22 protein-coding genes are annotated in these 41,486 nt (G+C 51.4%); 4 read left to right on the top strand and 18 right to left on the bottom strand.

The features are described from left to right. Window positions 1-578: 578 nt before the first annotated feature. Together sixA and MXE41_RS10920 are read right to left on the bottom strand one after the other, a co-directional pair. On the bottom strand, window positions 579-1,064 hold the full coding sequence (sixA, locus tag MXE41_RS10925; RefSeq protein ID WP_247100507.1) for a phosphohistidine phosphatase SixA: 486 nt from the start codon (window positions 1,062-1,064) through the stop codon (window positions 579-581). 952 nt (window positions 1,065-2,016) lie between these two features. Further along, the gene (locus MXE41_RS10920; RefSeq protein ID WP_247100506.1) at window positions 2,017-2,199 is read right to left on the bottom strand and encodes a hypothetical protein; all 183 of its coding nucleotides are present in this window, start codon (window positions 2,197-2,199) and stop codon (window positions 2,017-2,019) included. Window positions 2,200-3,308: 1,109 nt separating this feature from the next. Between MXE41_RS10920 and MXE41_RS10915 the strand changes: the two genes are divergently transcribed. Then, on the top strand, window positions 3,309-3,995 hold the full coding sequence (locus MXE41_RS10915; protein ID WP_247100505.1) for a hypothetical protein: 687 nt from the start codon (window positions 3,309-3,311) through the stop codon (window positions 3,993-3,995). Between the two features lie 236 nt (window positions 3,996-4,231). On the opposite strand, the gene pyrF is transcribed toward MXE41_RS10915, so the two are convergent. The 3 genes from pyrF to MXE41_RS10900 form a co-directional block, all read right to left on the bottom strand. Then, window positions 4,232-4,969, bottom strand: coding sequence for an orotidine-5'-phosphate decarboxylase (gene pyrF / locus MXE41_RS10910; RefSeq protein ID WP_246978422.1), 738 nt, complete (start codon window positions 4,967-4,969; stop codon window positions 4,232-4,234). Between the two features lie 438 nt (window positions 4,970-5,407). After that, a complete protein-coding gene (locus tag MXE41_RS10905; protein ID WP_246978424.1) occupies window positions 5,408-6,586 on the bottom strand; it encodes a hypothetical protein in 1,179 nt (392 codons plus the stop codon). A gap of 787 nt (window positions 6,587-7,373) precedes the next feature. Continuing rightward, window positions 7,374-7,673, bottom strand: coding sequence for a lipopolysaccharide assembly protein LapA domain-containing protein (locus MXE41_RS10900; protein ID WP_246978426.1), 300 nt, complete (start codon window positions 7,671-7,673; stop codon window positions 7,374-7,376). Window positions 7,674-9,324: 1,651 nt separating this feature from the next. Between MXE41_RS10900 and MXE41_RS10895 the strand changes: the two genes are divergently transcribed. Then, window positions 9,325-10,971 carry a 6-hydroxymethylpterin diphosphokinase MptE-like protein gene (locus MXE41_RS10895; protein ID WP_247100504.1) on the top strand — a complete coding sequence of 549 codons (1,647 nt, stop codon included), beginning with the start codon at window positions 9,325-9,327 and terminating at the stop codon, window positions 10,969-10,971. A gap of 278 nt (window positions 10,972-11,249) precedes the next feature. On the opposite strand, the gene pflA is transcribed toward MXE41_RS10895, so the two are convergent. From pflA to MXE41_RS10880, 3 genes are all read right to left on the bottom strand, one after another. Then, window positions 11,250-12,020, bottom strand: a complete 771-nt coding sequence (pflA, locus tag MXE41_RS10890) for a pyruvate formate-lyase-activating protein (protein WP_247100503.1) — start codon at window positions 12,018-12,020, stop codon at window positions 11,250-11,252. Window positions 12,021-12,310: 290 nt separating this feature from the next. Further along, complete coding sequence (gene pflB, locus MXE41_RS10885; RefSeq protein ID WP_246978431.1) at window positions 12,311-14,557, bottom strand: formate C-acetyltransferase; 2,247 nt, start codon at window positions 14,555-14,557, stop codon at window positions 12,311-12,313. A gap of 2,500 nt (window positions 14,558-17,057) precedes the next feature. After that, complete coding sequence (locus tag MXE41_RS10880; protein ID WP_246978433.1) at window positions 17,058-19,139, bottom strand: fructose-1,6-bisphosphatase; 2,082 nt, start codon at window positions 19,137-19,139, stop codon at window positions 17,058-17,060. A gap of 1,890 nt (window positions 19,140-21,029) precedes the next feature. On the opposite strand from MXE41_RS10880, the gene MXE41_RS10875 reads away from it, so the two are divergent. Next, window positions 21,030-21,911, top strand: coding sequence for a flagellin (locus MXE41_RS10875; protein ID WP_246978435.1), 882 nt, complete (start codon window positions 21,030-21,032; stop codon window positions 21,909-21,911). Between the two features lie 252 nt (window positions 21,912-22,163). Here the strand turns inward: MXE41_RS10875 and MXE41_RS10870 are convergent, their stop codons facing one another. The 8 genes from MXE41_RS10870 to MXE41_RS10835 form a co-directional block, all read right to left on the bottom strand. After that, window positions 22,164-23,738 (bottom strand): response regulator, encoded by a 1,575-nt coding sequence (locus tag MXE41_RS10870; RefSeq protein WP_247100502.1) that lies wholly within the window; start codon window positions 23,736-23,738, stop codon window positions 22,164-22,166. Window positions 23,739-24,991: 1,253 nt separating this feature from the next. Next, window positions 24,992-25,516, bottom strand: a complete 525-nt coding sequence (locus MXE41_RS10865; protein WP_246978439.1) for a hypothetical protein — start codon at window positions 25,514-25,516, stop codon at window positions 24,992-24,994. A 454-nt stretch (window positions 25,517-25,970) separates the two neighbouring features. Continuing rightward, window positions 25,971-26,630: an adenylate kinase gene (adk, locus tag MXE41_RS10860; RefSeq protein WP_246978441.1), complete on the bottom strand. Its 660-nt coding sequence runs from the start codon at window positions 26,628-26,630 to the stop codon at window positions 25,971-25,973. Window positions 26,631-26,937: 307 nt separating this feature from the next. Beyond that, window positions 26,938-28,920 carry a molecular chaperone HtpG gene (gene htpG / locus MXE41_RS10855; RefSeq protein WP_246978443.1) on the bottom strand — a complete coding sequence of 661 codons (1,983 nt, stop codon included), beginning with the start codon at window positions 28,918-28,920 and terminating at the stop codon, window positions 26,938-26,940. A gap of 613 nt (window positions 28,921-29,533) precedes the next feature. Next, window positions 29,534-30,139 carry a recombination mediator RecR gene (gene recR, locus MXE41_RS10850; RefSeq protein WP_246978445.1) on the bottom strand — a complete coding sequence of 202 codons (606 nt, stop codon included), beginning with the start codon at window positions 30,137-30,139 and terminating at the stop codon, window positions 29,534-29,536. A 390-nt stretch (window positions 30,140-30,529) separates the two neighbouring features. Further along, on the bottom strand, window positions 30,530-30,850 hold the full coding sequence (locus tag MXE41_RS10845) for a YbaB/EbfC family nucleoid-associated protein (protein WP_246978447.1): 321 nt from the start codon (window positions 30,848-30,850) through the stop codon (window positions 30,530-30,532). Between the two features lie 476 nt (window positions 30,851-31,326). After that, window positions 31,327-33,459, bottom strand: coding sequence for a ferrous iron transport protein B (feoB, locus tag MXE41_RS10840; RefSeq protein WP_247100501.1), 2,133 nt, complete (start codon window positions 33,457-33,459; stop codon window positions 31,327-31,329). 14 nt (window positions 33,460-33,473) lie between these two features. Beyond that, window positions 33,474-33,704 (bottom strand): FeoA family protein, encoded by a 231-nt coding sequence (locus MXE41_RS10835; RefSeq protein WP_247100500.1) that lies wholly within the window; start codon window positions 33,702-33,704, stop codon window positions 33,474-33,476. Window positions 33,705-35,721: 2,017 nt separating this feature from the next. Here MXE41_RS10835 and MXE41_RS10830 point away from each other — a divergent pair. Next, on the top strand, window positions 35,722-37,164 hold the full coding sequence (locus MXE41_RS10830; protein ID WP_247100499.1) for a carbon starvation protein A: 1,443 nt from the start codon (window positions 35,722-35,724) through the stop codon (window positions 37,162-37,164). A 1,339-nt stretch (window positions 37,165-38,503) separates the two neighbouring features. On the opposite strand, the gene MXE41_RS10825 is transcribed toward MXE41_RS10830, so the two are convergent. After that, complete coding sequence (locus MXE41_RS10825; RefSeq protein ID WP_247100498.1) at window positions 38,504-39,355, bottom strand: hypothetical protein; 852 nt, start codon at window positions 39,353-39,355, stop codon at window positions 38,504-38,506. Window positions 39,356-40,005: 650 nt separating this feature from the next. Further along, window positions 40,006-40,503 (bottom strand): hypothetical protein, encoded by a 498-nt coding sequence (locus MXE41_RS10820; RefSeq protein ID WP_247100497.1) that lies wholly within the window; start codon window positions 40,501-40,503, stop codon window positions 40,006-40,008. Window positions 40,504-41,486: the final 983 nt, after the last annotated feature.

Genomic DNA, 41,486 nt, shown 5'->3' with positions numbered 1-41,486 from the left:
CTTTTGCACGATGGCACAGCTGCGTCATTTTTAACGCCCATATACGTCTCCTGTATGTTATGGAACATGCAGGAATCTTATATAAATCAGCTAAATCATCACACCCCACACTCAGAAAGTACGTACGCAAGATGCGATACTGGCTCAGTGCGCATCACAGGGCAAAGATAGCTGTGCGGGAATGCAATTGGAGAACACTGACTGACAGTACCTGGGGACGGAGGAAAGGACTATAGACAGTTATGGGAGGCGCTGTTCAGCAGCTTTATGGGCAGCCGGCTGTCAACAGTGGTATGACTGACGCGCTGAACAGGATGAGGGAGGCCGGGATTACAGGCTACTTTACAGCAGGGGCTGCGCTCGCTGATGAAGGGTTAAGTGAAAGAGGTAAGCTCAATGCAAAGGCAGCTGCGGATCAAGGTGCAGTTCAGTTCAGTGCAGATGAGGGAATGAGGCACGGCAGAACGGTGGTGTGACCTGGCTTGGAGTACGGATGTACAGGCGGCACGGCAGGACGGCGATGGGGCCAGCCTGCCGCAGGTGCCGGGTGGGCCCGTGCGAGCCCTGAATGCGGGAAATCATAGGTGATCCTGAATCTCACCTTCGCCGGCTGGCTGGTAGAAATTGCAGGCGTGGAAGCGCTCGCTGCCTTCGTCGCGGCTGAGCACCAGGGCTGCGGCAGTATAAAAGGCCGGGAAGTCCTGATCGCGGTTGCAGAATGCATAGCTCAAGTTAACCACCTGAGGAATGTGAGAGACCAGCAGTACATTATCATCTTTGCCTGCTGTAGCCTCTAAAAAATCCACTACGGCACGGGTATCACCCTCAGGGGAAAGCTCAGGGAGGATTTCAATTTCAGGTATATTGCGGCCGCGCAGCAGGCTGCGAACCACCTCGGCTGTTCTTACTGCACGCTGCTTTGGTGAGCTGATAATGCGGGAAATATTAAGAACTGAAGCCAGCTTCATGCCGGTCAGTCTTGCCTCCTGCTCACCGCGAGGACTGAGAATGCGGTCGCCACCGCTGAACATGGCATCGCCATGTCTCATTACTATGATCTTCAAAATCTACCTCGATTACCAGATTGCTCTGGCCAGCCTGTCGGCACTTTGCTCTGCCAGCTGCAGGCCTTTGCCACACACTAAACCCGATCTGCCACATCAGATCGGTTCCTGACCACCCATTGCCTGTGGTGGCAGGTAAGGGCGGCAGTTGAGATTATGGGGAAGCATAACCCCGAAGATGCTACTGCAGGCACCCGCAGTGAATTTCAGTCAAAGCAAGCATCTGCAATGTATAACGCATCATTAATAACACGCCTGCATTGAGCTGTAAAACATTTTTTAATGACATTGCATAATTACCCTCAATCATATGCACAACCATCGTTAGATTGGGCATTTCAAGCCACGCCGTGCACTTTGGCGGGCCGTGCACGCAATGTGATCATTGAGCACTTTGGCGGGCCGTGCACGCAATGTGATCATTGAGCACTTATAATGGGTGCTTTCCGGTTTCCGCTGCGTCAGCAGCCACAGCTGTCAGTGACACAAATGACCTGCAGCACAGAGCCTGATTTGGCACTGAAAGCTGAATAGTATGGGGCTCATATATTTATCCCTATTCAGTTTTTTGACATATTGATCTAAAATTTTCCCAGACGTTTGCATGGGCATCATGCCTGATACTTTCATGCACGCGGCCCTCGACTGGCCGTGCCTCTGATGCACATACACAGATATGGCCGGGGTACGTAACCTGCTCCATGGCTGCAGTCTGCAGCAACAGGCAAAGGAGAGCTCTACAGGACAGATGTATATCCCTGATGGCCTGAGTCTGCCTTCAAATTTGATCTCGCGTCCCTCTCCCTCCCTGCTGCAGGCACTGCCACTTTAAAAGCAGTTAATTTTGCCCATTTCCCTGTACATGGTATGTTATGCGCTTGTGAAACAGTGCTGGACCTGTGCTGTGCATCCATTTCACTCAATGCTTTATACCTGAGCTTTACCCGCAGTTTTACTTTTTCCTTTTAAGCTGACCAAAGACATTGCATGGTCTTATGCCGCTTGTTTCGTCCTGTTTTTCAGGTAGCGGCAGCACCGAAACCAAATAATGGTAATCACCGGCAGGACCTGAGCCGCCGGACCGCCAAAGCTTCCGGAAATGGTCATAAATATCTGCCTGAATGAAAGTCTGCATACCTTACTTTCATTACAGCCAGCACAAACTGCTGCTCCAGTCCTCAATGTCCTGAGTACTGGCGACAAAGGCACGTCAAATAGAAAATTCACAGGCTAATGTCAGCCTGTTTTCTGCCCTTGAAAGCGTTAAACGCGCCAGGAGCCCGAATCCTTAAACCTTCCTTGCCTGTGTGAAAGTTACCAGGAAAATGTGTGCGTACACAGCATTTCCGAATATATAAGGCAGCCACGTGCACAGCATCATTCGTGCACGTGACTGTCAGGCAGGAAGTTCAGACATGTGCATGCCAAACAGCTTCACATCAACCGTATGCATTCCACAGAGCTGCTGGTCAGGCTTATGCACACCACACAACTGCAGGTCAGCATATTTACAACTGTTAATAAGTGCTTAACATTACATCGTTAATATTTGCTGACTGGCAACTGCGCCAAGGATTGTTTTAACTGCGCATACTTTAAAAGAGCATCAAAGCTTCAGAGCCCAGGCTTATAAAGCCTGCTGCATACAGCCCAGCTTGCCCTTATGCTCAGACCGTTTTTTACTTATTTATGCTGTTCTTCCACCCATTCATTCTGCAATGAATACTTATGGCATTCCCTGACCGCCAGGCCGGGCCGGCTGCCACCATGCTGTATTCCAGTATGGCACTCTCAGGCAGCAACCCCATGAGGTCTGCCCTTGCAGCGCCTTATGCAGTCTGCCCTTGCAGTTGGCTCATGAAGCCTGCCTTGCATCGCCTTATGCAGTCTGCCCTTGCAGCTGGCTCATGAAGCCTGCCTTGCAGTTGCCTCATGTCGTCTGGTCTTGCGGGCTTGCGTATGCGGCCAGGTGCGACAGCACAGAGCCATGTTCATGTCGCCCCTGCCTTGTGTATCGGCCTTAAGGTACGCTTACACAGGCTAACAGCAACCAGAATATTCAAGTTACTTATCAGCACTGCTTATCTGCCCTGGCACAGGCTGGCAGCAAAAGGCTGACTTGCTGATAACAATATGCAGACCTCACCGTGTTCTCTTAACACCTGCGGCAGGTGAGCCTTGTCCAGTGAGTTAACTTACAGGACTGGACTTCACCAGTTTTCCCTGAAAGGAGCACTTTCTTCTATGACATCTAATGGTTATTCAGCAAAAGCCAGTGGCAATGCAGGGAAATTCTCTCAGGGCAACAAGTACATAACCCTTAAGAGCATGCGCAATCTGCGCTCATGGTTTAAAGATGCCCGCTCTGACGATGTTCAGGACGTCATCAGGCAGCTGGAACTTATCAAAAAGGAAAAGCTGCGCCAGGAAGAAGAGAACATCGAACGCAACCAGCGCCATCAGGAGATGTGCGACTTCTACTCCATGACGGGCTCATCGAGCATTATGGAAGTCAGCATTGACCCTCAGGATGTGCTCGATGCCCTTACCGATTCGCTGAGCTGCTGTATGCGCCGCTACCGCAGCGCCCGCGTCAAATACCGTTTTTATGACCTTGATGGCAACCTGTGCGAATGGTCAGGCCAGGGACGAGAGCCGCTCAAGCTGCGCGATGTGATGACAGCTACCGGCAAGTCCCGTGATGACTTTCTGGTCAGAAATGATGATCAGAACAACTCCTTTCTCATTGATGAGAGCTGTGCCCGCCTGTCAGAGAGCATGGACCGGAAATTCAAACAGTTCTCTGTATCCGGCAATCAGTCACGCAGAAGCAGCAGTACGGCAACCCCGGCTCCAGGAACATCACAGCCTGACTCACAGAACCTCTCCTCTGACAGTCAATTTGAACAGGACGACCATAATGCCAGTTAATCACGGCACATCATTGTGATCCCTGATGCTCAGCAACTGCGGCGCCCGGGCATGAAAAAGGCCATATCCCTTTTCAGGATATGGCCTTTTTCATGTGCACGTCACGATCTGGTCCGGGACTGTGGTCCGCTTCACACCGGAGCGGGATCTGGTCCGGTACAGACCGGCACTGTGCCCCGGCCAGGGCATAATGGCCATGGCCGGACACATGGAAGGAGCGGGATGTGGCGTGCAGCTTATTTAATGGCAATGCCATTGCGCTCAGCCATAAGCTGGTAAATCTCAGCATTGATGGCCTTGAGCACAGCAGCAGGATTTTCAGCACGGGTAATTGGACGGCCAATTACCAGGTAGTCAGAGCCTGCCTTGATAGCCTCTACCGGAGTCATGACGCGCTTCTGATCACCGATAGCAGAGCCGGCTGGACGGATACCAGGGGTAACGGTAATAAACTCACCGCCCAGCTCATTTTTAATCATGTCAGCTTCCTGAGCTGAGGACACAACACCATCCAGACCACTTTCCTTGACCAGACGGGCAAGGCGCATAACCTGCTCCTTAGGGGAAACATCAATACCAATGTCGGTAAGCTGAGCCTGGTCCATGGAGGTCAGAACGGTAACACCGATAACTACTGGACGGGCTACAGCTGGTGGCAGACGCTCGAGCTCATTGGCTACGGTCTCCATCATGACACGGCCACCGGAGGCGTGAACATTGACCATCCACACGCCCATGCTGGCTGCTGCCTTGACGGCCATGGCTGTGGTATTTGGGATATCGTGAAACTTCAGATCGAGGAAGACACGGAAGTTAAGCTCAACCAGCTTGGAAACAAACTGAGGGCCGGCAACGGTAAAGAGCTCCTTGCCTACCTTGAGATTGCAGGTGCTCGGATCCAGCTGGGAGACAAAATCGAGGGCTGTTGCATCGTTATCGTAATCAAGAGCAACTATGACCTTGGGATCAAACATAATAACCTCCTGTAAAAGCCGGTCACGAATGTTCGTGCCACACCACCTACGGCCTGATTAAGGCATTGAAAATCAGCGGCCTCTATGCAGAGCAAAGACAGCCGATCCCCTTATTATACGGCCAATTGCTCACATCCATTACATATTTATAAATTGAAAATCTGCATAACAGCGCTATAAGCATCAATCTGTCAGGACCGCAAGGCGCACAACGGCCAGACAGACTGACACAGCTTCAGGCACGGACTCAATGAGCATAAGCCCCTGGGCCAGGCCCCAGAAAAAGATGATGCGTGAGCGATGCGGCGAAGTAGCCGGTGCATTCCTGCATCTGCAGCAGCTGCGGTCATGCAGCCGGTGCTGAGGCAAGGATGGCAAAGCCGGTGACACCGGCGACGCCAGAGGCGCAGCGGTGTCGCCGGGGGCTGAGGAGGGGCGTCAGTCGCCATCGATGGAGTGACGGGGACGCATGGTATCGAAGTGGCGGCAGGATGGACACTGCCAGAACATCATGGAGGACTCAAAGCCACAGCTTGAGCAGCTGTAGGTTGAGTGAATTGCTATCTGAGCATCGACAATGCTCTTGAGCTGCATCAGGGTTTCACTGTTCTCACCTTCCTTACTGTCAAGGCGTGAGCGCATGCCCATATAGTATGAAAACAGCTTGATATTGGGTCTTTCCTTGATCTGGCTTAACAGCATGAACTCGGCCTGAGACAGTGATTCCTGGTGCTCTATATAGCGACAGAGTTCTACCATGACAGCAGCACTGCTGGTGCGGCGGGCAAGGTCCTCAAGAGCCTTGCGGTAGGCCGGATCGCTTTTGTCCTCAAAGCAGCGGGTCAGCAGGTCAAGACAGAACATTCCTGTAGAGCTGTCAGTTTCTGCAATCTCACTTACCAGCTGCAGCACCTTCTCCCTGAAATCACCTGACTGCTCCTTGATAAGGATATCAGCCTTGATAATGCGGGCTCTGATGCACTGAGGCCAGATCTCAAGGGCATCATCAAGCAGCTTTATGGCATCACGATGACGGTTGTCCACCATGGCGCGCAGAGCCAGCTCGCAGTAGTACTGGGAAAGGTTGGCAAGGCCGTTACGACCGATCACATCCCTGTTGGCAAGGCCGGTTTCAATGGCCTTTTCGTAATCGCGAGTCTGATCATAAAGACGTACCAGCAGCACTGAGGCATTGCGGCGCTGACGTGGAATCTCCACCAGTTGCAGCAATATGTCCTCAGCACGGTCCATAAGACCGGCACTCATAAAATCACAGGCAAGCTCAATCTGAGCCAGCTCGCATTCGTAGGGCTCAGAGTTTTCATCATTGGCAAGGGAAGTATGCAGGGAAATGGCGCGGTCAACCTCACCGCGCTGGCGGAAAAGATTACCAAGAGCCAGAGAGGACTCAAAGGTAGGATGAGCAGAGTTGAGGTAGGCTATGAACTCATCCATAGCCTTTTCCTTGTTGTTATTGAGGAGAAAGTCGACGCCGCGCAGGTAGCTCTGAGCCTGCTCGGTCTTTTTACTGGCGCGCCTGTCCTTATAGGAATTTCTTCCCATATAGTAACCATAGGCTGCGGCAACCGGCAGCAGTAAAAAGAGTAACTCGAACATGTATTCAGAAGCTTATTTACAAGCCAGTCTCAGCATAACAGATTGATAAGCCTTCGGACTCAGGCACCCTGCCTGAACCGGTCCGTTTTCGCCGCAATAATCATGCCGCAAATGCCGTCACAGCTCTGACATCACTGGCACTCACCGCTGCATAACAGCACTGCTTACTGCAGCACTCAGCATCATGTCAGCGCTATGTCAGAGTCCTGATTGACGGGCTGTATTGATTATCCGGAAACTCACTATAACACTGCATACCTGGTGCTAACCAGGCTTGTCGATATAAATTGCCAGGGACAGCCAGCCCTGATGAAAGGAGCCTTTCATGGCAGACAGTGCCTTGCAGGGCAAGCATGCACCTGCCCCTGCCCCTGCCACTGACCTGCCCGGGTATCTGTCCTTACCAGGCACATGCCCCTGACCATTCCATGCAATTCCATGCCATGCCCCGGCAACTGCCCCTGCATATGCCCTTGCCCCGGCAACTGCCCCTGTATATGCCCATAACCGGCTCCTGCCTCCGGCTCCTGCATCTGTCCGTGCTGGCATGATGGGCATGTGGGAGCGGTACAAAGACAAAGGGCCGACACCGTCGTGTGACGGTGCCAGCCCCTTGTGTGATCTGATTCAGCATGTACGGCTCACAAAGATGCAGCGTCTGGTGCCTTTGCGCGGCTGCGCGGCTGCGCAGCAGCTGTGCCTGCCGTACCCTGCCCAAAACAAAGCCGCCGCTCCCAACTGACGTATGTTGAGGAGCGGCGGCGTGGCAGAACTGGTTCAGTACTGATTACTGAGCTTCAGCGGCCTTTGAGGATTCAACAGCCTTCTGGGCTTCCTTTTTGGCGCGACGGGCTTCAGATTTGGCGCCCTGAGCGCGGGCCCACATTTTGACTGAGAACAGCAGGGAGATGTACAGGCCGATGATAATACCGACCACAATGCCTACTACCATAACCATGGCAAGGGAAAGCTCAGCCTTTACAAAGAGGAAATCGAAAGTGACCATGCTCTCATTGGCAGAGCCTATGGTCAGACCTAAAACACAGATGAGAATTAATACAATGATGTAAAGCCAGAACTTTAACATAAGACACCCAATCAAACGAAAACCAGCCGGCCCTTAAGCCTGAGGGCATTATAGCAAAAAAACAGGCAGGGCCTGAATTTGACTGTCTTACAAGCCAGCAAGGCTCACACTTTTACTGTTACCAGCTCCCCGGTGCCCTGCCCCAGGCACATGCTCATGGGCTGGATCAGGCTGTCCATCCGCTGCCTGCATCCTGACTGACCATGGCAGTGCACAGGCACTCAACAGTACCATCCCGGCTGCCCGTGTTACAGCCCGACAGATGCTTTGCCGGGCAACTGCAGCTGTCCAGCCTGTAACAGGCCTGCCACAGCATGTATCAGCCTGCCTGCAACGGGATATACATCCCTGCTCATATCACAGTCTGCCCTGTGCCAGTTGATTTCTTTTGGCCACAGCTCTGGTATTTGCCCCTGAGTGGTTCTAATATTTGTGTTACTCCGTCAATGCAATGAGGTCAGGACAAGAATCAGCGACAGCCGGGCTCATGTCCGGCGGCCATGCTGGCTGCCCGGCGGCGGTGCCGGGCATGTGACATATGCCGCCCGGGCTGCCGGTCTGTGGACAGGGCGCCCGGTCAAAATATTGGTGATATTGTCGTTATTAGTCGGGACAATGTTCAGTATTTTCAGACATGGCCAGAGCCATGACTGTACGGGCTACATAGTTAAGCCCTGACCTGAATATGTTTTTATTTGCAGTACAGCATCTGCCTTATGGCCCGTCATTCATGCCAGCCCCCGTGTCGGTACACGGTCTGTAAGACATAGGCTTATCTGTTATGATTATGTTTTTGATATCTAGTTAACTTGCCGGATATTGAACCTTATGCCCCGGGCAACCATCCTGTCAGGACTGCCTGAGGGCTGAGCCCTCCGGGCAGTTGCCCGTGAGGCCGATGCCTTAATGACTGCCCTTTACTCTGATACTGCCCGCTCAGTGGCGTACTTTCAGAGAGCCAGTCCATGGTTATGTTGCTCAACCATGAACCACAGGGCAGCTGCAGGCATTCGTATACTGGAGTATTGAGTAACACTATCGGAATAGAGAAAGTTTGCAGGCACTGATGCCTGTACCTCCCCACATAACTGTAATGTCCCTGCCCAGCTGGTCATGCTACGGGCATGACAGCATGCACTCCGGTCAGGATGACGGTCAGCAGGACAGCTCGACAGGCTGACGGCCAGCCTGACAGCAGGACAGCCCGACAGTCTGTCCCCAGCCGTCCATAATATCTGCATTCAGTCATTATGCCGACAAGGCATGACATAGAACCATTCCCGGCCCAGCCATGCACAAGCTGAGGCGTAATTACCAGGGGGCAGTTTTGTGCCCACCGGACCTGGGAAAGCAGATCTGATGCGCAAGGCACATGGCCTGGTATTGTCAGGTGAGCTGCAGGGCATGGTACATGTTGCGAGGACCTTGCAGGTATTATGTATGGGACGAGGTACTTTCTTTTTTCCTGACGCAGCGGATGCCGATTACAGCTTCCGCCCGCTTATGCCGCAGCTGCAAGCTGTGCGGCGGCATCAGCATCCGTCAGAACTTCCTCAGCTGTCTCATGAAAGGCCAGGCATGCCTATGCATAATTAAGCTGACCGGGACTTTTTGATTACAGCAATGGATAAGACCAAGGAGCAGACCAGGTATGGCCATCAAAATCAACAGTGAAGAGATCGCGACTTTCAAGGAAAATCTCAAGCTCTTAATGCCATATCAGGATCATGACCTGCTCAACAGTCTGGCCAAGGGTCTGTATACCAGCTCCAACTTTACCTTCAACAAGGTCAAGGGACTGAGCACCTGCACGGCCATCAACAATGTTCACATGTACTCCCGCCATAATGTCATGGAGGAGTGCCGCATCCTGTGCTCTCACCTTTCCTTTTCCCGCCTGTACCAAAAGCCTGTCTGCCAGGACACCATTGACAGTATTGAGTACTCCCTTTTCCCTAACCGTCAGCCCCTGCGTGAAAAAGCCCGTGCCGAGTTCATGGAGGAGTGTGAGCGCAACGATCAGATTCTCAACAGCACTGTCGAGCAGAGTCATCTGGATACCTCAGAGTTCCCTGAGCTCTCCCAGGGCCTGATTATTACCAGCTCCACTGACAAGAGCTATACCCCTGAGCGCGATGACCCGCCTCAGGTAACCATCTATGGCATAGCGGCCGGCCACGTGGTCGAGTACCTGTGCTCCATATACCCTGAGCTTGAAATCAATGTGGTAATACTCAACCCTGAGGTTACTGCCATCATGCTCAGCCAGGAACCGGAAATGGGCCGTCGTCTTGCTCGAAAGAACGTCCACCTTTTCCTTGGCAATGATGACACAGAGATTCTTAAAAACCGTGTGGTTCTCATGCCGGAAATCACTCTGTGCCCTACCAGCAACTCCCATCTCAAGCAGCGCCTGATCTTCACCATGGAGCGCAATTACCACAGTCTCCATCAGAGCAAGAAGCGCCGCAGTTTCAGTGCTCTTCTGGCCCAGTACAATTACATCTACAGCCCTATGGCTCAGCAGCTGACCTACGATACTTTTGGTACAGCTGATGACATTGCCCTGGTACTCCCAGGCACTACCCTTTCAGACAGCATGGAGCGCATCAAAGAGCTCATGGAATCAGGCATACGTGTCATGACCTGCCTGATGGCACTGCCATTTTTTGAAAAGAACAAAATTGTGCCTGACATTGTCATTGCTGACGACGCCAGCATGTTCCGTCTGCTGGGCAAGCTCGGTGGCCGCGACAGTATCTTCATGAAAAAGCCGGACTTCTACCGTGACAGTACCCTGGTATTCACCTCCAAGACCCATCTCATCATCCCTGCGAGCTTCTCAGGCGATAAGTACCTTGCCTACACCCGTGATCTCCAGCGTATCGGTGTTCCGGTGACTGAAGGTGCTATTACCGATCTGAATTTTACCAGTTCCATCAGTACTGCCATGATTTCCCTGGCTCTGAAGATGGAAGTGCAGCGTGTCTACCTCTTTGGCCTTGATACTGTTACCCGCTCCGAGGGCTATTACTCCACAGTCACTCTTGATGATGAGGAAGTGCTTATGGGCGTAACCAGCGCACTTACCGATACTGTAGAGTGTAATGATGGCCGTGTCCGTACAGCTCTGCATGCCTTTACCGGCTACAAACTGATTATTGAGGAAATCATAGCCAAAAACCCTCATGTCGAATTTGTTAACTGCTCACGCTTCGGAGCCATCATCAAAGGCTGTGTCCTTGATAACATCCTTGGTATCAGCAAAGACTGGTCTGAGTACAACACAGTCATGTAAAAGTGAGCTCCAGATAAGCAAAAAGGCTACAGAACTGCGATTCTGTAGCCTTTTTCATTTTGCACGCCCGGAACATCATGCCAGTGCCCTGACCAGTCGGCATGACCTTAACAGGCGGCATGCCCGCTGGCGGCATCGTGGCTGCCGCCGCCGATGGCTGCCTCCTGGTCAGGGCCATGGCGCCAGGCCGTCATGCCCGCAGCGGCAGCATGGATGCGCGGGTATGGGGCATGGTGCATGGTGTATGGTGCGTGGGGCATGAGGTATGGAGTAAACCATCAGCTCCTGGCGGCGGCCATGCTCTTTTCGTACTCGAGGAATGACTGGACGCCCAGGATCTTCTTTGCGTTCTCCTCACGCTCCTCACTTGGAGTCTGTGTGTCCTTGAGCTTGTATGGAATACCCATTTCATCCCATTTGAAAGCACCGAAGGCATGGTAAGGCAGCACCTCAATGCGCTTTACATTGCTCAGGGTGGCAATGAAATCGTGCAGCTGATGCAGCCACTGATCATTGTCGGTGTATTCAGGCACCAGAACGTGACGCACCCACATGTCCTTGCCAGTTTCGCTTAAGTAGCGGGCACAGTCCAGAATGTTGGTGTTCTCAAAATGTGTAAGCTCCTTGTGCTTTTCATTGTCGATGTGCTTGAGGTCGAGCATTACCAGATCGGTGTACTTCATCAGTTCATTGAACTGAGAAATAAAAGGCTCTTCACGGGTAAAAGGAGCACCGCCGGTATCAATGGTAGTGTGCACGCCCTCCTGCTTGAGAGCCTTGAAGAACTCAATCATAAACTCCATCTGCAGCAGCGGCTCACCGCCAGAGCAGGTCACACCGCCATCCTTGCCCCAGTATGGACGATAGCGCAGTGCCTGTTTGATGATCTGCTCCACTGTTTTTTCCTGACCGGCGTCTATCTTCCAGGTATCGGGATTATGGCAGTAAAGGCAGCGCATTTTGCATCCCTGGAGGAATACCACGAAGCGGATACCTGGGCCATCAACAGAGCCAAAACTCTCAAAAGAATGAACGCGGGCTGTGGTCATGAAAAAAACCCTTTTTTACAGATCATTAATTACACCGGCCTTGGAGGTCAATACACAAAAGCGGTGCTGATATCAGGACAAATCTTCCTGCCTCAAACTGCCCGCAGGGGCAGCTACAGGCAAGTCAGGCCGTGGCGCTGCTCCTGCAGGCAGTTTCAGGCAAGTCAGGCCGTAGCGCTGCTCCTGCAGGCAGTTTCAGGCAGAAAGACTTCAGATTGCTCTAATGACAAAGGGCGGCCTCAGGCCGCCCCTTTTTGTTCTGCCTCTTAAATCAGGGGCATCACCTTAACTTACATGCTCTTGTGGCAGGTACGTGCAATTACGTCCAGCTGCTGCTCGCGGGTCAGGTCGATGAACTTGACGGCGTAGCCGGAAACGCGGATGGTGAAGTTGGCGTACTCTGGCTTCTCAGGGTGCTCCATGGCGTCAATTAACTTCTCGGTACCGAAGACATTGACGTTGAGGTGGTGAGCGCCCTGCTCAAAGTAACCGTCCATTACCTGTACCAGCTTGGTGGTACGCTCGCCCAGGTCGTGACCCAGAGCATTTGGAGAAATGGTCTGAGTATTGGAAATACCGTCCAGAGCATACTCATATGGAAGCTTGGCTACGGAGTTTAAGGAGGCCAGTAAGCCGGACTGCTCAGCACCGTAAGAAGGGTTGGCGCCTGGGCTTAATGGTTCGCCAGCCTTGCGGCCATCAGGTAAGGAGCCGGTAGCCTTGCCATAGACCACATTGGAGGTAATGGTCAGAATGGAAGTGGTAGGCTCGGAGTGACGGTAGGTGTGGTACTTCTTGATCTTGTTTAAGAAGGTCTTGAGTAACCATACAGCCAGCTCGTCAGCACGGTCGTCGTCGTTACCGTAACGTGGGAAATCACCCTCGGTCTCGTAGTCAATTACGATACCCTGCTCGTTACGGACAGTCTTTACCTTTGCGTACTTGATGGCGCACAGGGAGTCAACCACGTGGGAGAAACCTGCAATACCGGTAGCAAAGGTACGACGTACATCGGTATCGATGAGGGCCATCTCGGCAGCCTCATAGAAGTACTTGTCGTGCATGAAGTGGATCAGGTTGAGCACGTTTACATATAAGCCTGCCAGCCAGTCCATCATGGCGTCGTAACGCTGCATGACTTCGTCAAAGTCGAGGTACTCGGAGGTAATAGGACGGAACTCAGGACCTACCTGTACGAGGCTCTTCTCATCAACACCACCGTTGATTGCGTAGAGCATGCACTTGGCCAGGTTGGCACGGGCACCGAAGAACTGCATTTCCTTACCGGTCTCGGTTGCAGATACACAGCAGCAGATGGAGTAGTCATCACCCCAGATTGGACGCATTACGTCGTCGTTCTCATACTGAACAGAAGAGGTCAGGATGGAGATCTTGGCGGAGTAATCGCGGAAGCCCTGTGGCAGGTTCTTTGAGTACAGAACGGTCAGGTTAGGCTCTGGAGCCGGGCCCATGTTCTCAAGGGTGTGGAGGAAACGGAAGTCGTTTTTGGTAACCATGGAGCGGCCATCCATGCCGATACCGGCCATCTCAAGGGTAGCCCATACAGGATCGCCTGAGAACAGCTGGTTGTAGGATGGAATACGGGCAAACTTGACCATACGGAACTTCATGACGATGTGGTCAACCAGCTCCTGAGCCTCGCTCTCGGTTAAGGTGCCTTCAGCGATATCACGCTCAATGTAGATGTCCAGGAAGGTGGAGATACGGCCTACGGACATGGCAGCGCCATTCTGGGTCTTGATGGCAGCCAGGTAGCCGAAGTATAACCACTGGAAGGCCTCACGGGCATTCTTTGCAGGACCGGAAATGTCATAACCGTAGGCGGCAGCCATGGTCTTCATTTCAGCAAGGGCACGGATCTGCTCTGAGATTTCCTCACGCTGACGGATGATGTCATCGGTCATAATGCCGCAGCCGCAGATAGATAAATCCTGCTTCTTTTTGGCAATCAGGAAATCGATACCGTATAAGGCAACACGACGGTAGTCGCCTACGATACGGCCACGGCCGTAGGTATCAGGAAGACCGGTAATGATCTTGTTCTTGCGGGCCAGACGCATCTCAGGGGTGTAGGCATCAAATACGCCCTGGTTGTGAGTCTTGCGGTACTCGTTGAAGATCTGCTCATACTTTGGATTTGGGGTGTAGCCGTAAGTAGTGCAGGCTTCCTGAGCCATCTTGATGCCGCCGTATGGCATGAAAGCACGCTTTAATGGCTTGTCAGTCTGTAAACCTACAACCTTCTCCAGGTCCTTTGAACCCTCGGCAATGTAGGCTGCACCGTAGGCATTGATGCCGGAGACAATCTCAGTCTCCATGTCGAGAACACCACCCTTGGCACGCTCCTGCTTCTGCAGATCCTGAAGGATACCCCAGAGCTTGTCGGTGCTTTCGGTTGCTGGAGCAAGGAAGGACTCATCACCATTGTACTGAGTGAAGTTGCACTGGATAAAGTCACGTACGTCGATCTCATCAACCCAATGAGTGCCCTTAAAACCACGCCATTCTGCTCTCATAACCATCTCCTGTGAGCATAAACAGATATTTTACAAAACTGTCCCCTGCGGTGATGCCCGCGATATTTATGGGGAAAATTCTGTGAACTCAATCAAATCGAACAGCGCTATTATTCTCCCGCCCCTGGTCAAAAACAAGATTTGATATCCAAATAATCAAGTTTTAACAAAACTGTAAAAATTCCCGCCACTTTTGCTGTCAAATCAGGTAAACATGCCATTTGCCAGCATTATTTCTCCACTTTCCCCTCCCGGCTCAGCAGCAGTCATTCAGCCCCTGACTTACCGCTGATCACATCAGGTCAATTTGATCTGCTGTCATGACTGCATATGGCGTAAATTCGCCATTTGCTATGGTTTAAAAGCCAATTCCACGTACAACTTCAACAACTGTAAACCGACTAAGTTTTTCACTTTTTTCCGGCCTGAAAAAAAATTTTATTTTTGTAAGATCTTTAATAAATGTCGTTAATAAATAAAGGCAGGTTTTTGTTTCGTTAATTACCTGTGTTTATCATATTTGTCACTTACTTTGTCTTATTTCGACAACTTAGGTGCCTGAACAAATACGAGGCCTGAAAAGATCAGAAAATGCAGAAAAATATGTGCAAAAGGCATAAAAAAGGGGTTTTGATAACCCCTTTAGTAAAGCTGTGAATATATAAAAGTTAGCTTTGAGCAACTTTGCATATAATCCCCGTAAATACGAACTTTGCTGGCACAGCTGTACCGCATAATATTCTGGAACAGCGCCCCATAAAAGTGCGCAATTTTTGCAAAAAGAACGGCAAATTGCTGGCACCTGCTACAGGCCCAGTAATACCATAAGTTTTTCTAATACAAGATTTTAATAACCTGCTTAACTAAAGCTCAAAAGGCTCATTTTCGCCAGATTTCTTTGAGCTGCATCACACGAATAACGGCAAGACAGATCAAATCACAGCTGAAAATATTGATAAATCATCATCATTTCAGGCCTTGTTTTTTCCAGAAAATCATAAGCAATAATTGCAAATGACAGCTGGCACTCCATTTTCCCCTGTCCCGGCCTTCCGCCACCACCACCACCACTGCCTCCGGCAGCCTCCGTCGTCAGCTGCCCGAGCTCATGGCTTATGGCTCATGGCATCTCGTCTGAGGCTGCGGCAATGGCGCTGCAGAGGACCTGCCCATTGAGCCATGGCGGCCCCTGACCAGCGCCATGGCGGGCCTGTGTCAGGGCCAGCGATTTGGCTGTCCTTTGTCATGGCCAGCAAGTTGGCGGGCCTGTGCCAGGACCAGCGAGTTGGCTGTCATATGCCAGGGCCAGAAATGAAAAAAGCCATTACTCAGGGATACTGAATAATGGCTTTATAGCGCAGGCACAGGGGCACAAGAATACTGTAATTCACCGGACACATTGCTGCATAAAGGGGGCACAACAAGGGCGCAATTATCTGCAGTCACAGTCTGGGCACACGGATGCGGCACAGGTCTCAGGCGCACACTCAGGCCGGGATGATCATAAAGACCACCGGGCACACGCTGCCTTATATCCTGATGCTCACTGAGCATCTGGCAGCAGCCTGAATGCAGATAAGAATGAAGAGCCGACATGTTATATCCGGTCCTGAAGTGGTGAACATTTGCCGGCATTATAAAGGCACTTCTGTGCTGATAATCAATAAAATTTATCTTTAAGGCACGACGCATTACCTGCAGCTGCACCCGATATTTATGCCTTTCTTTCAATAAACTGTTCACTGCGTGCACCGGCACGCCCAATGCCACTGCACTCCCGGGTTAAATCATCAGCCCGTGCCCAGCAGGCCATAACAGCCATCCCCATAACCTGTCCCTGTCAGCCATAGTACGGAAAATTTTCACGACCATATCTAAAGTGGTGCATACAGCTCAGCAGCACCCTCATTTTTCAGCTGCACCAGCCCCGTTACAGGGCACGCTTTTAGACAAACTCTCCCCCAGCCCTCAGAGTCTGGCACTGCGCAACCGCCCATATTTTATGAATCAGGCAGTCCGGGCAAGCCTTCACAGCGCTGTATATGTAGCCTGACATGGAGGCTGACATCAAAAACCATGTTGTATGCCTGGCTGACATGATGCCCTTATGGTTTATGGGGTGCTGCCTGAACAGGGCGTCCGGCGCTCATGCTGCCAGTGGCAGGCCGGACTGGATGCATCGCTGGGTGCCGGGCTGGATACATAGCTGAGTGCCGGGCTGGATGCATAGCTGAGTGCCGGGCTGGATGCAGAGCTGGGTGCCGGGTTCAGGGGCAGCCATGATGAGCTGCTAAAAGAAACAGGCCCGCATCCCTTGTGAGGATGAGAGCCTGTCTGTTTCTCTTCTCTTTTATCATGCAGCCGGGCCATGAAAGCCATGGTCTGGCTGTATGGTGCTGCTTCCGGGCTGAGACCATGATCAGTCCGGACTTTGTCCGGGATCTGTACGGGATCAGTCCGGAAGCGGCAAATTCTTTTGTGTGCTGGCCGGGGCTGCCTGTCAGCGCTTACGTGATGGGCGCTCGACAATAGTGCCCTTTACGTAGGCCTGCAGCAGCTGCTCAAGCTCATGAATACTGCGCTTGATGCGGGCACCATTATCAGTGTCCTCTACCTTAAGACGCTTTGGATATCTCTCCACCTCGGAAGATACAGAGATCATGTCAATGTTCTCACGGGCAGCCTTTTCGCAGCTTTCAAATGGGCGGTGGGCCTTGAGAACCAGGTTACGGGAGTTGGAAATCAGGGTATAACCGGCGATACCTGTTGTCTTGTGGTAGGCAGAGCACAGACCACCGTCGATAACGATCAGGCGGCCGTTGCCGCGCATTGGCTGCTCACCGTCCTTAACACGGATTGGAGTGTGGCCATTGATGATGTGGCCCAGCTCAGGGTCAAGACCGAACTCCTCAAGAATCATGCGGCAGGTAGCTTCGCTGTGATAGTGCTTGTAGTAAGGATCACTAGGCTCCTTGTGAGTGCTCTTGTCATCAACAAAGTAGCGCTCAAAAGGCTTCATGATACGGCCGGACAGAGGGCTGTTGAAGCCGCACCACAGGTAGTACATGAAGTCGAGGCTCTTCTGATCTCTGATGGTGTAAGCCTGACGGGCCAGACGGTCACAGTAATCAAGGAAAGCCTTGCCCTGCATAATCTTGCCGGCAATATTCACCTGACGGAAGCGGCCGTCCTCAGTAAGCGGGATGCAGCCGTGATAAAGCAGGTTGCCATTGAAGCACTTGTAGATAGAGCCGTGTGAGTACAGGAAGGCTACCTCATTTTGCAGTCTTTCAGACTTGAGGAAGGATTCCTTAAGAGACTCCATAAGGTGAGCCTCTTCACGGCTGAGGGCGAACGGATCTTCCGGGTTGATGGTTGGCAGATCAACAGTGTTGAGCTCGTACTCATTGCCATTGATGGTTACTACACCACGCTTGAGGTCCATCTTGTCCATGAGCAGTCGGTCATCCATCATGAACTCGCTGTTGCGCTTGATGAGCTGGCCCTGCAGCTTCAGAGCAATAACGGTAATGGCCTTTACCATCTTGGCGCGGCTTTCGTCCTCGAAAGCCTGCATGAGATCTTCGTATTCCTGATCACTGTCAGCACCGTGACCATTTGGTGGAGCGAAGTTCTTGCCAAGGTGACAGGCAGCTCCCCTTGAGCGCTCCTTTACCGGATAAGTGTAGGTCTTGTTGGCAAACTCATTTAACTTGCGCAGAGAAATGGAGTAAGCACTCTCCAGCAGTGAGTAGTTAAAGTAGTTAACGTTATTGCGCAGCACAGTGGCAATACATACCTCGGAACCAAGGGCAGCGCCCATCCACAGAATATCGTGGTTACCCCACTGGATATCGATGCTGTGATAGTTCATGAGCAGGCTCATGATGCGATCAGGGCTTGGACCACGGTCATAAACGTCACCTACCACGTGCAGATGATCTACGGCCAGACGCTTGGACAGAGCGCATAAGGAGGTCACAAAGTGATGGGCAGACCTGGTTCTTAAAATGGTATTTAAGATGGCCTCATGGTAGATAGCACGGGAGGCAGTCTCGTCATTCTGAGCGTGGAGCAGCTCATCGATGATGTAGCTGTAATTCTTGTCAATAGCCTTACGTACCTTGGAGCGTGTGTACTTGGCAGAAAGATACTTACACAGCTTGATCAGGCGCTCAAGAGTCTCTTTGTACCACTGGTCATTAAGCTCACCGGCCTCACGGCGCAGGCGCATAACTTCCTCAGGGTAGTAAACCAGAGAGCACAGAGCTGACTTTTCCTGAGGGCTGATATCAAAGAGCTCCTCAACCTTTTCATGGATAACGCCGGAGCATCCATTGATGATGTGGCAGAAAGCCTCATACTCACCGTGCAGGTCAGATACAAAGTGTTCAGTACCCTTTGGCAGGTTAAGGATAGCCTGCAGATTGATGATTTCAGAGAAAGCATCTACACGGTTAGGGTACTGCTCGGAGAGCAGCTCCAGATAGTGCAGATCAACCGGAAGACTGCCACGATTGGCGTCGTTAACAAATTCCTGTGCCTCGCCTATAACGTCAAGACCTGAGTCAAAAGTATTCAATCTATGCTGCTCCTGATAATGTTGCCTGTTTTCCGTACCTCTTCGGCGCCCTGACCGGCACCGTCTTGAAACTGAGCTGCTGACACCATAAATCTGACTGTCAGGCCGCCTGGCCACAGTCAATGGCTCAAAGCATGTCCATATTCAGAATCTGATAATAAGCTGCTGGCAGACCATCGGGACCTGGACTGCATATCCTTACCGGCTGAATGCCCTGCGCTGCATGGCAGCCATGGCCGCCAGCACGACTGCCTTATGACAGGTCTTCTGTCCTGGCAATCTGCGCCCTGTCAGGGCCATGTTCTGCTTGCTGTGTTAAGGCTTTTGAAGTACGGGAGGTAATTGACCCGTTGATTAATTTGCACAGCTCCTTTTTATGTCCAGACTGTGCACTCACCACACTTTGTGCCCTTGGCACAAGGAATTGAAAAACTTCCGGATGCTCCGGAAATTGTGATAACTAAGGAAGGAAGTGTTAATGCCTGTAAGACCGCTGCCATGTGACCTGCTGCAGGGCCCTGCTGCCTGAGCAGCTGCTACAGAAGCCTGTTTCCTGTAAGGCGAATTGAGTTTAGCAAAGTGCATTTTCTCTATCCAAGACGGCGCTTAAAAAGTGAGATCCATGCCATATCTTTGCATGAATGCATCATTCTTCCCCTGTTGCCAGGCTGAAACTCGGATCCAGGCACCGGCCCCTGTGTCTGCGATAACCACGCGCTTTGCAGACTGTGCCCCTGCGCAAAAGCCCAATGTTTTTTATTAAAATGATTTTAATAATTCATTAAATTAATTATCATCACGCCCTGACTTGCTCCAGTACGCCCCTCATCACCCGCCCATGCCTCCACAATAATGCTTATGCATACCGGCATTTCCTGACAGCCTGCACAGCAGGACGTCCATGGAAACATCCATGGCTATGTCCCATGGTACGGCCAATGCGCCTCTCATGGAAACATCCACGGGCCTCCCCATGGTGCGGCCAATGCGCCTCCCATGGAAACATCCACGGGCCTCCCCATGGTTCGGCCAATGCGCCTCCCATGGAAACATCCACGGGCCTCCCCATGGTGCGGCCAATGCGCCTCCCTGTGGAAACAGCGACAGCCCTGTCCCATGGTAACGGCCCTGTTACGTCCCAGGGAAACGGCACCGGTGCCGTCCCTTGCTGGATAACAAGTTTGGTCCTTTCTCTTTTAGCTATTTCTTGCCTTAACACAAAGGCCGTACATGGACGCGTCAAGGCCTGAGCATGCCGCGCTAGGAAATGCCAGGGCTGTATACGGCGCGGCCAGGCATCGTCCGCGCAGTTGCCTGGGCCTGGGACAGGTCAATTCCCCTGCCAGAGCAGCTTATGCATTGTCATGGCAAAGGCCGGTCAAGAGCGTGATGTAACCCGGTACCAGTATATCTATGGGAGCCTGTTTTGCTGTATCTGGAAAATCACTTTTGTGCAGTCAGAGCAGCACTGATAATGCGGCTCAGAAATCGCCTTTTCTCTGAACAGACAGGCACTTTGCAGCCTGGCTTAACCGGACATTTTTAATTACAAATAAATATCTAGTAAAAACGGTGTCGCTATTACATTGGGCTTAACCGCCTTACCTGCATTGCATCTGAATTATTACTGTCATAATCAGAGAAAATTTTTCTGTTCATTCCGATAACCTTTTAAAGAATGAGCAACACCTCAAGATTTTCTGCCTGTTAAGTCCAGACAGGCATTTGCAGATGAACCTGTCATTTGACTCTGCCAGCTCATAAAGCCCGGATCTGAAATTCATAAAGGTCTGAGCATTACGGGCTTTGGAGGCCTGATTTTTTGCCTTATTCCAGTAAGCGGCGTGCTGACTGCTGTAATACAGAATTTGATGAGGTTAAGAGAGAAGAATGGGTATTTTCATTACTAATATCGCAGCCATGCAGGCCAGGCGATATCTGAATAATGCTACCCTGATGGCCGATAATGCCATGAAGCGCCTTGCTTCTGGTTTTCGTATTAACTCGGCAAAGGATGATCCGGCAGGACTTCAGATAGCCAGCAGAATGACCTCGCAGATTAATGGCTATAACCAGGCTACCCGCAATGCAGCTGATGGCCAGGCCCTGGCGCAGACCTATGAGGGAGCTCTGGACGAAACAGTAAACATGCTCCAGAAAATCAGAACTCTGGCTGTGCAGGCATCAAACGGCACCTATACCGATGAGGACCGTAAAGCCATGCAGGCCGAGGCTGATGCCCTTGCTGATGAAATTACCCGCATTGCCGAGCAGACAAAGTACGGTGGCAAGACCATTTTGCTTGGCCAGCAAAGCACCATGTTCGATAACGGTGAGTTTACCCTGCAGGTCGGCGCCTACAGTGGTGATACCATCACCCACGACATGTCACAGAGTTTCAGGCTTCAGGACATCTACGACTCACTGGCAGCAAATAACAACTCTGTAGCCAACGGCAAATTCACCCTCTCTACACGCGAGGGAGCACAAAACGTACTGGCAGATATTGACGGCATGATTGCCACAGTTGACGGTGCCCGTGGTTCCATTGGCGCTCTTCAGGTGCGTCTGGATTCTGTTATTCGACTCAATGGCACCATGACAGCCAATCTTGCTGATGCCCGCAGCCGCATACGCGATACCGATTATGCAGAGGAGTCGGCCAATCTGATGAGAGCATCAATTCTCCAGCAGGCCTCCATGTCCATGCTGATGCAGGCAAACAGCCGCAACAATATCATCCTGCAGCTGATCAATAGCGGCATGATGTAATACCGAACAACTATCCCAGTAGGCCGAATCCAAGATTCGGCCTCCTCCTTTTCAGTACCAGAATTAATAAAGCCCTGCCGCCCTGACCGCCAAGGTCAGGACTGCAGGGCATTTTTTGTCCAGGTCAAACCGGACATAAGGACCGGCCGCAGGCTCAGGGCTGCACCGCTGCATGCGGCATGCAGGTGGGATGCCGTACAGCTGGCACCAGGCGCAGGTCAGCTCGCACAGTTGCCGGTGCCGTGCATGGAGCTATACGGCCAGACGGTAGCCTACGCCCGTTTCGGTAAGGATGTAGACCGGATTTTTAGGATCATCTTCGAGCTTGGCCCTCAGGTTACAGATGACAATGCGCAGATTCTTATTCTGATCAAGATTATGCGGACCCCACACCTGCTGAGTAATAAAGCGCTGAGTGAGCACCTTTCCATGATCTGAAAGCAGCACACGAAGAAGACGCTTTTCCAGCTTGGTCAGATGCACCTCGTGGCCATTTTTGGTGGTGATATTGCGCATCAGGTCGACCCTGACATTACCCATGGTAAAGACAGTATCGGAGCTTTGAATATCACTTGGAATGGTACGACGGCGCAGGTGGGCCCTGATTCGGGCACTGATTTCATCAGCACCAAAAGGTTTTATAACGTAATCATCAGCACCGCTGTCCAGAGCTTCTACCATGGTCTTTTCATCATCAACTGCGGAAATAACCATGATAGGAACCAGAGAATAGCCACGAATCTTTTTGATGAGCTGAACGCCGCAGCCGCCTGGCAATTCGTTATTGATCAGGATCAAATCAGGCTTGCGGGTAGCCGCATGAATGGCGCCCTGGCGCATGTCATGAGCCACGTAGGTTTTGTAATGCTCATTGCCCAGTGACTTCTTGATATAGCGGCAGCTCTGATCATCACCATCAATAATCAAAATGGTCGACTTGTGAATACGGGGAGCCGACTGGCCCGCAGATACAGATATTCCTGTGAAGCATGGGTCCACACCTGCAAGGACGTCACAGCTGTCGCCGTCCTCAAGCTCTGCACAATCATCCTGGGAGCAGTCATCATCCCCGTCTGCATACATGCGAGCTTCCCTTACATCACCAAAAGCAATCTCATCGGCACTGCATGCCTCAAGAGCCTCACCGCAGCAAGGTCTGACACTCTTCTCACTGTCTGCACTCATATCAATATCAGAATCATCATCTTTACAACAGCAGGCACCTGTACTTACGTCTGAAGAGGATGACTTTGATTTGCGGGAACAACAATGCTCTGACCGGCAGTCTCCCTCTGAGCTGTCACTGACCGGGTCATGGTTCTTTTTGCCTGAACTGAAAGCGTGAAGCTGATGGAGGTTAGGCAACTCACCCTCTCCAGAGCTGCTGTCGTCACCGTAGCCATCATCATCAAGAGGACAGCCGCTATCTGGACAGTCACCATCACGCACGCTGCACTCATCTTTAGAGCGCCTGCGCAGGTCATCAGGACTGTCATGGAAAATGATCTGCTCACATTCATGTACGTTTGAGGCAAAATGCTCTGCTGTGGCCTTCTGATAGAACACAGGAGCGTTGTGGTTGCCTACATATCCGGCAGCACCACGACAATACTCACGGTCAAAGCGCTCTTTGCTCTGAGCACTGGTGCTTTTGCGCAAGCTGATACCGGCAAGGCTGATACCGCAGGCACGGCTGCCATGGGAATCATTGTCATGGAAATCAGAGACTGCAGAGCTGCAGGAAGCAGCTGATCTGTTAACAGATAAAGGTTCTACAGTCTTTCCTTTATGGTTTTTTACTTCAACGGCAGGTATTGAGTCAGACATATAAGCGCATTTACGGTGGCAGTTTATCCGACACCGCACAACCTCATGTAAGTTGCATCAGAGTAACATGCCAGGTATTACCGGAGCGTTAGCACGGGTAACAGCGTAGTCCTGAACAGCAGCATGACTCTGTGATTAACACAATTGCCCTGGGGGCTTATACAGGCTGCCTGACAGCAACAGCCTTAACGACTGCACAGGCGGCTTCAGACAGCATGTCCGCAAACGCAGGGTTCTGAGATACTGACAGTCCCCGGTCGTATGGGCAGACCATGTCCCGGGCTAAGTCAGCTCACATTCTGACGGCCAGGGACAGTCTGGTGTGTCCTGTACAACTGCAGGAAATGACCATGAGCCCTGCATACACGCTGCACTGTCCAGCGTTTTATGCTACTGCCCTTATGCAGGGACAATAACAAAGCCTCCTGAGTCCTTATCAAGGACCGGGCTGCGGGCGGGTAACGGCAGAAGAACAGCTGCAGTGCGGAAAACAGACAATCCTGCTGTTGATTTAATCAACAGCTCCTGCGTGCAAAAAGGGCACGTCAGGTGATGCAATTATAACCCGTCAAAAGCAGATACATGGCAATTGTGCATTAAGACAATGTGATCATGGTCAAGTTGACTTGAGCTCTTTGTAACGTTGTTCACATTAATTACGCACATAGACGCTGCCCTGCGCCCCGACAAGTCGGCCCTATTGCTCACCCTGGCCCGCGCCGTACGCTGACTCTGCAGCCACTGTGCAGCACTCGCCCCATGCAGCTCCCTGTCTCATGCAGATCGCTGGCCCATGCCTGACAAGCCCAGCTCACTTACATGAAACTGACCTGCCTCCAATGACCAGGGTCATCCCCTGAAATGGCATTAGACAGGGGCAGCCCCGTTTGCACAGCCTGTTTATGACCATGACCATCATCCTGACTGATGGTAATGGAGATTCATGGCCTTATTAACATGAAAGCCATGGGCAGTGATGCTCATGGCTTTCATGTGAGGAAAATAAATATCTCCTGGCAGTCGGACCTGCGACCCTGCCGGGCAAAGCCGGCGCGCAGCGGCAGTGTGCAGCGTCATTGCTATGCACAGGTACGCAGCTTCTGCTCATGGCATGGACGTGCCAATGCAGCTGTCACCTGTTGTGCGCGTGCAGCATGCACTGCGCCTGCAGGTCTGTTGTGCGCGTGCAGCATGCACTGCGCCTGCAGGTCTGGTGAGCACGTGGGCTGCCCTGTACCTCAGGGGGACGGGTATTAACGAAGGGACTGATAATCAAGGAATGAGATGAAGTTGTCGAGCAGACTCTCTGTTTCTTCATTGCGTCCTGAAATGCCCAGCAGCACCAGCTTGCCGGTCTCACCATAGACCAGAGCCTCGATATTGTTATCGCAGTTAAAAGCCCAGGCATTTTTGAGCAGATTGGACTTTACCGGCATGGTGCAGCTCATCTGCTCGGCTGCCACACGGGAGAAGGCAGCCGGAGTAACGGTTTCACCGCTCTTGTCGGAAATATAGGTCACACTGATGGCCAGATCGCCTGACTCATGAACGTAAGACAGAGAGTTCTCCACACTTGGATTTGGCTGAACAGTCCAGAAAGCCGGGCATGGAATATTGTGCTCACGGGCCTCAGCTGCAGTAAGTGGATGGGCAGGAGCTCCGCTTGAAGCGGCTACAGCGGCATCAGGAATGGAAACATTGGGGTCACTGGCCTTGCCGGCAGCCCAGCAGGTGCTGGAGACAATCAGAGCTGAAGTAACAAGTAATGGAAATTTCATCAGTTTTGCTCAGGACACAAAGTACCTGCCCCCAAAAGAAAATAATTACCTGGGATTTTGCTCCCTGGGACGTTCTTACAATTACGGCCCTGTATTTATACCACACTTTATCCCTGGCTTGCCCTGGCCATACCCGCAGGCCATAAAAACGCTGTCATCAGCCCGCCGCACCAGCTGGCCCCTGCCTGCGCACAATGCCTCTGAGCGGCCTGCCCTGTGCAGCAGGCCCTGCACAACATGGCCATGCCGCATGCCCTGCGGTCATAGCTGTGCGGCAGGCGCAGCATGCCAGGAGCGGCCCCATGGGGTACCCCTGCAGCATGGGCACGGCAGTGCAGGGGCTGCGGTTCTGGTGCAGGCTGAGCTGATGGGGATAAAAAAAGCCCCGGGCAAATGACCGAGTGTGAACTGCAGTCTTTTCCGGGGCTCTTTTCAGGCAGCTGATCAGCTTATATTACTTGCTGACAGCGGCCTTTAAACCGTCAACTACTTCCTGAGCGATGGTCTCTACTGGACGGTTGCCGTCAACAGCCATGAATAAAGTCTGGCCCTTGTCAGCAAGATCCTTGTAGAAAGCTACCAGAGGCTCGGTCTGAGTGTGGTAAACCTCAAGACGGGAACGTACGGTGGCTTCTTCGTCATCAGCACGGATTACCAGATCCTCACCGGTTACGTCGTCCTTGCCCTCAACCTTAGGAGGGTTGTAAACGATGTGGTAGGTACGGCCGGAAGCAAGGTGAACACGTCGGCCTGACATACGCTTTACAATCTTCTCGTCTGGTACCTGCAGCTCAACTACACCGTCAATGGTGATGCCGGCATCAACCAGGGCCTGAGCCTGTGGAATGGTACGAGGGAATCCGTCAAAGAGGAAACCGTTCTTGCAGTCGTCAGCAGCAATGCGCTCTTTTACCAGACCGATAATGATGTCATCAGAAACCAGCTGACCGGCATCCATTACTTCCTTGGCCTTTAAGCCTAAAGGAGTACCTTCCTTGATGGCAGCACGCAGCATGTCACCAGTGGAAATCTGAGGAATGGAAAAAGCCTTGGTTAAGGTCTGAGCCTGAGTGCCCTTGCCTGCACCAGGTGGTCCTAACAGAATAATGCGCATTTTTGCTCCTGAAATTATGACAATTCGATAAAGTACATTTTTATTATAACCAATTTGGAGCAAAATCAGCCGTTATTGGCCTTGTATATCTGATTTTTTACCCTTTTTGGATCATAAAGCCCCTGCCAGGATTACTCCTGCAGGGGCTTTTTAAGAATGTATTACTGGTCGCATATGCTGGCCGCTCATGCCTGAGGCAGCTGCGCGTGCTTGAGCTGCATGCAGCTGCCAGGCCGGGCCAGTCTGTCGGCTGTGACCAGCCGGCTGTGAGCGGCCGGTCTGTATCAGGCCCTTACCGGGACTGTTATCAGGCCTCGATGGAGCTGTCACCGTTGCTTTCGGCCTTAACCTCAGCCTGGGCGCTGCCCTTTACCAGCATACGGTTCATGAGCTCAACGAACTCACGCGGATTCTTGATGGAACCCTGGTCAGCCAGGCTGGCCTGCATGAAGATCAGTCTTGCCCAGTCCTTGAAGACGGTCTCGTTAGGCTCGGCATAAGCCTGCTTTACCAGAGCATGCTCAGGGTTAATCTCGAGGATAAATGTCTCCTCAGGCAGCTCGGAGCCCTGCATCTTTGCCAGGAAGCGCATCTGCTGGCTGAAACCGGCGCTGGTGGCAGACTGTACCAGACAGGCTGGAGACTCGGTCAGACCATCAGCTACCCTGACATCCTCAACTGAAGCACCAAGGGCCTCCTTGAAGCGGGTTATCAGATCCTGATTGTCCTTCTGAACCTGCTCACGCTTCTCCTTGTCCTGCTCGTCCTCGAGCTCGCCCAGATCAAGGTCGGCGGAGTTGGCAGAGATAAACTTCTTGCCCTCGTACTCATTGAGGAAAGAGGTAATCCATGGATCGATAGGCTGCTTCCACAGGAGCAGAACTTCGATACCCTTGGCCTTCAGACGCTCGATGTATGGTGAGTTGACGGCCTTTTCATAGTCGTCAGCGCATATGTAGTAAATGTTCTTCTGCTTGTCCTTCATACGGGAGATGTAGTCGTCCAGGGAGACATTGCAGGCTGGACGTGAGTCTTCGGTAGAGGCAAAGCGGATAAGCTTGAGAATCTTGTTGCCATTCTCGCGGTCGTCAGAAATACCTTCCTTGAGAACATCGTTGAATGAGGCAACGAATCTGGCGTACTGATCCTTGTCAGCGCTGAGCTTCTCAATCATGTTAAGAGCACGCTTGGTAATGGCGCTCTTTAACCTGCGGCTGACACGGCTCTCCTGAAGGAGTTCACGGGATACGTTTAATGGCAGAGCATTGGTGTCTACCAGACCGCGTACGAAACGCAGGTAGGATGGCAGGAACTGCTCGCCCTCATCCATGATGAATACACGCTGTACATACAGCTTGATGCCATGATGGTTGTCACGCATCATCATATTCATTGGAGCCATGGATGGCAGGTACAGTAAGGAGGTGTACTCAAGCTCACCCTCAACCTTGTTGTGAGACCAGCTCAGAGGGTCGGAGTAATCGTTGAAAGCGTGCTTGTAGAAGCTCTTGTAGTCATCATCGCTAACTTCCTTAGGATTGCGGGTCCATAAGGCCTGGGCATTGTTGACCTGAACAAACTTCTGAACTTCCTTTGGCTCCGGCTCCTTGTCCTCACCCTCGGCTGGCTGAGCATTCTCATCCTTTTCATAGGTGGTATCAAAGAGCTCAACAGGAGTGCTGATGTGGTCAGAGTACTTGGTGATGGCTGCTCTTAAGGTCCAGTTCTCCAGGAACTCGGTGTTGCCTTCCTTGATGTGCAGAATGATCTTGGTGCCGCGCTCTGGAACAGAGATGTTCTCAGACTCGAAAGTACCGTTACCGGTAGAGGTCCAGCGTACGCCCTCTTCAGCAGTGGCCTTGGCAGAACGGGAGATTACGGTAACCTGGTCGGCTACGATAAAGGCAGAGTAGAAGCCTACACCGAACTGACCGATAAGCTGGGAATCCCTGGCCTGATCACCTGAGAGATTCTTTACAAACTCTTCAGTGCCGGACTTGGCAATGGTACCCAGGTTGGCATTGGCCTCCTCAAGGGTCATACCAAGACCGTTATCCTGGATGGTAAGAGTGCTGGTTTCCTTGTCGGCACGAACGCGAATCTTGAACTCAGGATCATCCTTGATAAGCTCCGGGTTGGTCAGGGACATGAAGTGGAGCTTGTCGATAGCGTCAGAGGCGTTGGAAATCAGCTCACGTAAGAAAACTTCCTTATTTGAGTACAGGGAGTGAGCAAGTAAGTTTAAAAGCTTGGTAACTTCGGTCTGAAAGCCGTGTACAGTAGCTGACATTTTTAATCTCCACCGGCACCGTCAGTAAAAGCGCTGACCAGAGGTCGCGCTCCTGCTCCTGATCTGGCCGGTTGCTCTGTTCTGGCAGGCCGCACAATGCGGCAGCCTTATTGTCCAGAACTAAACTACAAACCATGCAGGCAAATGGCCGGGGCTGGCTAATCGTCCTGAGCATCAGATATGGTGCTCACGCGATTAGCTAGCAGCAGCCCATCCCCTGCAGCTGTTCTACTAACTGGGGACGGGCACACACCATTTCAAGACTGACCTTAATTTTTTTCACCCTCACCTCACCGCCACCACCACAACCGGTAAGTCCAGCCGCTCATCCCTGCCCTGCGCGCCGTTCCCTCCAGGCAAGGCCATGCCAGTCATCCAGGTCAGGCAGCCAGACCAGGCAACCAGGCCAGGCAGCATGGAAAGTCAGGCACCAACCATTAATCCCGGCCCTGCTCCCACTAAAACGACAGTGGCCCGCTTGAGCTTGCTTTGAGCTGAGAGCGGGCCACTTGAAATGACTTGAGCAAAATGACAGATACCACGACCAGACTTAGGCGGTCTCAGCCCTGTCAGGACATGAGATGAAAACCTGGGACGTTCGTGCCTGGACTTATCAGGAAAATGGGCGGCGGTTCATCAGTGAGCTTGCCAGGGTCTTCTGGTCAACTGTATCAAGATCACCGCCCAGAGGAACGCCTGAGGCAATTTTGGAGATATTGCTGATGTTGTGACGCTGAGCCAGAGAAGCAATAAATGACGCTGTGGCATCGCCCTCAATGGTGGGGTTGGTAGCCAGAATAATCTCGTCAAACTGACCTGTAGCCAGCAGCGTATCCAGAAGTGGCAGTCCCAGCTCACGGGCACCTATGCCGTCAATTGGGGAGAGATGGCCGTGAAGCACAAAATACAGACCAAAGAAGTTGTTGCTGTTTTCAATGGCCTCAACATCAGACGGGCTTTCGACTATGCACAGTGCCCTTGCGTTATGCCTCTCCTGATTTGAGCAGATACGGCACAGCTCATTATCAGAGTAGTTGCGACAGCAATTGCACAGTCTGATGCTGTTCATGGCCTCTATCAGCACCTTGCCCAGCTCTATGGCGTCATTACGCCTGCGATCAAGCAGATAGTAGGCAATACGTGCAGCTGAACGGCCGCCCACGCCAGGCTGAACCTGCAGAGCTTTAATGAGCTTGTCCAGATGGGTAGATGATGACATCAGTTTTTCCTGAGTTAAGCTGCCCCTGTCCACTCGGCCCAGCAGCCCCATACTGCCTCACAGTTCGCCCGGCCTGGCCTCATGGAATGGACTAACGTCCAGGCCTCATGGAACGGCCTCACGTCCAGGTCTCATGGAGCGGCCTCACGTCCAGGTCTCATGGAGCGGCCTCATGGAATGGACTCACGGTCATGGCCCATGGCATGGACTCATGCCAGGTCAGGCTGGACCAGGGAGCTGGGGGGTTGGGATAGGCAAAGCCAGGGGCTTGCTGAGTGGATAAGTATAGAGTTTGAGGGCTGTAAAAACATCAAAACCCAGTTTCCGCAGCCTTATGCTGAAGAAAACCGGGTTTTTCACTTCAGGCCATGGGCCCTGCATGTCAAAGCATTAGAAAGGAAGCTTCATGCCTGGTGGTAATGGGATACCGGCAGTTACCTGCTCCATCTTGGCCTTGCTTTGCTCTTCAACACGTCTGTTGGCATCATTGCAGGCAGCTGCAATTAAATCCTCGAGCATGTCCTTGTCATCAGACAGGAGGCTGTCATCGATGGAAACACGACGTACCTCATGACGACCATTGACAGTGACCTTTACCAGACCGGCACCGGCTTCACCAGTGCACTCCAGATTGGCGACTTCTTCTTGAGCTTTAGCCAGACGCTCCTGAAGCATTTGAGCCTGCTTCATCATGTTGCCCATGTTAAACATGTTTTTTACTCCAGATGGAAATTTTTACTATTTTGACCAGGCTGGGCCTAAAACTCAAGATCCAGGCGATAAAGAGAAAAAATTTTTTCGCCCATGACCGGCCGCGCAATGCCCGGAACACCCGGCGCTGCAGACCGCCCAAATGCCCTTAAGGCATAACTGCGTCAGGGTGCGCGCCCGTCCGGCCAGCCGGTACTCTATCTGATGGATGGCTGCCGGGGCTGCCGGGGCTGCCTTCTGGCAGTGGCGGCAGGGATATCTGGCTTTGGCTCATAAGCAAAAGGCGATCGCTTTGCCCAGGGGCAGAAACGATCGCCTTTTATTTACGGCAGGAGCCGCTGTGTACGGGCAGATTATGGAGCCATGGCCAGAGGCGGGGTACCGCCTCCCATCAGTTGTGACCCTGCTCCTGTGCCGCGTTATCACCTGTTATGGTGGTCAGAGCTCTGAGATTTTTCAGAGTCTGTATTGTTCAGTCAGACCTGCTTAACAGGAATGCGCAGGCTGGTACCCTTACGCTCTGGACGGAATACCAGATAAAGGGCAACCAGTACCAGAACACCTGCTACTACAGTGCCTGGACCGAATGGAACCTGACCGGTTACGAAGCCGCCAATCTCGTAAATGATCATGGCAAGACAGTAAGAAAAGACCAGCATGTAGACTACAGCAAAGGTGAACAGACGTGGGCTGTTGAGCTGACGCTTCATGGCACCAAGAGCTGCGATACATGGAGTTGAGAACAGGTTGAAGGCAAGGAAGGACATGGCAGCTGCAGAGGTGGTGAACTCACCATTGAGGGCTGCGCCAAGGCTGGCGTCATCCTCGGCAACCTCGCCCAGACCAAGCAGAACAGCCAGAGTGCCTACTACATTCTCCTTGGCCAGCAGACCGGTGAAGATAGCTACGGAAGCCTGCCAGGAGGCAAAACCCAGAGGAATGAAGATGAAGGCAATGGCAGAACCGATAACAGCCAGCAGAGAGTTGTTAACCTCAACCATGCCAAAGCCGTCAGCTGTGAAGTTGAAGTTGGACAGGAACCATACAACTACAACAGTTGCGAAAATTACGGTACCGGCCTTGATAACGAATGCACGGCAGCGCTCATAGGTGGAACGCATTACATTGCGCAGCTTAGGCAGAGTGTAGTTAGGCATCTCAAGAACGAATGGAGATACCTCTTCCTTGAAAGTGGAGTCCTTCTTGAGGATAAAGGCAGTAAAGCCAATGGAGAAAATGGCAAGGAAGTATACAGCCGGAGCTACCAGAGTGGACTCAGGGAAGAAAGCGGCAGCAATCATGGCAAGGATTGGCAGCTTGGCTGAGCATGGCACAAAGGTAGTAGTAATAATGGTGATGCGCTTTTCATTGATATTATCAATGTTATTGGTGGCCATAATGGCAGGCACGCCACAGCCGGAGGCAACGACCATTGGGATAAAGCAGCGGCCGGAAAGACCAAAGTGACGGAAGATGCGGTCCAGAACGAAAGCCACACGGGTCATGTAGCCGCTCTGCTCAAGTAAGGACAGCAGGATGAAGAGCACAATCATCTGAGGTACAAAGCCCAGAACAGCGCCTACACCGCCGATAATGCCGTCAACTACCAGACCGGAGAGCCACTCTGGAGCATTGACGCTTTCCATAACGGAAGTAGCTGCATTAGTGGCATACTCGCCAAAGAGTACATCGTTGGCATAATCAGTACCCATGGTACCAATGGTGCTTACGGCCAGATAGTAGACTATGTAAACGATGAAAACGAAGATTGGAATGGCCAGGAAACGGTTGGTGACAATATCATCAATGCGCTTCGACAGGCTGTTGTAACGGCCCTCACCTTTGGTAACGCTGTCCTTGATAATGCCGTCAATCCAGGCATAACGCTCCTGGGCAACCAGGCTTTCAACATCAGTGGAGAACTCCTTCTCCAGAGACATGATTTGACGGTTGACCTCAGTCAGGAGCTTTTCATTGTCAGCATAGGCTGCCATGTAGGCCTTGTCGTGCTGGAGCAGAGACAGGGCGATAAAGTTGCGGCCGCCCTCAAACTCAACATCTGGAACGGCAGCAGCAACGCTGGCAACGCTGCTGCCAAGCTTCTCATCATAGTAAGTGCTGCTGGTTACATGAGCCTTTTCAACTGCAGCAAAGAGATCATCAAGACCCTCCTCGTGGGCAGCGGAAATGGCAACAACAGGTACGCCAAAACGCTCACTCAGAGCACTGGTGTTGATGGTGATGTTTTCCTTGCGGGCAAGGTCCATCATGTTGATGGCAATAACCATAGGGCGCTTGAAAGAAAGCAGCTCACAGGTCAGGGAAAGGGAACGCTCAAGGTGGGTGGCATCGACAATGTTGACGATAACGTCATAGTCGCCACTCAGCAGGAAATCACGGGATACGATTTCCTCAGGAGAGTAAGGGGAAAGGGAATAAAGACCAGGAAGGTCAGCTACCTTGATGTTGCGGGATGAGATAAAGCCGGTACTCTTGTCCAGAGTAACACCAGGCCAGTTGCCCACATACTGATTGGAGCCGGTCAGGCAATTGAATAAAGTGGTCTTACCGCAGTTCTGATTACCAATTAAGGCAATGGTTTTGCTCATTTCAGGCTCCTGGATTACTGGGCAATTTCAATTAAACGGGCGTCTTCCTTACGGATGGTGAGAGCATACCCTCTAACCTTAAGCTCAACAGGATCACCTAAAGGAGCAAAACGCATAATCTCCACGTGAGTCTCAGGAGTCAGGCCCATATCAAGGAGGCGACGACGAAGAGAGGTATTGTGACCATTAACGGCTACTACTGTGCCGCTCTGGCCAGGCTCTAAAGTATCTAAAGTCTTTTTCATAATTCTTAAGCCCGCAGGCTTTTGCCACTTTTAGAAAAACTTTGCTCGTCAGACCCGGCAACGCTTTTGGCTGCATTTACTGTAAAAGCACTGCACAGACTGTCGTGTGCCTTGCGCACAGCTGCCGGATGACTGAAAAACTACGGGAAAGCTCGTTCAGGGACTGCTCCCTTTTCCTGTGTCCATCAGATATCAGAGCTTGAGAAACTAATGTCTCGTGCGACCGGCCTCTCACTGCAGACTCAGGCTAAAACCCAATAACCACTGTTGACCTTTCGCAAAATAATGCTGGAACCTGGTGACTGTGATATCTGCAGTCACTGCCTGCCCCTGAAATTAATTCAGGCTGCAGAGTTCAGGCATTCAGGTGCTGATGAACAGCACCTGCCAATGAGAAATCCTTACGAGGGTCAGATAAGTATGTTGTGCTGTCAGGAGTCAGTCCTCCTGGACGGTATCAGTCCTGCTGGACGGTATCAGTCCTGGTCAGGCTGTATCTGTTTGTATAAGCCTTTGTCAGGCTCTGTCAGCTCTGGTCAGCCGCAACTATATCGCGTTACCCTCTGCTTGCGTAAGTTAGTCTATACTTACCAATATCCATTTTCAATAACTATTAGCGCAAAAATAGCGTCCGCTCACCAAAAGGCTCTCAAAGGTATGGCTAAACCTTATAATTATACCACCCCTTACCTGCAATAAATCCCGTATTTAAGGGATTTTATCCGTGACTGCACTCCCACATTATCCCCAGCAGCAGTTAATCAAATCAGTTAAATAATTTCCCTGAAAAAATTGAATCTATGCGCCCCTTTCCAGGGCAATACCAACCGCACCTGCAGACCTCACCAGATCCATTTACCAGCCTGCCCACATGCCCGGCCCTTAAGTCCGTCCACTACCCTGTCTGCCAATCTGTCCAACTGCCCACATGCCCGTCACTTAAGTCCGTCCACTATCCTGTCTGCCAGTCTGTCCAACTGTCCACATGCCCGTCACTTAAGTCCGTCCACTATCCTGTCTGCCAGTCTGTCCAACTGCCAACATGCCCTACCCCTAAGTCCGTCCATAAGCCCACCAGGCCCGTCCATACAAAGCAGTGGTCATCCGCTGTCTCAGTCCCTGCCTCCGGGAACGTCTACTGTCTCCAACTGGACATTAAGCCCGCCATCCCATCAGACCGCTTGCGGCTTCGTGCCCGATCCTGACGGTGGCTAAGCCGTCCAGACGCTGCTGTCTTGCCGCTTGCCACTTACGGATGCATATCCAACGGTGCGAAGCCAGCCTGATGCTGGCAGGTTACGGCTGCGGATGCGGCATTGCTCTATCTGCACAGTACATTGGTGTATAAGTTCAGGTGTGCAATCTGGAGCGGTGCATAACAATGTCAGGCATCTGATACAGCTGAGGGCTATGATCCGGGTTGCAATTTTTTGAGTGATACACATGGCAATGAGTTGATACATTTAACTGCAATGTTGTTAAGTGAATCAACTGAGTCCAGATATGTATTTATCAATATCAAAAATGCCATTGACATCAATATGTTTTACCATTTCGATAAATATGCTCTTTTTGTGATGAAATGCCGGACTGTACTCACGAGTGGAGCAGTCACCATATTTTTTCACTTAATTGTGAAATATTTACCCAAAATCGGATCCAGCTCATAAATTTAATTATTTGATGGGAGCTGGCACTCACTTTCAGGGTAAATTTGAGGGGCATTTGACATTGCAGGGTTAAAATCAGTGCAGTGTCGCTGACGACAAACGCTTGCAGTTTTGACTGCACGGACAGGCGCCAGACCGGATCTGTTAATGCAAAACTGATAAAGAGCATGCTGGCCGGCATGGCAGTGACCAGTGCAACAGCAAATATGCAAACATTTGGCGGCAGCCCATCCTTACCACCGTTTCAGAAATTGCTGAGACAGATTTGAGTTGCGGTTATGTTGGAAGACTGTAATGCGGTAAGGGAATAGTGAATTTGTTGATGTTGTTATTAGAAGGAGTCACAAATGCCAAGGTATATGTGGTTCATCATTGCCACAATCGCTCTGATTGTCGGCTATATCGTTTATGGCAAGATCGTTGAAAAGATCTTCGCCCCTGATCCAAACCGCAAAACTCCGGCTGTTACCAAATACGACGGCGTTGACTACGTTACCATGCCAAAATGGAAGCTGTGGTTAATTCAGCTGCTTAACATCGCTGGCGTAGGCCCTGTATTCGGCCCTATCATGGGTGCTCTGTACGGCCCTCAGGCCCTGATCTGGATCGTTATCGGCTCCATCTTTGCCGGTGCTGTTCACGATTACTTCGGTGGTATGCTGTCCGTACGTTATCAGGGTGCTAACGTTCCTCAGATCGTCGGTTACAACCTTGGCAAGCTCTTCAAGCAGATCATGCGCGTATTCGCCGTTATCCTGCTGCTGCTCGTAGGTGTGGTATTCGCAACTGCCCCTGCCAACCTGCTGGCCAAGCTGACTCCTGAAACTCTGGACTTCGGCTTCTGGCTGACTGTTATCTTTATCTACTACTTCATTGCCACCCTGGTGCCAATTGACAAGCTGATTGGCCGTATCTACCCAATCTTCGGTGCTCTGTTAATCATCATGGCTGTTGGTATTACTGCCGCCATGTTCATAAAGATGCCAGAAAACTTCTACTCCTGGGCCGAGTGGGGCGTAAACCCTCATCCACAGGATCTGCCATTATGGCCTCTCATGTTCATCACAATTGCCTGTGGTGCCCTGTCGGGCTTCCACGCCACTCAGTCTCCACTGATGGCCCGCTGCATTGAGAACGAGAACGAAGGCCGCATGGTATTCTACGGTGGCATGATCGCTGAAGGCTTCATAGGTCTGGTATGGTGTACTGTTGGTATGACTTTCTACACCGACCCGGCAACCTTAAATGACACCATCAATGCCGGCACTGCCTCTGCTGTTGTTTATGACAGCTCTGTAGCCCTGATGGGCACCTTCGGTGGCTTACTGGCCATTCTGGGTGTTATCGTTCTGCCAATCACCTCTGGTGATACCTCTTTCCGTGCTGCACGTCTGACCATTGCTGAAGTATTCAACTTTGACCAGACCAGCAAGGTAAAGCGTCTTATTATTGCTGTGCCAGTATTTGCTCTTGGTGTTGCCCTGTCTCAGATCGACTTCAACATCATCTGGAGATACTTCGGCTGGTCCAACCAGACTCTGGCTGCCATCATGCTGTGGACTGCCGCTGCTTACCTGTACCGTCGTGAGAAGTTCCACTGGATTGTTACCATTCCAGGTGCTTTCATCACCGCTGCATGTATCACCTACATTCTCTACGAGCCAAATATGGGTCTGGGCATGGATATCTACATCTCCCAGGTCATCGGCCTCGTTGCTACCGTATGCATCCTGCTGGTCTTCTTAAAGCTGGGCCGCAAGGAAATCGAAGGTGCTCCATTAGACGTCTAAGCGTCAGCACAAAATTCCATACGGCCATGATGCCGTAATATGACAAAAGCCCCGCAGATCAAGGCCCAGGCCCTGACAGCGGGGCTTTTTCATGCCCATAAACCACCACTGGTACCAGCCCACTTCGCCCTGCCCATCATCCGGGCAATTCCTTCCTGCCTTTCATCCGGGAAACTCTTCCCTGCCTTTCATACAGGCCATTCTTCCCTGTCTTTCATCCGGGCAACTCTTCCCTGCCTTTCATACAGGCCATTCTTCCCTGTCTTTCATCCGGGCAACTCTTCCCTGCCTTTCATACAGGCAACTCTTCCCTGCCTTTCATACAGGCCATTCCTCCCTGTCTTTCATCCGGGCAATTCCTTCCTGACTTTCATCCGGGCAACTCTTCCCTGCCTCTCATACAGGCCATTCTGCTATCTCCCTCAACGGAGCAACCTTATCCTTGCAATCCATCCCTGTCCAGCAACAGCCAATCGTCATCAAGGCCGCTCTGCCGTATCCCTGTCCAGCACAATCTTATCTTTGCAATTCACCCCTGGCCGACTCCAGCTCAACGACTACTGATACGCAGCATCTGCCTACCTCCAGTGCGGCGTCTGATTGCGCCATTCCCCGCTCTCATCAACGGATAATCTTAAGCCTGTAAAGCGCATACCATGCGCATCAAAGCCAGCTCAGAACCCTCTTAATAATTACGCTTCAAAAAAATTTAGAAAGTATTTTAAGGAACAGCAACTATGATGCAGCAACTGCCTCTCTATCCATTCTAATTTGTTTTGTAAATTAGTTTTTTTTGATAATGCCTTTATGTTATGGACCAGGTTTTTGTTACAAATGTCGGCCCCGTTATCCGCAATATAAATTATTATGTAAAGCTATATCCGGGATCAACATATGAGTGAATGACATCAGGTTCGCCCTTACTACATGCCAGCATCAGGTGACAGCTTTCAGAGCATAGTAATTATTGAGCCTGAAACTCACCTGCTTGCAGCGGTGTGATTAAACAGAAATGGCAGAAGTAAGGGGATGGGCGCTATGCGATGCGATGGGATGAACGCGATACTATGAGATTGGATGGTATGCGATGGGATGGGATGGGATGGGATGGGATGGGATGGGCGCGATGCGATGGGGCTCGGCTGACGTGGCTGAATGAGACAGCCCGGGTGTGGGTGCTTATCTGATAATAAAAAATGCCGCCCCGTGTGCAGCGGAACGGCATCAGCGTCTGTATGCAAACCCGTTTGAGGCTGCTGCTCCGAAGCATAGGTGTTTTTCGGAGGCAGTCTCTCAGGGCTTAAACTGTTTTTAAGATTTGGATTCTGCGAAGCTCTGATTAGAAGTAGAGGCTGCCGCGCAGGTAGGCACCGGCGCAATTGTCAGTCTCAAAGTTGGCAAAATCGTTGCCGTCCTTGTCGTAGAGCTTGAACTCGCGGTCAAAGAAGGTAAACAGACCGCCGGATAATACTAAACCAAGTGGGGTGTTCCAGGTGACACCGATGCTTGCGCCCTGAGACTTCTCACGCATAAAGCCCTCAGACAGGCGGCCCTTGCGTGCAATATCATCGCCCATGTAGTAGGTATCATTGATAGTCAGATATGTCAGATCAGCAGACCATGACTTGTTGAAGCGGTAGTTCACCCTGGTTGCAGGATAAGCAATGGAGCCGCTCCAGCCGTGATCGCGCTCTTCACCAATCTTCAGGCCTACGATAGGCAGGAAAACATTGTCTGCAGCGTTGAGGTTGGCGTAAGCACCAACGTAAGCGGTCATGCCGTTCATAAAGGTCCAGCCTAAAGCCAGACGAGGGCTGATGTTGTAGCTGTCGCCAAGGCTGATGTCATCCTCAAAAAGAGTACCGAGGGTTACACCGGCATAGCCTACCAGGCTGGTGCTCAGGGCACGCTCGGCGCGCAAGTCAACAGTAAACTTGTTCAGGCTGTCAAATGGATCGAAAGAACCGCTAAAGTTGTATTCAGTACGCATGTAACCGATGGTCATGTACTCATTACCGACGTTCACGCCAAAGCTGGAGGTCTTAAGATCGGTATCGGTGCCATTGATGTTGGCATCACCTGATGCCATAACATCTGTATTTACATAGAAATTAGGAGCGGTGTAGGCAACAGAGCTGAAGCTGAGCGCCATGGCGGCGGCTGCAGCACATGCGAGTTTACTGAGTTTCATAAAAATCCTGGTTGATGGAAGAATTCAGGACTTAGAGCATCCTGCCCGTCAAAGTCCCTTAGGCATACAAACACAGATCCGGGCACTCGGATCTGATTCCTCGAAACACGGCCATTAGAAAAATGGCCATTACTTTTTTCCTGATAGTAATGTTGTTTTTCAGCTTAGGCAGGCCATTGTTGGTGAGGGGCCTAATCAACTGGCGGCATTATAGCAACAGAAGTTTGAGCTATTCCGTTTAAAAAAGGGGCAAATGTCAGTAAAAACAAATTATTTTTCAAATTTTTGGATGTAACTGCCAAACACTGTCAAACCGCATGTTTAAGCGGCCTACGAAACATACACTAGTGTCAGTAATGTCAGTTTACAGTCACACTGTATGTAAATAAAGTGTAAATTCTTATCTTGCACCAACATGATATTGTCATCCGACATTAAAAATCGACACTGTTCAATAACAGGGCAGACAAATCATATTTTGCCCCAATCCCCCCACTGCTTGGTTCACAGCCATAACGAACAGGCACGACCACAAGTACTGCACCGGCTATCAAGGCAATTCCCCCTGCCATAGCATGGCCGTCCTGCCCTCTTTCTGTCCTGATCTGTTCACGCTGCCACTGCCAGACCTGCCTGCCCGCATTGCCCGGCTATGCCACTGCATACCAGGTAACCGAATGACCTGCTAATACCAGCAAGGCAGCTGAGTGCTCTGCCAATTCGTGCCCGGCAGCTGAATGCTCTGCCAATACCTGACAGGCAACCGAATGCCCTGCCAATACCTGACAGGCAACCGAATGCTCTGCCAATACCTGACAGGCAACCGAATGCTCTGCCAATACCTGACAGGCAACCGAATGCTCTGCCAATACCTGCAAGGCAACCAAATGCCCTGCCAATACCTGCCAGGCAGCTGAATGCCCGACCAATACCTGCCCGGCAACCGAATGCTCTGCCAATACCTGCCTGGCAACCAAATGCCCTGCCAATACCTGCCCGGCAGCTGAATGCTCTGCCAATACCTGCCTGGCAACCAAATGCCCTGCCAATACCTGACAGGCAACCGAATGCTCTGCCAATACCTGCCAGGCAGCTGAATGCCCTGCTAATACCTGCCAGGCAGCTGAATGCCCTGCTAATACCAGCAAGGCAGCTGAGTGCTCTGCCAATTCGTGCCCGGCAGCTGTGTGCCTGCTGTGATAATTATGAGGATGACCGTGTATCCGTCAACAGCATGCCCCATCAGTGCTCTGAGATGGCACTGTGCTCTTGCTTAACGCTGGTTATGCTTATGCCTACCCTTATGCTTATGGGGAGCAAAGGTATGGCCAGGTGAGTGGAACAGCAAATGGGTGGGAGATGGTAAATGAGATGGTGAGGCGTAGTTCGTACTGAGCTGTCAATGTGAGCTGATCCATGGACTGATTATCAGCTGGTTGAGAGCCTCAGTTGAAAAAACTGTGTTTTTCCATCATTACGATTAAAGGCAGGCAGCGATACTGCATCTTGCTGTAAGCATTACTGTGGGGCTGCGCAAGTAGCGCTTCGTACACGATTTAATAGCGGTTGCATGGACAGTTGTACGACCGTTTAAGCCAATAACTCCAATGGACAGACTAAATAATTCGTAATTTTTTGATGAACCTGGCAAATTTGCATTAAAGCGCCCCAGGTAACTGCTTTAAGGCCCGCAAAGCCCGTCAGTTCGGCACTGGCGCTGTATTATAATCTGTGCAAATGATGTCTTATGGCGCGTATATGACACCTCAGGACAGATTCATGAACATAGCCTGCCAGCCCATGTTGGCAGTTGCAATGGCAAAAGCAATGGCAATTGATTCTGACCTCACTGTATGTGCCAGACAAACAGGCTGATACAAGACGTTTATCCAGCTCCTGATGCTTGGAGCGCAGCTGCAGCGCAAAAAACATTTTGTTCTGTGTAATTGACGCATTAGAAGATAACTTTGGCCTGCATACATCACAATTTGATACTAATTGACGCATATAGACGGACAATGTTTACGTAGAAGCCCTAAACAATAGATGTTTATAAATGTATGTGATTTACATAGCAGGTTAATATAGTGTAGTTTTGGAAGAAAGTTAGCAGGGGGTCATGATGGTAAAT

It is taken from the genome of Anaerobiospirillum sp. NML120449 (genome assembly GCF_023051105.1).
Taxonomy (GTDB): Bacteria; Pseudomonadota; Gammaproteobacteria; order Enterobacterales; family Succinivibrionaceae; genus Anaerobiospirillum.
The sequence above is the reverse complement of the archived record's forward strand: the minus strand, read 5'-3'. Positions and strand labels throughout refer to the sequence as shown.

Bases quoted from the DNA above. Each gene is read 5' to 3' on its own strand.
- MXE41_RS10920 (WP_247100506.1), bottom strand. From the start codon at position 2,199: ATGCAGACTTTCATTCAGGCAGATATTTATGACCATTTCCGGAAGCTT.
- MXE41_RS10915 (WP_247100505.1), top strand. From the start codon at position 3,309: ATGACATCTAATGGTTATTCAGCAAAAGCCAGTGGCAATGCAGGGAAA.
- pyrF (WP_246978422.1), bottom strand. From the start codon at position 4,969: ATGTTTGATCCCAAGGTCATAGTTGCTCTTGATTACGATAACGATGCA.
- MXE41_RS10905 (WP_246978424.1), bottom strand. From the start codon at position 6,586: ATGTTCGAGTTACTCTTTTTACTGCTGCCGGTTGCCGCAGCCTATGGT.
- MXE41_RS10900 (WP_246978426.1), bottom strand. From the start codon at position 7,673: ATGTTAAAGTTCTGGCTTTACATCATTGTATTAATTCTCATCTGTGTT.
- MXE41_RS10895 (WP_247100504.1), top strand. From the start codon at position 9,325: ATGGCCATCAAAATCAACAGTGAAGAGATCGCGACTTTCAAGGAAAAT.
- pflA (WP_247100503.1), bottom strand. From the start codon at position 12,020: ATGACCACAGCCCGCGTTCATTCTTTTGAGAGTTTTGGCTCTGTTGAT.
- pflB (WP_246978431.1), bottom strand. From the start codon at position 14,557: ATGAGAGCAGAATGGCGTGGTTTTAAGGGCACTCATTGGGTTGATGAG.
- MXE41_RS10875 (WP_246978435.1), top strand. From the start codon at position 21,030: ATGGGTATTTTCATTACTAATATCGCAGCCATGCAGGCCAGGCGATAT.
- MXE41_RS10870 (WP_247100502.1), bottom strand. From the start codon at position 23,738: ATGTCTGACTCAATACCTGCCGTTGAAGTAAAAAACCATAAAGGAAAG.
- MXE41_RS10865 (WP_246978439.1), bottom strand. From the start codon at position 25,516: ATGAAATTTCCATTACTTGTTACTTCAGCTCTGATTGTCTCCAGCACC.
- adk (WP_246978441.1), bottom strand. From the start codon at position 26,630: ATGCGCATTATTCTGTTAGGACCACCTGGTGCAGGCAAGGGCACTCAG.
- htpG (WP_246978443.1), bottom strand. From the start codon at position 28,920: ATGTCAGCTACTGTACACGGCTTTCAGACCGAAGTTACCAAGCTTTTA.
- recR (WP_246978445.1), bottom strand. From the start codon at position 30,139: ATGTCATCATCTACCCATCTGGACAAGCTCATTAAAGCTCTGCAGGTT.
- MXE41_RS10845 (WP_246978447.1), bottom strand. From the start codon at position 30,850: ATGTTTAACATGGGCAACATGATGAAGCAGGCTCAAATGCTTCAGGAG.
- feoB (WP_247100501.1), bottom strand. From the start codon at position 33,459: ATGAGCAAAACCATTGCCTTAATTGGTAATCAGAACTGCGGTAAGACC.
- MXE41_RS10835 (WP_247100500.1), bottom strand. From the start codon at position 33,704: ATGAAAAAGACTTTAGATACTTTAGAGCCTGGCCAGAGCGGCACAGTA.
- MXE41_RS10830 (WP_247100499.1), top strand. From the start codon at position 35,722: ATGCCAAGGTATATGTGGTTCATCATTGCCACAATCGCTCTGATTGTC.
- MXE41_RS10825 (WP_247100498.1), bottom strand. From the start codon at position 39,355: ATGAAACTCAGTAAACTCGCATGTGCTGCAGCCGCCGCCATGGCGCTC.